This window comes from Azonexus hydrophilus (assembly GCF_001956855.1).
Lineage (GTDB): Bacteria > Pseudomonadota > Gammaproteobacteria > Burkholderiales > Rhodocyclaceae > Azonexus > Azonexus hydrophilus_A.
Window position 1 is genome coordinate 112912 of the sequence record NZ_MTHD01000003.1, and the last position, 57460, is coordinate 170371.

At 62.6% G+C, this 57460-nt stretch carries 51 protein-coding genes (2 of these 51 running past the window's edge); 29 read left to right on the forward strand and 22 right to left on the reverse strand.

All coding sequences use genetic code 11. The annotated features are described in order from the left end of the window. The 3 genes from BJN45_RS09245 to ybaK form a co-directional block, all read right to left on the reverse strand. Positions 1-1473: the 5' portion of an ATP-binding protein gene (locus BJN45_RS09245; RefSeq protein ID WP_076094476.1), read on the reverse strand. The gene continues 864 nt to the left of window position 1, outside the view; the window shows 1473 of its 2337 coding nt (coding positions 1-1473); the start codon lies at positions 1471-1473; its stop codon lies beyond the left edge, outside the window. Then, positions 1470-2381 (reverse strand): phosphate/phosphite/phosphonate ABC transporter substrate-binding protein, encoded by a 912-nt coding sequence (locus BJN45_RS09250; RefSeq protein ID WP_076094479.1) that lies wholly within the window; start codon positions 2379-2381, stop codon positions 1470-1472. Before BJN45_RS09250 ends, BJN45_RS09245 begins: the two co-directional genes overlap by 4 nt. A 67-nt stretch (positions 2382-2448) precedes the next feature. Next, positions 2449-2940, reverse strand: coding sequence for a Cys-tRNA(Pro) deacylase (gene ybaK, locus BJN45_RS09255; RefSeq protein WP_076094481.1), 492 nt, complete (start codon positions 2938-2940; stop codon positions 2449-2451). Positions 2941-3097: 157 nt separating this feature from the next. On the opposite strand from ybaK, the gene BJN45_RS09260 reads away from it, so the two are divergent. Beyond that, positions 3098-3454, forward strand: coding sequence for a FlxA-like family protein (locus BJN45_RS09260; RefSeq protein WP_076094483.1), 357 nt, complete (start codon positions 3098-3100; stop codon positions 3452-3454). Positions 3455-3460: 6 nt separating this feature from the next. On the opposite strand, the gene xerD is transcribed toward BJN45_RS09260, so the two are convergent. Continuing rightward, positions 3461-4381: a site-specific tyrosine recombinase XerD gene (gene xerD / locus BJN45_RS09265; protein WP_083651167.1), complete on the reverse strand. Its 921-nt coding sequence runs from the start codon at positions 4379-4381 to the stop codon at positions 3461-3463. After that, the gene (locus tag BJN45_RS09270; protein ID WP_076094485.1) at positions 4347-4838 is read right to left on the reverse strand and encodes a methylated-DNA--[protein]-cysteine S-methyltransferase; all 492 of its coding nucleotides are present in this window, start codon (positions 4836-4838) and stop codon (positions 4347-4349) included. Before BJN45_RS09270 ends, xerD begins: the two co-directional genes overlap by 35 nt. Before the next feature lie 68 nt (positions 4839-4906). Between BJN45_RS09270 and BJN45_RS09275 the strand changes: the two genes are divergently transcribed. Beyond that, positions 4907-6097, forward strand: a complete 1191-nt coding sequence (locus tag BJN45_RS09275) for an MFS transporter (RefSeq protein WP_076094487.1) — start codon at positions 4907-4909, stop codon at positions 6095-6097. Here the strand turns inward: BJN45_RS09275 and BJN45_RS09280 are convergent. Both BJN45_RS09280 and BJN45_RS09285 read right to left on the reverse strand, forming a co-directional pair. After that, positions 6075-7247: an acyl-CoA dehydrogenase gene (locus BJN45_RS09280; RefSeq protein WP_076094489.1), complete on the reverse strand. Its 1173-nt coding sequence runs from the start codon at positions 7245-7247 to the stop codon at positions 6075-6077. The genes BJN45_RS09275 and BJN45_RS09280 overlap by 23 nt on opposite strands. Continuing rightward, on the reverse strand, positions 7240-8496 hold the full coding sequence (locus BJN45_RS09285) for a glutamate-5-semialdehyde dehydrogenase (protein ID WP_076094491.1): 1257 nt from the start codon (positions 8494-8496) through the stop codon (positions 7240-7242). The genes BJN45_RS09280 and BJN45_RS09285 overlap by 8 nt, the downstream gene beginning before the upstream one ends. A 113-nt stretch (positions 8497-8609) precedes the next feature. On the opposite strand from BJN45_RS09285, the gene BJN45_RS09290 reads away from it, so the two are divergent. Then, complete coding sequence (locus BJN45_RS09290; protein ID WP_076094493.1) at positions 8610-8867, forward strand: hypothetical protein; 258 nt, start codon at positions 8610-8612, stop codon at positions 8865-8867. Positions 8868-8886: 19 nt separating this feature from the next. On the opposite strand, the gene BJN45_RS09295 is transcribed toward BJN45_RS09290, so the two are convergent. The 8 genes from BJN45_RS09295 to BJN45_RS09330 all read right to left on the reverse strand — a co-directional run bounded on the left by BJN45_RS09295 (position 8887) and on the right by BJN45_RS09330 (position 19884). After that, complete coding sequence (locus BJN45_RS09295; RefSeq protein ID WP_076094495.1) at positions 8887-9795, reverse strand: diguanylate cyclase domain-containing protein; 909 nt, start codon at positions 9793-9795, stop codon at positions 8887-8889. Further along, positions 9792-12407, reverse strand: coding sequence for an ATP-binding protein (locus tag BJN45_RS09300; protein ID WP_076094496.1), 2616 nt, complete (start codon positions 12405-12407; stop codon positions 9792-9794). The genes BJN45_RS09295 and BJN45_RS09300 overlap by 4 nt, the downstream gene beginning before the upstream one ends. Then, the gene (locus tag BJN45_RS09305; RefSeq protein ID WP_076094498.1) at positions 12404-12928 is read right to left on the reverse strand and encodes a YfiR family protein; all 525 of its coding nucleotides are present in this window, start codon (positions 12926-12928) and stop codon (positions 12404-12406) included. Before BJN45_RS09305 ends, BJN45_RS09300 begins: the two co-directional genes overlap by 4 nt. A gap of 9 nt (positions 12929-12937) precedes the next feature. Then, on the reverse strand, positions 12938-15127 hold the full coding sequence (locus BJN45_RS09310) for a TonB-dependent receptor plug domain-containing protein (protein WP_076094501.1): 2190 nt from the start codon (positions 15125-15127) through the stop codon (positions 12938-12940). 37 nt (positions 15128-15164) lie between these two features. Then, complete coding sequence (holA, locus tag BJN45_RS09315; RefSeq protein ID WP_076094503.1) at positions 15165-16196, reverse strand: DNA polymerase III subunit delta; 1032 nt, start codon at positions 16194-16196, stop codon at positions 15165-15167. After that, entirely contained in the window at positions 16196-16717 is a 522-nt protein-coding gene (gene lptE, locus BJN45_RS09320) for an LPS assembly lipoprotein LptE (RefSeq protein WP_076094505.1), read from the reverse strand. Before lptE ends, holA begins: the two co-directional genes overlap by 1 nt. Before the next feature lie 10 nt (positions 16718-16727). Beyond that, positions 16728-19337 (reverse strand): leucine--tRNA ligase, encoded by a 2610-nt coding sequence (leuS, locus tag BJN45_RS09325; protein ID WP_076094507.1) that lies wholly within the window; start codon positions 19335-19337, stop codon positions 16728-16730. Positions 19338-19533: 196 nt separating this feature from the next. Continuing rightward, positions 19534-19884, reverse strand: coding sequence for a hypothetical protein (locus tag BJN45_RS09330; RefSeq protein WP_083651169.1), 351 nt, complete (start codon positions 19882-19884; stop codon positions 19534-19536). A gap of 253 nt (positions 19885-20137) precedes the next feature. Between BJN45_RS09330 and BJN45_RS09335 the strand changes: the two genes are divergently transcribed. From BJN45_RS09335 to ampD, 7 genes are all read left to right on the forward strand, one after another. Then, positions 20138-22288 carry a UvrD-helicase domain-containing protein gene (locus BJN45_RS09335; protein WP_076094509.1) on the forward strand — a complete coding sequence of 717 codons (2151 nt, stop codon included), beginning with the start codon at positions 20138-20140 and terminating at the stop codon, positions 22286-22288. A gap of 150 nt (positions 22289-22438) precedes the next feature. Next, complete coding sequence (locus BJN45_RS09340) at positions 22439-23770, forward strand: TAXI family TRAP transporter solute-binding subunit (RefSeq protein ID WP_076094512.1); 1332 nt, start codon at positions 22439-22441, stop codon at positions 23768-23770. After that, entirely contained in the window at positions 23767-24396 is a 630-nt protein-coding gene (locus tag BJN45_RS09345; RefSeq protein ID WP_076094514.1) for a ParA family protein, read from the forward strand. Before BJN45_RS09340 ends, BJN45_RS09345 begins: the two co-directional genes overlap by 4 nt. A 10-nt stretch (positions 24397-24406) precedes the next feature. Next, complete coding sequence (locus BJN45_RS09350) at positions 24407-24634, forward strand: PP0621 family protein (protein ID WP_240494540.1); 228 nt, start codon at positions 24407-24409, stop codon at positions 24632-24634. A 1-nt stretch (position 24635) separates the two neighbouring features. Beyond that, positions 24636-26207, forward strand: a complete 1572-nt coding sequence (locus BJN45_RS09355) for a two-component system sensor histidine kinase NtrB (protein ID WP_076094518.1) — start codon at positions 24636-24638, stop codon at positions 26205-26207. Then, the gene (locus BJN45_RS09360) at positions 26198-27550 is read left to right on the forward strand and encodes a sigma-54-dependent transcriptional regulator (RefSeq protein ID WP_076094519.1); all 1353 of its coding nucleotides are present in this window, start codon (positions 26198-26200) and stop codon (positions 27548-27550) included. Before BJN45_RS09355 ends, BJN45_RS09360 begins: the two co-directional genes overlap by 10 nt. Next, positions 27547-28116 (forward strand): 1,6-anhydro-N-acetylmuramyl-L-alanine amidase AmpD, encoded by a 570-nt coding sequence (gene ampD / locus BJN45_RS09365; RefSeq protein ID WP_076094521.1) that lies wholly within the window; start codon positions 27547-27549, stop codon positions 28114-28116. Before BJN45_RS09360 ends, ampD begins: the two co-directional genes overlap by 4 nt. On the opposite strand, the gene BJN45_RS09370 is transcribed toward ampD, so the two are convergent. Continuing rightward, entirely contained in the window at positions 28093-29253 is a 1161-nt protein-coding gene (locus BJN45_RS09370; RefSeq protein ID WP_076094524.1) for a pyridoxal phosphate-dependent aminotransferase, read from the reverse strand. The genes ampD and BJN45_RS09370 overlap by 24 nt on opposite strands. A 74-nt stretch (positions 29254-29327) precedes the next feature. Then, positions 29328-31172 carry a phosphoenolpyruvate carboxykinase (GTP) gene (locus BJN45_RS09375; protein WP_076094526.1) on the reverse strand — a complete coding sequence of 615 codons (1845 nt, stop codon included), beginning with the start codon at positions 31170-31172 and terminating at the stop codon, positions 29328-29330. A 244-nt stretch (positions 31173-31416) separates the two neighbouring features. On the opposite strand from BJN45_RS09375, the gene BJN45_RS09380 reads away from it, so the two are divergent. Beyond that, a complete protein-coding gene (locus BJN45_RS09380) occupies positions 31417-33696 on the forward strand; it encodes an NADP-dependent malic enzyme (RefSeq protein ID WP_076094528.1) in 2280 nt (759 codons plus the stop codon). Positions 33697-33798: 102 nt separating this feature from the next. Further along, on the forward strand, positions 33799-34803 hold the full coding sequence (gene pbpG / locus BJN45_RS09385; RefSeq protein WP_076094530.1) for a D-alanyl-D-alanine endopeptidase: 1005 nt from the start codon (positions 33799-33801) through the stop codon (positions 34801-34803). Positions 34804-34840: 37 nt separating this feature from the next. Here the strand turns inward: pbpG and BJN45_RS09390 are convergent, their stop codons facing one another. Next, on the reverse strand, positions 34841-35569 hold the full coding sequence (locus tag BJN45_RS09390) for an IclR family transcriptional regulator (protein WP_083651225.1): 729 nt from the start codon (positions 35567-35569) through the stop codon (positions 34841-34843). Between the two features lie 130 nt (positions 35570-35699). Between BJN45_RS09390 and BJN45_RS09395 the strand changes: the two genes are divergently transcribed. The 6 genes from BJN45_RS09395 to BJN45_RS09420 are packed head-to-tail and all read left to right on the forward strand — an operon-like array spanning position 35700 to position 40380. Further along, a complete protein-coding gene (locus BJN45_RS09395; protein WP_076094533.1) occupies positions 35700-36431 on the forward strand; it encodes a (Fe-S)-binding protein in 732 nt (243 codons plus the stop codon). Further along, positions 36428-37867: a lactate utilization protein B gene (locus tag BJN45_RS09400; protein ID WP_076094535.1), complete on the forward strand. Its 1440-nt coding sequence runs from the start codon at positions 36428-36430 to the stop codon at positions 37865-37867. The genes BJN45_RS09395 and BJN45_RS09400 overlap by 4 nt, the downstream gene beginning before the upstream one ends. A 2-nt stretch (positions 37868-37869) precedes the next feature. Continuing rightward, positions 37870-38565, forward strand: coding sequence for an aldehyde dehydrogenase family protein (locus BJN45_RS09405; protein ID WP_076094537.1), 696 nt, complete (start codon positions 37870-37872; stop codon positions 38563-38565). Further along, positions 38565-39521, forward strand: coding sequence for a D-2-hydroxyacid dehydrogenase (locus BJN45_RS09410; RefSeq protein WP_076094539.1), 957 nt, complete (start codon positions 38565-38567; stop codon positions 39519-39521). The genes BJN45_RS09405 and BJN45_RS09410 overlap by 1 nt, the downstream gene beginning before the upstream one ends. Beyond that, positions 39518-40168 carry a LutC/YkgG family protein gene (locus BJN45_RS09415; protein WP_076094541.1) on the forward strand — a complete coding sequence of 217 codons (651 nt, stop codon included), beginning with the start codon at positions 39518-39520 and terminating at the stop codon, positions 40166-40168. The genes BJN45_RS09410 and BJN45_RS09415 overlap by 4 nt, the downstream gene beginning before the upstream one ends. Beyond that, complete coding sequence (locus tag BJN45_RS09420; RefSeq protein WP_076094543.1) at positions 40165-40380, forward strand: RNA-binding S4 domain-containing protein; 216 nt, start codon at positions 40165-40167, stop codon at positions 40378-40380. The genes BJN45_RS09415 and BJN45_RS09420 overlap by 4 nt, the downstream gene beginning before the upstream one ends. A gap of 6 nt (positions 40381-40386) precedes the next feature. Here the strand turns inward: BJN45_RS09420 and BJN45_RS09425 are convergent, their stop codons facing one another. Both BJN45_RS09425 and BJN45_RS09430 read right to left on the reverse strand, forming a co-directional pair. Next, positions 40387-41034 carry a DUF47 domain-containing protein gene (locus BJN45_RS09425; protein WP_076094546.1) on the reverse strand — a complete coding sequence of 216 codons (648 nt, stop codon included), beginning with the start codon at positions 41032-41034 and terminating at the stop codon, positions 40387-40389. Then, positions 41031-42074 carry an inorganic phosphate transporter gene (locus tag BJN45_RS09430; RefSeq protein WP_076094548.1) on the reverse strand — a complete coding sequence of 348 codons (1044 nt, stop codon included), beginning with the start codon at positions 42072-42074 and terminating at the stop codon, positions 41031-41033. The genes BJN45_RS09425 and BJN45_RS09430 overlap by 4 nt, the downstream gene beginning before the upstream one ends. 136 nt (positions 42075-42210) lie before the next feature. On the opposite strand from BJN45_RS09430, the gene BJN45_RS09435 reads away from it, so the two are divergent. Together BJN45_RS09435 and BJN45_RS09440 are read left to right on the forward strand one after the other, a co-directional pair. Next, positions 42211-43251: a C4-dicarboxylate ABC transporter gene (locus BJN45_RS09435; protein WP_076094550.1), complete on the forward strand. Its 1041-nt coding sequence runs from the start codon at positions 42211-42213 to the stop codon at positions 43249-43251. Further along, complete coding sequence (locus BJN45_RS09440) at positions 43251-44102, forward strand: alpha/beta hydrolase (RefSeq protein ID WP_076094552.1); 852 nt, start codon at positions 43251-43253, stop codon at positions 44100-44102. Before BJN45_RS09435 ends, BJN45_RS09440 begins: the two co-directional genes overlap by 1 nt. A 56-nt stretch (positions 44103-44158) precedes the next feature. On the opposite strand, the gene ccoG is transcribed toward BJN45_RS09440, so the two are convergent. Continuing rightward, on the reverse strand, positions 44159-45565 hold the full coding sequence (gene ccoG / locus BJN45_RS09445) for a cytochrome c oxidase accessory protein CcoG (protein ID WP_076094555.1): 1407 nt from the start codon (positions 45563-45565) through the stop codon (positions 44159-44161). A gap of 334 nt (positions 45566-45899) precedes the next feature. On the opposite strand from ccoG, the gene BJN45_RS09450 reads away from it, so the two are divergent. Further along, on the forward strand, positions 45900-47219 hold the full coding sequence (locus BJN45_RS09450) for a sigma-54 interaction domain-containing protein (RefSeq protein ID WP_240494541.1): 1320 nt from the start codon (positions 45900-45902) through the stop codon (positions 47217-47219). A gap of 229 nt (positions 47220-47448) precedes the next feature. Then, complete coding sequence (locus BJN45_RS09455; protein WP_076094559.1) at positions 47449-49317, forward strand: TolC family outer membrane protein; 1869 nt, start codon at positions 47449-47451, stop codon at positions 49315-49317. An 86-nt stretch (positions 49318-49403) separates the two neighbouring features. Here BJN45_RS09455 and BJN45_RS09460 read toward each other — a convergent pair whose 3' ends face one another. Beyond that, positions 49404-50186 carry a response regulator gene (locus BJN45_RS09460; RefSeq protein ID WP_139326329.1) on the reverse strand — a complete coding sequence of 261 codons (783 nt, stop codon included), beginning with the start codon at positions 50184-50186 and terminating at the stop codon, positions 49404-49406. A 117-nt stretch (positions 50187-50303) separates the two neighbouring features. Here BJN45_RS09460 and BJN45_RS09465 point away from each other — a divergent pair, with 117 nt between their 5' ends. From BJN45_RS09465 to BJN45_RS09495, 7 genes are all read left to right on the forward strand, one after another. Next, positions 50304-50693, forward strand: a complete 390-nt coding sequence (locus BJN45_RS09465; RefSeq protein WP_170873064.1) for an Hpt domain-containing protein — start codon at positions 50304-50306, stop codon at positions 50691-50693. After that, positions 50690-53074, forward strand: a complete 2385-nt coding sequence (locus BJN45_RS09470; protein ID WP_076094565.1) for an ATP-binding protein — start codon at positions 50690-50692, stop codon at positions 53072-53074. Before BJN45_RS09465 ends, BJN45_RS09470 begins: the two co-directional genes overlap by 4 nt. Then, entirely contained in the window at positions 53071-53442 is a 372-nt protein-coding gene (locus BJN45_RS09475) for a response regulator (protein ID WP_076094567.1), read from the forward strand. Before BJN45_RS09470 ends, BJN45_RS09475 begins: the two co-directional genes overlap by 4 nt. A gap of 87 nt (positions 53443-53529) precedes the next feature. Next, positions 53530-53832, forward strand: a complete 303-nt coding sequence (locus BJN45_RS09480; RefSeq protein ID WP_076094569.1) for a c-type cytochrome — start codon at positions 53530-53532, stop codon at positions 53830-53832. A gap of 64 nt (positions 53833-53896) precedes the next feature. Further along, positions 53897-55174, forward strand: a complete 1278-nt coding sequence (locus BJN45_RS09485; RefSeq protein WP_076094571.1) for an MFS transporter — start codon at positions 53897-53899, stop codon at positions 55172-55174. 83 nt (positions 55175-55257) lie between these two features. Further along, positions 55258-56244, forward strand: a complete 987-nt coding sequence (locus BJN45_RS09490) for an efflux RND transporter periplasmic adaptor subunit (RefSeq protein ID WP_076094573.1) — start codon at positions 55258-55260, stop codon at positions 56242-56244. A 3-nt stretch (positions 56245-56247) separates the two neighbouring features. After that, positions 56248-57460, forward strand: the beginning of a protein-coding gene (locus tag BJN45_RS09495) for an efflux RND transporter permease subunit (protein WP_076094575.1). It continues 1991 nt past the right edge of the window; only the first 1213 of its 3204 coding nucleotides appear in the window; the start codon lies at positions 56248-56250; its stop codon lies beyond the right edge, outside the window.

The window sequence follows — 57460 nt, forward strand, 5'->3', positions numbered from 1 at the left end:
CCGGTTGCCGATCAGGCTGGTCACGTTCTCGATCACTTCGCCGAGCTGGAAGGGCGACTCGGCTAGCTCCATGCGCCCGGCCTCGATCTTTGACAGGTCGAGGATGTCGTTGATGACCGACAACAGGTGCATCGACGCCTGATCGATCTTGGCCAGCTGCGCGCGCAGCTTGTCGTCCTCGACGTGGCGCAGCAGCATGCCGGTCATGCCCATGATGGCGTTCATCGGGGTGCGCAGTTCGTGGCTCATGTTGGCCAGGAAGGTGCTTTTCGCCCGGTTTGCGGCTTCTGCCAGGTCGCGTGCCTGTTGCAGGTCAAGCGTGCGCAGGCGGACTTCGTGTTCCAGTTCGTCCTTGTGGTGGGCGAGAACCAGTTCGGCCTGCTTGCGTTCGGTGATGTCGGTGGAAATGCCGCACAGTGCGTAGATCTTGCCGCTGTCGTCGCGCAGGGGCAGTTTCACGGTCCAGTAGGTACCCTTGCGGGGGCTGTGCACATCGACGTTGTTTTCTTCGAGGTGGATGGTTTCGCCGTATTTCAGCACGCGCGCATCGTTGGCCTGCAATTGCCTGAACGTGTTGGCATCGAAGAAGCGGCTGTCGTCCTGGCCGACGATTTCAGCCAATGTCGCCCGGAACAATTCGCGCACCGGGCGGTTGGCGTAGAGATAGCGACCGTCCACATCCTTCAGGTAGATGTAGGCGCTGACGTTGTCGAGTATCGTCGCGTGCCGGGCTTCGCTGTTGCGCAGTTCGGTTTCGCGCCGGGCCAGTGCGTCAAGCATGGCATTGACCGCATGCCCGAGATGGCTGGCTTCATCCTCGCCGGCGAGCTGGACGCGCAGGCTGTTGTCGCCGGCCTCGACGGCATCGGCGACCTGCTGGATGGCATCCAGGCGGCGCGTCAGGTAGCGCCCGGCGACGAGGGCAAAGCTGATGCTGAGAACGACCGCAAGCAGCGCGTAGAGCATGCCGTTGCGCTGGATGCGCGCCAGCTCCGACTTGATCAGGCCGTCGCCAAGGCCGATGCGCAGCCAGCCGATCTGCGCGTTTTCCAGGCGGATCGGGCTGGCCGCATCGACGATCCGGCGGGTACGCTGCAGGATGCGCGTGGCCGATTCATTCGGCAGGTCGTCAAGATAGAGCCCGCGCCGGGACTTGTCGCTGTGGGCGAGGATTTTGCCCTGCATGTCGAGGACGATGGCGTGGCGCAGATCCGGGTAGCTGCCCAGGCCATCGACGATTTCCTGCAATCCGGCGTAATCACGGGCAGCCACCCAGATGGCCGCCGATTTGCCGACGCTTTCCGTCAGCGCGATGGCCTGGAGCGACTGCTGTTCCATGAGCAGTTTTTCCTGCTGGCGGGTGGTGTCGTAGACGAACAGCAGCATCGTCACGCCGACCACCAGCCCCATGCCGACGCTGAGCTGGCGACGCAGGGTGCCGGCCAGCCAGTGGCGCAGGCGATCGCGAATCATGGTGCCTCCACAGGCCGGACATCCCGTTCAAAATTTTTAATGTATTCAGTGACCTGTGCGTAGCTGGCATCGTCAGCGGGGTGAAAGCGGGGCGTCCCCATGCCGGCGAGAATGTGTTGTCCGGCATCGTTGGCGGCCAGCTCAAGCAGGATCTGGCGGACCTGTCCGGCGATGTCGGCGGCGACATCGTCGCGCACCATCACCGAGTTGTTCAGCAGCGGCGGCGTTTCCCAGATCACTTCCAGTTGTGCCGCCTCGGTCGGGTGGTCCTGCTGGAACAGGCGCCAAGGCGGCGGCCAGGTGGCGCCGGCAGCGGTCTGGCCGAGATAGACATTCATGATCGACGATTCTTGCGAACCGACGTAGATATTGCTGATCTCCTTGTTCACGTCGATGCCATGGCTGTGCAGGAAGTACTGCGGCATGATGCTGGCCGCCAGTGCGGTCGGTGACGGATAGCTGACGGCCTTGCCGCGCAGGTCGCGTGGCTGGCGGATGCCGCCATCCTTGCGCACGATGAAGATGCCCTTGAAATCCTCGGCATCGCCAGCCATGGCGATGACCCGGTAGCCGACCTTGATGGCCTCGATCGATTGCCAGGGATTGGGCAGCAGGAATTCCGGCTCGCGCTGGCGGAATTTTTCCTCGTAGGCACGGTAATCGCGGGAGGCTTCGAGCTCGAAACGCTGTCCGGGAATGCGAGCATTGAGCAGATCGATCAGCGGCTGATAGGCCTCGGCAAGCTTTTTCGGGTTGTGCAGCGGGTGGACCGCAAAACGCAAGGCAGGCAGAGACCCACTAGCCGGTGTCGTGCGGTAGTCGAGTCCGGCTTGTTCTTCGGGGGGCTGTCCGCATGCGCCCAGCGCCATCGCGAACAGCAATCCTGTCAGCATGCCTGGCAGTTTCATGTTTTTGGTCTTCCTCCCTGGAAAGACCTTAATCTGAAAATGCTGATGGAGCAAGCTGACTGCCAATTCAGCTGGCGAGGGCCGCCTCGACACTTTTTGCGTTCAGCGTGCGCAGGATGTCGTGCGGGTGGATGCCGACCAGAAAACCGCGCTTGCCGCCGTTGATGTAGATCAGCGGCAGGTCGAGGATGCTTTTCTCGATGAATACCGGCATTGTTTTTTTCGTGCCGAAGGGGCTGGTGCCGCCGACCAGGAAGCCGGTGTGCCGGTTGGCGACTTCCGGCTTGCACGGCTCGACCTTCTTGCACGGAATCTGCCGCGCCAGTTCCTTGGTCGACACCTTGCAGTCGCCGTGCATCAGCACGATCAGCGGTTTGCTGTTTTCGTCCTCGAAAACCAGCGTCTTGACCACGGCGTGTTCGTCGACGTTCAACTCGCGCGCTGAAACGCGGGTGCCGCCGTGTTCTTCGTAGGCGTAGAGGTGGGTTGAGAAAGCCACCTTGTTTGCTTTCAGGAACTTGGTGGCCTGGGTTTCCGGGGCGTGTTCGGATTTGCTCATGGGGTGTCGTCGATTGGTGGATCGGGGATTTTACGCTTGCCCTTGTTTCAGTAGTGTCCCCGGCTTTACATGGTTTTACCCCGGCCGGCAGAAAGAAATCGCCCGCTATGGCCGTTAAGGAATCTACGAAAACGGCATTTACCAAGGGGGATTCAACATGTCATCGAACATCAGTGCGCTAGGCAATGCCAGCGCAGTCGGTCAATCCAGCAGCAGCTCGAATAGCGGCATCGACGGCAGGATTGCCGCCCTGCAGAAACAGCTGACATCGCTGCAGAAGGAAATGAGCGAGTTGCTGAAAGAGGGAACAGAAGAGAGCGAAAAGAAAGCCGAACTCATGCAGGCGCAGATCGCGGCTGTGCAGGCCCAGCTGGCTGCCCTCGAAGCGCAGAAAGCACAGGAAGCTGCCGAGGCACAGGCGGGGAAACAAGGTGTTCAGGTTCAGGCAGCGGCGGGCAGTGCGGACAAGGCGAGCGAAGGGCCGCTGGGTACCCGGGTTGACGAGTACGTTTAGCCGCGTCTAACCGCGCGGGTGATGCACCGCGTGCAGTGTTTTCAGGCGTTCGCGGGCGACGTGGGTGTAGATCTGCGTGGTAGAGATGTCAGCGTGGCCGAGCAGCAACTGGACAACGCGCAGGTCGGCGCCGTGGTTGAGCAGATGCGTCGCGAAGGCGTGGCGCAGCACGTGTGGCGATAGTTTCGCCGGGTCGATGCCGGCCACCAGCGCGTAGCGCTTGATCAGATGCCAGAAGGCGTGGCGGGTCATGGCACCACCACGGGCGGTGACGAACAGAGCATCGCTCTGGCGGCCGCGCAGGATATCCGGCCGGGCTGCCTGCAGGTAGCTGCTGATCCAGTCGATGGCCAGTTCGCCCAGCGGTACCAGGCGTTCCTTGCTGCCCTTGCCGAAGGCGCGCAGCACGCCGTCGGCGAGGCTGACTTCATGCAATTTCAGGTTGACCAGTTCGGAGACGCGCAGGCCGGTGGCGTACAGCGTTTCCAGCATGGCCCGGTCGCGCTGGCCGAGCGCCGTGTCGATATCCGGCGCGGCGAGCAGGTCGGCGACCTGCTTTTCCGACATCACCTTGGGCAGGCGCGACGGCAGGCCGGGATTGGCCAGTTTCAGCGTCGGATCAACGACGATACGCCCGCGCCCGATCTGCCAGCGGAAAAAGCGGCGCAGCGTCGACAGGTAGCGCGCCTGCGAACTGGCGCGGGTACTCCGTGACAGATGGGCGACGAAGGCGGTCAGCGTCGTTTCGCGCAGGTCGAGCAGTGGTTCGTGACCGTGTTCGGCGAGCCAGCCGGCGAGCCGGCCGAGGTCGGAGCGGTAGCTGTCGAGTGTCGACTTGGCCAGGCCGTCTTCCAGCCACAGTGCGTCGCAGAACTGGTCTATTTCAGTGAGATCAGCCGGATTTTGTGTCAAGTTCTGCATTTTCATGGGCCAGCAGCCAGCGTTTGACGTCGAGCAGGAAACCGCCGCGTTCCCGGGCAAAGCCGCCGAGCTTGCCATCGCTGGCGATGACGCGGTGGCAGGGCACAACGACCGGATAGGGGTTGGCGCCACAGGCCTGACCAACGGCACGCGGGGCATTTTTCAGGTTTTTTGCCAGTTGACCGTAAGTTTCCGTATGGCCGCCGGGGATTGCCGCAATCTGCTCCCAGACCCGCCGCTGGAAGTGCGTGCCGGCGGGTTGCAGCGGCAGGCTGAAGGCGAAGCCGGGGTCTGCCAGATAGGCCTGCAACTGGCGTACCGCCTCGGCTGCCAGTGCCGTGTCTGGCGCTTGTGCCGGGCGGGGTTCGAGGAAATCGATGCGGGTGATCTCATCGTCGTTGCAACACACGCCCAGCGCAAAACCGGGGGCGGTGACGACGGCTTGGTAAGTGTGGGCGTTCATGACGATCCTTCGCGAAGGGGAGAGCTAGATTATCATGCTGACGACACTATCCTGATGCGGAGACGACGATGGCGGAGTCAGCGGAAGAGAGGACAGGCGCAGGCGGGCCGGCACTGGCCGCCGTCCAGTTTGCATTCACACTCGGTTGGACGGCGTATGTGGTGATGCTGCCCGGCATGCTGGGCAAGGCCGGCATTGCGCTGACCTGGCTCCCCGTCATCCTGTTGCTCGATCAGGCCATCTTCGCCGCGATGGACATTGCCTTCGGTGTCATGGCCGATCGCATGCGCGAGGTCTACCAGCGTCTGGCTCGCCTGCTGCTGGTGTTGACGAGCGTTTCGGCGCTGGCCTTTCTGCTGCTGCCGATGGCCGCCGGCGTGTCGCCCGGCCTCCTGTTGCTGGTGCTGTTGCTGTGGGTCATCTCGGCCTCGGTCGTCCGCGCACCAACGCTGATCCTGCTGGCCAAACGGGTCCGGGCGGCGCAGCGGCCGGCACTGGTGATCTGGTACACCGCCGGGATGGGCCTGGCCATGGCGCTGTCGCCCTTCCTCGGGCTGTGGCTGAGGGGCGCTGACCCGCAACTGCCGTTCGCCATTTCGGCGCTGGTGCTGCTGGGAACTGTACTGCTACTGCTGCGGGTCAGCGCCGCGGATGGCGCGAGTGCAGAGGTCGAGGCACCTGCGCCGGCGCCGTTCGCGACTTGCCTGCCGCTTTTCGTGGCGCTGGTGGTGGCCGGTATCGGTTTCCAGTTGCACGCCTTCGTCAATGCCGCGCCGCTGTACCAGTTGCATGTCCCTCAGGAAACGCTGCCGTGGCTGATGCCGCTGCTATGGACGGGCTTTTTCGCCATGCTGGTCGGGGTTGGCCCCCTGGTGAAGCGTTTCGGCGCGATGCCGGTGGCGGCGGCGGGGCTTTTTGTCGCGGCCTTGAGCAGCTATCTGGCGGCCGACGCCGGCAGCCTGAATGCCCTGATCGCCTGGCAGATGCTCTGCGGCGCAGGTTGGGCAATGGCGTTTGCCGGGCTGATGGAGCAGGTGTCGAGCGCCGGAACGCGCGGTGCGGAAGGGCTGTTCATGGGCAGTTTCTTTGCCATGACCGCCGTTTCGGCGGTGCTCCGGATCACGTTTGCCGCGTACTGGCTGGCCGAGTGGCAGGACAGCCGCTTCGCGCTGCCAGCGATGCTGCTGCTGGCAGCCGCGGTGATTGTTGCGGTCGACGCCCGGAAATGGGCAAAAATCAGAATGCCGAAATCCCCGTGATCGCCCGGCCGAGGATCAGCGCATGGATGTCGTGCGTGCCCTCGTAGGTATTGACCACTTCCAGATTGACGACATGGCGGATCACGCCGTATTCGTCGGAAATGCCGTTGCCGCCGAGCATGTCGCGTGCCGTACGGGCTATGTCGAGTGCCTTGCCGCAGGAATTGCGCTTCATCATCGAGACGATTTCCGGCGTCGCGCTGCCGTCGTCCATCATCCGGCCCAGGCGCAACACGCCCTGGATGCCGAGGGTGATCTCGGTCTGCATGTCGGCCAGTTTCTTCTGTACCAACTGGTTGGCGGCCAGGGGCCGGTCGAACTGCTTGCGGTCCAGCGTGTATTGCCGGGCCGTGTGCCAGCAGGCTTCGGCGGCCCCCAACGCGCCCCAGGCGATGCCGTAGCGGGCGGCATTGAGGCAGGTGAACGGGCCTTTCAGGCCGGCGACTTCCAACCGGTTTTCGCTCGGCACGAACACCTCGTCCATGACGATCTCGCCGGTCACCGACGCGCGCAGGCCGACCTTGCCGTGGATGACCGGCGCACTCAGGCCGGGCATGCCCCTGTCGAGGATGAAGCCGCGGATGACGTTTTCGTCGTCCTTGGCCCAGACGACGAAGACGTCGGCGATCGGTGCGTTGGTGATCCACATCTTGCTGCCGGACAGCTTCCAGCCGCCGGGTACGGCGCGGGCGCGGGTGGCCAGGCTGCCGGGGTCGGAGCCGGAATCCGGCTCGGTCAGTCCGAAGCAGCCGATCAGTTCGCCACGCCCGAGGCCGGGCAGGTATTTCTGTTTCTGTGCCTCGCTGCCGAAGGCGAAAATCGGCAGCATGACCAGCGAGGACTGCACGCTGAGCATCGAGCGGTAGCCCGAATCGACGTACTCCACTTCGCGGGCGATCAGCCCGTAGGACACGTAATTCAGCCCGGCACCGCCGTACTGCGGCGGCAGCGTGGCGCCGAGCAGGCCCATTTCGCCCATCTCACGGAAAATCGCCGGATCGGTGTGCTCGTTGCGGAAGGCGTCACGCACCCGCGGCGCCAGCGCCTTCTGCGCGAACGCCCGCGCCGCATTGCGCACCTGGCGCTCGTCGGCCGCCAGCTGCGAATCCAGCAGCAGCGGGTCTTCCCAGTTGAAACTGGCCTTAGCCACGGACGTGCCCGTCGCCGAGGACGATCCACTTCTGGCTGGTCAGGCCTTCCAGTCCGACCGGCCCGCGCGCGTGGATCTTGTCGGTCGAGATGCCGATCTCGGCGCCCAGGCCGTACTCGAAACCATCGGCGAAACGCGTCGAGGCGTTGATCATCACCGACGCCGAATCGACTTCGCGCAGGAAGCGCATCGCCTTCGGGTGATTGTCGGTGACGATCGATTCGGTATGGTGCGACGAATACTGGTTGATGTGGGCGATGGCCTCGTCGATGTCGGCGACGACCTTGACCGAAATGATCGGCGCGAGGAACTCGGTGTAGTAATCCTCTTCCGTGGCGGCGACGGCATTCGGCACGATGGTGCAGGTGGCAGCACAGCCGCGGATCTCGACGCCCTTTTCGCTCAGCATGTGGGCGATCGGCGGCAACAGCATGGCCGCGACCGAACGGTCGACGAGCAACGATTCGGCGGTGTTGCAAGTGCCATAGCGTTGGGTCTTGGCGTTTTCGACGATCTTCAGCGCCTTGTTCGGGTCGGCTTCCTCTTCCAGGTAGACGTGGCAGTTGCCGTCCAGGTGCTGGATCATCGGCACGCGCGATTCGGCCAGCAGGCGGGCGATCAGGCCCTTGCCGCCGCGCGGCACGATGACGTCGACGAATTCGCGCATGGTGATCAGTTCGCCGACGGCGGCGCGGTCGGTGGTATCGATGACCTGGACGCATTCGGCGGGCAGGCCGGCGGCCTGCAGGCCTTCCTGGAGCAGTGCGGCGATGGCGCGGTTGGAACGGATCGCTTCCGAGCCGCCGCGCAGGATGGCCGCGTTGCCGGACTTCAGGCACAGCGCGGCAGCGTCGGCGGTGACGTTCGGGCGGGCTTCGTAGATGATGCCGATGACGCCAAGCGGTACGCGCATCTTGCCGACCTGAATGCCCGATGGCATGAACTTGAACTCACCCATTTCGCCGATCGGATCGGGCAGCTTGGCCACCTGTTCGACACCTTCGGCCATGCTGTCGACGCCCTTTTCGGTCAGCGTCAGGCGGTCGAGCATGGCGGTTTCGAGACCGGCGGCACGGGCGGCAGCGAGATCTTCGGCATTGGCGGCGACCAGCGCGGCCTTTTCGCGGCGGATGGCGGTGGCGATGTGCAGCAATGCGGCATTCTTTTCAGCGGTGCTGGCCGTCGCCAGGCGGCGCGATGCGGCACGGGCCTGGCGGCCGACGGTCTGCATGTAGTCCTTGATGTTCATGGCGTTCTTCGTTCGGGGCAAAGGAACATTATAGCCAGACAAATTACAGGGAACTTCCGGAAGCGGGTAAACTCTTATCCGCAACGACAACAGGGCTTTCCGTCGAGGACAAGATGGCCGAAAAATTGATTTTGCCGACCGAAGTGAAGGTCTGTGCAACCTGCAGCTACTGGGATGGTGAACGCCAGGTGGATGCGGAAATGAAGCTGGTAGTGGTTTCCGATGAGTGCCAGGGCGAGTGCCTGGTTCAGGAAGCGAGCAAACCCGGGCTGCACGATGTGCGCAAGGAGTGCGATTGCCTCTGGGAGGATCTCGAGCCGGACGAAGCTGAAACAGGCAACAAGGCGGACGCGCAGGCGACCCGCAGTTGAATCGTCGCCTGCCGGCGGTTCAGCCGGCAACCCGCCAGAAGGCGCGGTTCCTGCCTTCGGCTTTGGCGGCATACAGCGCAGCATCCGCTTCGCTGAACAATCGGGGATCGACCAGTCCGCCGCTGGGCATGACCGTCATGCCACCAAGGCTGACAGTGATCACCGAAGCCACCGGCGACGCCGGATGCGGAAGCTGCAGGGCCTCGATTTCTGCCCGGATATCGTCGCCCAGCTGCCGGGCGGATGGCGCATCGGTACCCGGCAACAGCAGCACGAATTCCTCGCCGCCGTAACGGGCCACCAGATCGCCCGGGCGCCGGACCAGCCGGCTCAGGGTCTGGGCAATCCGGCGCAGCACCTGGTCGCCGGCGGCATGGCCGAGGTGATCGTTGTAGGCCTTGAAGTGATCGACGTCAATGATCGCCAGCGACAGCGGTGAGGCATTGCGCGCGCAGCGTCGCCATTCGCTTTCCAGCATTTCATCGTAGCGCCGGCGGTTGGCGATTTCCGTCAGGCTGTCGATCATCGCCAGGTTTTCCAGCAGGTGGCGGTGATGTACCGAGAGCAGGTGGTTGCGCACGCGTTTGCGCACGATCGAGGGGTGAAAGGGCTTGGTGATGTAGTCGACCGCACCAAGGTCGAGTCCGCGCTCCTCGTCTTCCGGGGCATCCAGGGCCGAGATGAAGATGACCGGAATGTGCCGCGTGGCATCGTCGTTCTTCAGTGTCTGGATGACTTCGTGACCGCTCATGTCGGGCATCAGTACATCGAGCAGGATCAGGTCGGGCTGCAGTTCGTGGGCGCGCTCCAGCGCCTGACTGCCGTTCTTGGCCAGGATGACGCGGCAATCTTCCCTGAGCAGTTCGGTGAGCAGGTCGCGGTTCTGTTTTTCGTCATCGACGACGAGGACGGTATGCGTACTGCTCATTCCCGGGATTTTCTCCATGTTTCGTGCAGTGCCTTCAACTGGTCGTGCGCGGCTTCGTATTCGACGTCTTCAATCAGGGCGCCGATGTCGCTGATGATTTTCTCATATTCGCTGCCGCGCGTCGTGCTGCCGGAGAGGGCTGCGCGTAGCGTGGCAAAGTCGGCTTCACAACTGGCATTGGCGGTGCGCAGGTCGCGCAGCAGGCTGTCGAACATCGCGTCCAGTGCGTCCCGGTCAGCCATCGGGGCTTCGGCCGGGAGGGTGGCCGGGGGCAGCGCGGCAAAGCCGGCGAGCAGCGCCTGCAACTCACTGGCGAAGGCTTGCAGCCCGGCGTCGGTTTGTGCCGGGTCGGCATCTGGCAGCGTGAACAGCTGTTCGAGCTGGCGTGCCTGTTCGGCCAGTTGCACGGCGCCGAGCGAGCCGCCGACCGATTTGGCGGAATGTGTCAGACGGCGGGCTTCGGCCAGGTCGTTGCGGGCCATTGCCTGGGTGATCTGGTCATCGATGCCGGCGAAGTCCTTGCGAAAGGCGTGCAGGGATTTCAAATAAAAAAACGGCCGGTTCATGTGCAGGGTGAGGCCGCGCTGCAGGTCGATGCCCGGCAGTTCGGGCCAGTCGACCGGTGAATCGTCGGCTGTCGTCGTTTCCTCGTTCACGCTCGCGGGCGGCAGCCAGCGGGCGATTTCCGCGTACAGCACGGCCGGCATGATCGGCTTGGTCAGGTGTGCATTCATGCCTGCCGCACTCGATTGTTGATGGTCTTCCTGGGTGGCGTGGGCGGTCATCGCGATGATCGGCAGGTCACGGAAGCGCGGGTCATCGCGCAAGTGACGGCAGGCACTCAGGCCATCCATGACCGGCATCTGGATATCCATCAGGACCAGGCTGAACGGTTCGCGCTCGAGCACCTCGATGGCTTCCTGGCCGTTGGTGGCAATGCCGACGCTGAGCCCGACCTTGTGCAGCAGTGCGACGGCGATCGTCCGGTTGACCGGAATGTCCTCGACCAGCAGGATGCGTTCGCCGGCCCAGCGCGGGAAAACCGTCGCTTTCCGGCCGTCGACCGCAACAGGCGTGTTGCTGGCTGGCAGATTGAACGGCACTTCGAAGACGGTGCTGAAACGGAAGGTGCTGCCCTTGCCGGGCTGGCTGTCGACGTCGATTTCTCCATGCATCAGGCCGACCAGCTGGTGGCAGATCGCCAGGCCGAGACCGGTGCCGCCAAAGCGCCGGGTAATGCTGCTGTCGGCCTGGGAGAAGGGGGAGAACAGGCGGTCGAGTTGTTCGCGGGGAATGCCCATGCCGCTGTCGTGGACGGTGAATTCAAGGCGGACTTGCCGCTCCCCGGGGGCGTCGAGCTGACGGACCTCAACCTCGATGCCGCCACGGTCAGTGAACTTCAGCGCGTTGCCGACCAGGTTGATCAGTACCTGGCTCAGCCGCAGCGCATCGCCCTGCAGCAGTGGCGGCACGTTTTCGCAGCCGGCAAACGTCAGGCGCAGACCCTTGCTGCGCGCTTTCAGGGAGAACAGCCCGGCGACCGAGCGGAAAACCGTGGCCAGTTCGAAGGGGGCGCTTTCCAGCGTCAGGCTGCCGGCTTCGACCTTGGAGTAGTCGAGGATGTCGTTGATGATGCCGAGCAGCGATTCCGACGACTGGACGACCTGTTCGAGGTATTCGCGCTGCTGGGTGGCCAGCGGCGAATCGACCAGCATGTGGCTGAGGCCGACGATGGCATTCATCGGCGTACGGATCTCGTGGCTCATCCGTGCCAGGAAGTCCGATTTGGCGCGGCTGGCCTGGCGGGCATCGGCGATCGCCTGCTGCAGTTCGGCGGTACGCTGGGCGACCATGGTTTCCAGTGATTCGCGGTAATTGGCCAGTTCCCGGTCGCGTAGCTGCAGCGAGTCGAGCATGCGGTCAAAGCTCTGTCCCAGGCTGCCGATCTCGTCGCTGCGCTGCGTCGCAATGCGCTCGTCGAGTTGTGCGTCCTGCGAGATCCGGTTGGCCAGGTCGTCCAGTTTTTCCAGGGGCTCGGTCAGCCGGCCGACGACATAGCGGGTCAGCAGCAGGGCGCCGGCCAGCGCCAGCAGCAACAGGAAAGCGGTTTCCCTGACCGTGTTGCGCATGGTCGTGTGGTATTGCACGAGCGATGCGACCAGCTCGATATGCCCAGCCGGGGTTGGTTGTTCATAAAGCTGGATCGGTTGCCGGACGATCAGGTAGCCATCGAGGAAGCGTGGTGTGACCTCGGTGTCGGGAAAATTGTGGCGACTTGCGCCTACGCGTCGATATTCACCCAGGATAGAGCCATCTGGCAGCACTACCCGGCTGCTTTCGATGGCCGGATTGACCGCGAGCGATTCCAGCAGTCGGACTGCTTCGCGCCGGTCGGTAAAGGCGATCGCCGCCTGCATGTTGTTGGCCAGCAGGCGGGCCTGTGCCGTCATCGATTCGGCCCATTGGGTCTGCAGCAGTTGCCGCTGCTGGGTGAACACCAGCGCGAAGACCATGCACACCATCAGCAACAGGAACAGGAAGGACAGCGCAACCAGCTTGTTGCGGATGGTCGGCTCGGGCAGCAGCCGTTCCTTGAGCGTCCGCTGGCTCATGGTTCGATCACCCGCGCCAGTCGCAGCAATTGGGCATTGAATTCGAAGCCCCGGTTTTGTGCTGTGCGCCGGTTGAGCACGATGCCGATGCGGGCGCCGTCGAGCGGCAGTTCGATCATGCCGCCGGCGCGGGCAAAGCCGGCGATGTCGGAAACAGTGACGAGTTGCCTGCTGGCGCTGCGCTCCAGCCAGAAGGCGAGACTGACCGATTCGCTGCGCGGGATGAAGAGCAGGTGGCAGACGCTCAGGTCGGTCGGTGTCAGGCGGACCTCGATGTTCGGGGTGCCGCCGTCGATCTGGTTCAGTGCGCTGCCGAAGGGGTTCTTGCCAACGACGCACAGGACGGTTGGTTTCGGTGGGGGGGCACCGCCGGGCCAGTAGACGAATTGCGACAGGCGATAGAAGAGGACGGCCTTCATGCCGTATTCCGAGACATCCTGGGCGAGCAGGCGCGCCGGCAGCAGCGCGATCAGCGCCAGTGCAGCCAGCAGCAGGCGGTGGGATGAAAGGAGTCTCGGCAACCGCACGGGTCAGAAACGGTATTCGAGCGTGCCCATCAGGGTCCGCGGTTGCTGGGGCATGGCCTGCATGACGGCACTCGACGACGAGGTGTGGGCCGCGTAGTAGCGGCGGTCGAAGAGGTTGTACACGTCAAGGTAGAGCGACAGTCGTTCGTCGGCCAGCTTGTGCAGGCCGATGTGCAGGCTGGCCAGCGTGTAGTCGTCGGTTTTCCTGACCCGGTCGTTTTGCACGCGGTTGATCGCGCCGGTGGTGGTGTCGTCGATCCATTGCACGCGCGGGGTGATGGTCAGCCAGTCCTGGTAGCGCAGGGTGAGTCCGAGCTTGACCTTGTGGGCGGCGATGTTGATCTGTTCCAGCTCCGGCCCGTTGGCGGTTTCCCGGAACGAACCCTTGACGTAGCTGTAGCTGCCCCAGAAATCTGCGGTCCACGGCCCGCCGAGGTGCATTTGCCACTGCGGGATGATGTCGATGCCCTGATACCGGTCGTTGCCGCTGTTCTGTTTGGAGTCGGTGGCGGTGAGCACGGTGCCGGGGATGTACTGGATCGGTGTGGCATTGGCGCGGGTGACGATGACGTTGTCGACTTCGGTCAGGTAGGCGTTGGCGACCAGGTTGAAGTTGCGCAGCGGGCGCCAGTCCCAGGTTGCCGACCAGGTGCGCGATTTCTCCGGTTGCAGGTCGGTGTTCGGGGCACGGAAGGTGCCGGTCGGGTTGCCCAGATTGTTGAAACTGCCGAAGGCGCTGTAGCTTTCTTCCGGCGACGGCGTGCGGAATGCTTCGCCGTAGAGCAACTTGATGAAGTTGCCGGGCAGCACCTGCCAGACCAGGCCGAGGCGGGGATTGGTGCTGCCGCCGTAGGTCGAGTACCAGTCGTGACGCAGGCCGGCGACCGTCGAGAAATCCGGTGTCCATTGCGCCTGCCATTGCAGGTAGCCCGACCAGCTGTGGTAGCGCGCCTCGAAAATCTGCAGCGGCAGGTTGGTGTTCGGATAGTTCATGCCCTGCTCGTTCGGCGACTTGCCTGTGTCATATGGGCGTGGCAGGTCCGGGGCCTCGATTGCGTGGTAGTTGCGATAGCCGATGCCGGCGAGCACGCTGTGGGTATCGCTGGCCCGCCAGTTCAGGTTTTGCTCGATGCCGGCGCGTCGACCGTAGGCGTAGTCGTAACCGTGGTTGGCGAAGTCGGTGAAGATGTTGATGTAGCGGCTTTTCGGGTCGAGTTCGTAGCGCGAGTAGTCGACCAGCGTTTCGCTGCTGAGCGACGCGTTGATGTTGAAGCGATAGCGGGCGTGCCAGGTGTCGATGGTCGTGTCCCAATAGGCGCTTTCGAGATACAGCGCACTGCTCGGGCGGTCGCCGGTGCTCGACAGGCTGCGGAAACGGTTGCGCTGAAAGCCCAGCGTCAGCCTCTCGCCGGCGTCGATGCGCAGGTACTGGCTCTGGCTGCTGATGCTGCCGGTGTAGTCCTCGCGCTGCACTGCAGGTACGACCACGGTGCCGCCGAAGGTGCGGGCATTGACCTTGGGAAAATCGTCCGGGTAGTAGTTGTCGAGTGGCGCCCGGTCGCTCTTCTGGTAGTGGGCGCCGGCGGTGATGCCGATCGCTTCGCCAAACTTGCCGCTGGCCAGGAAATCGCCTTCGAGCGAGCCGAAACTGCCAGCGCCGAGCGCCACCTTGCTGCCGGCTTCGCCACCCTTGTCGGTAATGATGTTGATCACGCCGGCCAGCGCGTCGGCGCCGTAGAGCGCGGCAGCCGGGCCGTAGAGCACCTCGACCTGGCGGGCGAAGTGCAGCGAGAAGTTTTCGGCGATCGGAATCTTGCCACCGGCCGGGTGGTCGATGCGGACGCCGTCGAGCATGATCAGCAGCTTGTTGTTGCTGACGTTGCCCTGGAAAACGAAATTGTTGTACTGGGTGGACCGGGTGCCGCGCTGGAAGTCGACCCCGGGCAGGTCTTCGAGCAGGTCGGCCAGATTCTTGTAGCGCCGGTCGCGCATCTGCTCGCGGGTGATGACCATGATGTGCGCGGGGGTCTGCTCGCGGGCTTCGGCGCGCCGCGAAGCCGTGGTCACCGGGATGGCGATCAGCTCATCGAGGGATAGGGGCAGCAGGGGACGCACGTCATCCGCGGCGCGCAACGGTGCGGCGGTACAGAGTGCCAGTGCCAGGGCAACGATCCCCTGATGTCGGTAGTGCATGAAAATTCCCCCCGGACTTTTTGCATTTTTGGGGAGTTTATACGGGATTCCTTGCGACAAGCTTACCCGCCGGACACAGCCGCAGGCCCAGGTGAAGAAATTCCTCCCACAGGTTGCCCTGGCCAATGCCCTTGGCCAGCCGGTCGATACGGCCGGCGTGGCGGAGTGCGTCTTCGAGGTTTGCGGTCGACAGGCGTTGCAGGGCTTTTTTCACCGGCGCCTGGCGCGGCCCCCAGACCTTGGCGTCCTTCAGCAGCAGGTCCAGCGGCCGGCCGGCATCGAGGCCGCTGCGTATCGTCGTCAGGGCACGGATTTCCTCGCTCATCGCCCACAGCACCAGCGGCGGCGCTTCGCCCTCCTGCATCAGGCCATCGAGGGTGCGCGCCAGGCGGGCGACATCGCCTGCCAGCAACGCTTCGCGCAGGCCGTCGATGTCGTAGCGGGCGACGTTGAGCACGGCGTCGCGGATCTGCTCGGGCGACAGTTTGCCGGTCGGGTAGAGCAGGGCCAGTTTCTGGATTTCCTGGTGGGCGGCGAGCAGGTTGCCTTCGACCCGTTCAGCGATGAACTTCAGGCTGTCGTTGTCGGCACTTTGCTGCTGCTGGCGCAGTCGCCCGGCGATCCAGCCGGGCAGCTCGGCAAGCGGCGGCGCGTTCAGCTTGACGGCGACCCCGGCGTTGACCAGCGCGGTGAACCAGGCGGCCTTTTCCTCGCGCCAGTCGAGTTCGGGCAGGGTGATCAACAGCAGGTTGTCGGCGGACAGGTTCTGGCACCATTGCTGCAGCGCGGCGCTGCCGTCCTTGCCCGGCTTGCCGGTCGGGATGCGCAGGTCGATCAGTTTGCGGTCGCCGAACAGCGACATGTTGCCGCCGGCGGCGAGCAGGCTGCCCCAGTCGAACTGTGGCAGCACGGTCAGCACTTCGCGCTCGCTGTAGCCGGCGCTGCGCGATCTGGCCCGGATGGCGTCGGCCGCCTCGATGACCAGCAGCGGCTCGTCGCCGTACAGCACGTAAAGCGGGCGCAACTCGCGTTCGAGGTGCGCGGCCAGCTGTTCGGCCTTGAGCAGCATCAGTCCGCTTCCAGATCCGGATCTTTGGGTTTGATGATGGACAGACGACGCATGATCTGGTTGACCAGGTCGTTGTTCATGTCGCGCCAAAGCAGCCCTTCTTCGATGTCCTTGGCCAGCACGTTCGAATCGTCGAAGCTGATGTCGCGACTGAGCGCGATTTCGTTGGGGGCAATGATTTCCTGTCCTTTGCCGTTGACCACGCGGAAACGGTAGGTGAGCTGCAGGCGATATTCACGCACGCGGCCCTGAGCATTGACGCTGAGAATGGTCTTTTGCCGGTTGTCTTCCAGTTGCTGGAAGACGGCTTCCGCCGACTTGGCGTCAGCGACGATCTCGGTGTTGCCGCTGCTCTTGACGTAACGCTCCAGCCAGATGCGGACTTCGGCCGTTTCGGGCAGGGCAATGTGCATCGTCTTGTACGGCAGGTCGCCGCTGCCCGCGCCGCGCAGATGGAAGCCGCAGCCGGCCACCAGGACGGCGAGGAACAAGGCGAACAGTGAGCGGAACGGGAAGCGCATGCGATTTTCCTCAGACGACGATGTTGACCAGGCGGCCGGGCACGACGACGATTTTCTTTGCCGGTTTGCCTTCCATGAACTTCTGTGCGTCCGGGTTGGCCAGCGCGGCGGCTTCGATGCTTGCCTTGTCGGCGGCGGCCGGTACGCGGATGCTGCCGCGCAGCTTGCCGTTGACCTGAATGACCAGCTCGATCTCGTCCTGCTTCAGCGCTGCCGGATCGGCCTTCGGGAAAGCCGCGCTGCCGGCATCGGCCCCCGGCTTCAGCTCGGCGTACAGCGCCTGGCCGATGTGCGGGACGATCGGGAACAGCAGCAGCACGGCGCTTTCCAGGACTTCCTGGGCGAGCGCGCGGCCGGCGGCATCCTTGAGATCGCACTTGTCGTAGGCATTGAGCAGTTCCATCACGGCGGCGATGGCGGTGTTGAACTGCTTGCGCCGGCCGTAGTCGTCGGCGACCTTGCCCATCGTCTGGTGCAGCTTGCGGCGCAGGTCGGCTTGTGCGGTCGACAGTGCTTCCTGTTCGATTTTCGCGGCAACCGTCCCCGTCTGTACGTGGTCGTAAACGCTCTTCCAGACGCGGCGCAGGAAACGGTAGGCGCCTTCGACACCGGCGTCCGACCATTCCAGCGACTGATCGGGCGGCGAGGCGAACATGATGAACAGACGCGCCGTGTCGGCACCGTACTGGTCGATCAGGGCTTGCGGATCGACGCCGTTGTTCTTCGACTTCGACATCTTCTCGGTGCCACCGATGACCACCGGCTGGCCGTCGGCGCGCAAGGTGGCGCCGGTCGGGCGGCCCTTTTCGTCGGTGACGACATCGACGTCGGCCGGGTTGATCCATTGCTTCTTGCCGCCGTCGAGTTCACGGTAGAAAGTCGGCGCGACGACCATGCCCTGGGTCAGCAGGTTGGCGAAGGGTTCACCCAAGTCGCCGATCAGGCCGACATCGCGCATCAGCTTGGTGAAGAAGCGCGAGTACAGGAGGTGGAGGATGGCGTGTTCGATACCGCCGATGTACTGGTCGATGCCGCCCTTGCACCAGTAGGCGACGCGTTCGTCGACCATGGCCGTGGTGTTGTCGGGGCAGGCGTAGCGCAGGAAGTACCAGGACGACTCGAAGAAGGTGTCCATGGTGTCGGTTTCACGGCGGGCATCGCCGCCGCACTTCGGGCACTTGCACTCGTAGAACTCGGGCATCTTCGCCAGCGGCGAACCGGCGCCGGTGATTTCGACGTTCTCGGGCAGGACGACCGGCAATTGCTCGTCCGGCACCGGCACATCGCCGCAGGTCTTGCAGTGGATGATCGGGATCGGGCAGCCCCAGTAGCGCTGGCGGGAAATGCCCCAGTCGCGCAGGCGGAACTGGACTTTCTTGTCGCCGAGATCCTTGGCGGCGAGGTCGGCAGCGATGGCGTCGACGGCGGCTTCGTAGCCGAGACCGTCGTATTTGCCGGAGTTGACCAGCTTGCCCTTGACCTTGTCGGCGTACCACTCGGCCCATTGCTGGTCGCTGAAGGATTCACCTTCGACGGCGACGACCTGCTTGATCGGCAAGTTGTACTTCAGCGCAAACGCGAAATCGCGCTCGTCGTGCGCCGGCACGGCCATCACGGCGCCATCGCCATAGCTCATCAGCACGTAGTTGCCGACCCAGACTTCGACTTTTTCGCCGGTCAGCGGGTGCGTGACGTAGATGCCGGTCGGCATCCCCTTCTTTTCCATCGTCGCAATGTCAGCCTCGGCAACGCCGCCCTTCTTGCATTCCTCGATGAAATTGGCCAGTTCCGGGTTGTTCACCGCTGCGCGCTGGGCGAGCGGATGCTCGGCGGCGACGGCGACGAAGGTGACGCCCATGATGGTGTCGGCGCGGGTGGTGAATACCCACAGCTTCTCATCCGGGTTGTCGGCGAGCGGGAAGGCGAAACGTACGCCGGTGCTCTTGCCGATCCAGTTCTTCTGCATCAGGCGCACCTGCTCCGGCCAGCCCGGCAGGTTGTCGAGTTCGGAGAGCAGTTCCTCGGCGTAGGCGGTGATCTTCATGTAGTACATGGGGATCTCGCGCTTCTCGATCAGCGCGCCGGAACGCCAGCCGCGGCCGTCGATGACCTGTTCGTTGGCGAGCACGGTGTGGTCGACCGGGTCCCAGTTCACGGTGCCGAGCTTCTTGTACACCAGGCCTTTTTCGTAGAGGCGGGTGAATAGCCACTGTTCCCAGCGGTAGTACTCCGGCGTGCAGGTCGCGAATTCGCGTTCCCAGTCAATGGCAAAGCCGAGCGACTTGAGCTGCGTCCGCATGTAATCGATGTTCGAGTAGGTCCAGCCGGCCGGCGCGACATTGTTGGCCAGCGCGGCGTTTTCGGCCGGCATGCCGAAGGCGTCCCAGCCCATCGGCTGCAGCACGTTGTAGCCCTGCATCTTGTGGAAACGCGACAGCACGTCGCCGATCGTGTAGTTGCGCACGTGGCCCATGTGCAGTTTCCCGGACGGATACGGGAACATCGACAGGCAGTAGTACTTCGGCTTGCTGTTGTCTTCAACGGCGCGGGCGGCGCCGGATTCGTCCCAGTGTTGCTGGGCGGCGCGCTCGATGTCGGCCGGGGTGTATTTTTCCTGCATGGGCATGGGGTGTTCTTGCTGAAGGATCGTCGATCGAACCGCGAATTATAGCGGTTGCACGGTCTGGTAACCGGCCCGGTTTTTCAGCAAATACTGCGGTTGACCGCAACACCCGGCCAGATCCGGGATTTTTTCAGGGGTTCCCCGCTGCGCAGCCTGCACGCTGCACAGCGGGCCGAACGTCAGCGACGTCCGGTCACGCGGCTTTTTTTTGGCCGGTCATGTCGCCCCAGGTGTTCTGCCAGTAACGGTAGGCGTTTTGCGCGGCCATCAGCGACAGCAGCGACATGCGGGTCTGGTGACGCCACATCCAGGTCAGTTGCGGGGCCGGGCTGAGCTTGTTGGTGGACAGCGTACCGGCTTCGTCCTCGACGACGGACAGGAAGCGCTCGACGGCCAGGCCCCAGAACTCGGAACCTTCGGATTTGCCGGTCAGGTACTCGGCTTCGCCGACGGCGCGACGCCACAGTTTGAGGGCCAGTTCTTCACTGATGCCGGCCTTCTTGGCGATCCAGGGGAGGATCTTCGGCGATTTCATGCTGTTCATGCTGTTGCTCCTTCTATGTCGTATGTCGTGGCGGTAACCACTTGCTTGATAGACTGCCTTGTGGGCAAAAAGTTTTGTGCACTGCAATATATTCGTGGTCAGTATACTTTTTATCGGCTCGAAAGCTTGTAACGAATTGTCGCCATGACAATGGTGCGTTGCACAACCGCAACAGATTGGTCCGACCATTTGTCCTGCAATTGGCGGCCGGCATTGTACACTGTCGCTTTGTTTCTGTGACCCCCACCCAGCCATGTCCGACCTGCTCGCCAATCTGAATTCCCCCCAACTGCAGGCGGTGACGCTGCCGCCGGTGCATGCGCTGATCCTCGCGGGGGCCGGCAGCGGCAAGACGCGCGTGCTGACAACTCGTATCGCCTGGCTGATCTCGACCAACCAGGTCGGTCCGCACGGCGTGCTGGCGGTGACTTTCACCAACAAGGCGGCGCGCGAAATGACCGCGCGCCTGTCGTCGCTGGTGCCGATCAACGTCCGTGGCATGTGGATCGGCACCTTCCACGGTCTGTGCAACCGGCTGCTGCGCGCGCACTACCGCGAGGCGGGTCTGCCGCAGACTTTCCAGATCCTCGATTCGGCCGACCAGCTGGCGATGGTCAAGCGGCTGTTGAAGAACCTCAACATCGACGACGAGAAATACCCGCCGCGCGAACTGTGCCATTTCATCAACGCGCACAAGGAACAGGGGGTGCGCGCCGCGCAGGCCGAGGTGTACGACCACTACACGCAGAAGCGCGTCGACATCTACGCCGAGTACGAAGCCCAGTGCAACCGCGAAGGCGTCTGTGATTTTGCCGAACTGCTGCTGCGCTGTTTCGAGCTGTTGCAGCGCAATGAGCCACTGCGCACGCATTACCAGCAGCGTTTCCGGCACATCCTGGTCGACGAGTTCCAGGATACCAACAAACTGCAGTATGCCTGGCTGCAACTGCTGGCCGGCGGTGGCGCCAAGGTTTTTGCGGTCGGCGACGACGATCAGTCGATCTACCGCTTCCGTGGCGCCGAGGTCGGCAACATGCGCGATTTCGAACGCGATTACTGCGCCGACAACATCATCCGGCTGGAGCAGAACTACCGCTCGCACGGCAACATCCTCGCCGCCGCCAACGCGATCATCAAAAACAACCGCGAGCGCCTGGGCAAGAACCTGTGGACCGACGCCGGCGACGGCGAGCCGATCCGCGCCTTCGAAGCCTATTCGGACATCGACGAAGCCCGCTTCATCGTCGACGAGATCCGCGAACTGGTGCGTGACGGCGTGCCGGCAACGCAATGCGCCATCCTCTACCGTTCGAACGCGCAGTCGCGTGTGCTCGAACACGAACTGTTCACCAAGGGCGTGCCGTACAAGGTCTATGGCGGCCTGCGCTTCTTCGAGCGCCAGGAAGTCAAGCACGCGCTCGCCTATCTGCGCCTGTTGGGCAACCCGGACGACGACACCGCCTTCCTCCGCGTCGTGAATTTCCCGACGCGCGGCATCGGCGCCCGTTCGCTGGAAAACCTGCAGGCGACCGCGCACCAGATGAATTCGAGCCTGTACAACGCCGCCGCTTCGCTGACCGGCAAGGCCGGCCAGACCGTCGGTGCCTTCATCCGCCTGGTCGAGACCTTGCGCCAGGAAACGGAAAAGCTGCCGCTGCCGGAGATCATCGAGCATGTCGTCGAAAAATCCGGCCTGGCCCAGCATTACCGGCTGGAAAAGGAAGGTCAGGAACGGCTGGAGAACCTTGATGAACTGATCAACGCCGCCGCCACCTTTGTCGACGACGACGGCGTGGTGATGGCAAATGCGGGCGAGGGCGGCGCCCTGGCGTCCTTCCTTGCCCATGCTTCGCTGGAATCCGGCGAGCATCAGGCTGGCGAGGGCCAGGAAGCGGTCCAGTTGATGTCGGTGCACGCAGCCAAGGGTCTGGAATTCGACATCGTCTTCATCAGCGGCCTGGAGCAGGGGCTGTTTCCGCACGAGAACGCAGTCAGCGAAGGTCGTGAAGGTCTGGAGGAAGAGCGCCGGCTGATGTACGTCGCGGTCACCCGTGCCCGCCAACGGCTCTACCTGTCCTGCGCGCAGACGCGGATGCTGCACGGGCAGACCCGCTATTGCACGGCTTCTTCCTTCCTCGACGAAATTCCGACCGAGTTGCTGCTGAAGTTGAACAAGAAGGCGGCAGCGGCGCCGACCTGGGGCGGCTACACCGCTACCGCCAGCAGCGAGCCGGTCGCCGGCGGCCTGCGCGTTGGGCAGACTGTCGAGCATGCCAAGTTCGGCGTTGGCGTCATCGTGTCTACCGAAGGCCGCGGTGCCGATGCGCGGGTGCAGGTCAATTTCGGCGGCGGCGCCGGGATGAAATGGCTGGCGCTGGAATATGCCAAGCTGACACCGGTATGAGCGCATTTTTGCCGGATTTCTGCGGTCGACCGCAGAAACGGGCGCTTTTCCGTGCTGGCAGCGGCGCTTCGCGGTAGATCGCAGGCGGGCTCGGTGATACCCTCGTGGACTCGATGATGATGACAGGGGCCTGTCTCTGGTAGGCGACGCATGATGGCAAAAATCAAGGCTGGACTTCTTTCGTTGCGCGATCTGTTTGCGACCGCCTGGTGGATTTTTTTGATTGCCGGCGTGGGTTTCGTCATTGCCTTCCAGTTCGTCGAGCCGGCACCACCGCGCCACGTCATCATGACCAGCGGCGGCGACAGCGGCGCCTACTATCATTTTGCCAAGCGCTACGAGGCGATCCTGGCCCGCGCCGGGATCACGCTGGAGGTGCGGACATCGGAAGGATCGGTGCAGAATCTCGAGCGCCTGCGCAGCGGCGAAGCACAGATCGGTTTCATCCAGGGCGGCGTCGTCGAGCAGCCCGATGACGCCGATATCGACCAGGAACCCGAAAACTACGGCCTGCTCTCGCTGGGCAGCGTGTTCTACGAACCGGTCTGGGTTTTCTATCGCGGAAAAACCATCGACCGCTTGAGCGACCTGCAGGGCAAACGTATCGCCATCGGCCAGGAAGGCTCCGGCATTCGCCAGCTGGCGCAGCGCCTGCTGGAAGACAATGAGGTCGATTTCAAGGCCAACACGCTGCCGATTTCCGGCCTCGACGCAGCCGAAGAGCTGCAGCAAGGGCGTATCGACGCCGCCTTCATCATTGCCGCCGAGCATGCGCCGGTGGTCCAGGTGCTGCTGCGCTCGCCCGGCGTCAAGCTGATGAACTTCTCGCAATCCTTCGCCTACGAGCGCCGCTATCCCTTTCTGACCCGGCTGACGATGCCCAAGGGCGTTGCCGACCTGGTGCGCGACCTGCCGCCGGAAGATACCCGTGTGCTGGCGCCGACGGCCAGTCTGGTGGTCAGCGAGGATCTGCACCCGGCGCTGCAGAACCTGCTGCTGCAGGCGGCGCGCCAGGTCCATGGCAAGCCGGGGTTCTTCCAGACTGCCAACGAATTCCCGGCCTACATGGATGCGATGCTGCCGCTGTCGTCCGAGGCCGACCGTTTCTTCAAGTCCGGCCCGCCGTTCCTGCAGCGTTACCTGCCGTTCTGGCTGGCGGTGCTGGTCGATCGCCTGATCGTGCTGCTGGTGCCGGTGATCGCCCTGCTCATTCCGCTGATGCGTGTGGCGCCGGCGCTGTACAGCTGGCGGGTGCGCTCGAAGGTGTTCCGCTGCTACGGCGAACTGAAATTCCTCGAGGACGACCTGAAGAACCATTACGACCCGGCGCGCCTGGAAGAATACCGCAGCCGTCTCGACACGCTCGACGAGGAGGCGGCCGTACTGCATGTGCCGCTGGGCTACACCGATCTGGTCTATACCCTGCGCGAGCACGTCAACCTGGTGCGGCGCATTCTCGACAAGAAGGAGCGTGGTGCATGAAAGGTTTCCTCGTCGCCAATCCCAAGGGCGGTTCGGGCAAGAGCACGCTGGCAACCAACCTCGCCGGCTATTTCGCCAATCGCGGCCATGATGTGATGCTCGGTGACATCGACCGCCAGTTGTCGTCGCGCGAATGGCTGTCGACCCGCCCGTTCGAACTGCCGACCATCGACACCTGGGATATCGGTCCGGACAAAATTGCCCGGCCGCCGAAAGGCACCACGCACGTTGTCCTCGATACCCCGGCCGGCTTGTACGGCAAGCTGCTCGACAAGGTGCTGAAGCTATCGACGCGGGTCATCGTGCCGGTGCAGCCGTCGATGTTCGACATGCGGGCGACGCGCCATTTCCTCGAAGCGCTGCTGGACGAAAAAGCGGTGCGCAAGGGTCGCGCCGATGTTGCCGTGATCGGCATGCGCGTCGATGCGCGGACGCGGGCGGCGGCCGAACTGGAGCGTTTCTTTGCCACCTTCGACCTGCCGGTGCTGGCTTACCTGCGCGATACCCAGGTTTATGTCCAGGCTGCTGCTGCCGGCATGACGCTGTTCGACCTGCCGCGCTCGCGCGCCGAGCGCGACATTGAGCAGTGGCAGGCGATCATCGAGTGGGTCGAGCGGCCGCAGTGAAGGAATGCCCATGCTGAAATATCTTCTGCTGCTGATCCTCGCCCTGGTCGTCTGGTGGGCCTGGAAGAAGCGGGCGGAACTGCCGCCTGCCGCGGAGACGCCGCCGCCATTGCCGGAGCGCATGGTGCGCTGCGCCCATTGCGGCGTGCATCTGCCGGAGAGCGACGCGCTGGCCGATGGCGACCGCCATTTCTGCAACGAGGCGCATCGCCGGGCCGCCCAGACTGCCGGGAAGTGACGTGCAGGGCTGGCTGACGACAACCTGGGAGGCCAACTGGCGCTCCTTCCTGTATTTCAACCTGTACCGGCTGTTGCTCGGCGGCTTGTGTTTTGTGGCGCTGTTGTTTCCCAACGAATGGACGGTGCGGCTCAACCTGCTGCCTTCAGGCTTCAATTTCTCGCTGCTGGCCATCTATATCCTGGTGACCGCTGGCGGCATGGTGCTCGCACGCCTCTGGCAAAGGCACTTCAATTTCCAGCTATCGACACAGGTTATTGTCGATGTGCTGGTGATCAACACGCTGATGTACATCGCCGGTGGCGTCAGCAGCGGATTCGGCCTGGTTCTGCTGATTTCACTGGCCGCCGCCAGCCTTGTCGGGCAAGGACGACTGGTGCTGTTCTACGCGGCGCTGGCAACGCTGGCGGCCTTGTTTTCGCAAACAGTCGGCATCCTCTATCGGGGGATCGATCAGGGCAGCATCGTTCAGGCCGGCTTCATTTCGGCGGGCTATTTCGCCACCGCCATTCTCGCCCGCCTGCTCGGTCAGCGCATCATGATCAACGAGGACCTGGCGCGGCGCCGCGGCATTGCGCTGGATAACCAGATTCGCATCAACCAGCGGGTGGTCGAGCGCATGCAGGATGGTGTGCTGATCGTTTCGCGTGACGGTCAGGTCGTCCGTCACAACCCGATGGCAGCCTGGCTGCTCGGCCTGCCGGAGCGTGGCAACCTGGCCGAGCATGCGCCGACGCTGGATGCGGCGCTGGCGCTCTGGCGTGCCGGTGGCGGCAACGACAGCGTGATGTTTCTCGGTGGCGGCAATGCCGAACTCGGCGCGCGTTTCGAATCGACAGCCAGTTCGGATGGCGAGGTGCTGGTCTTCGTCGAGGACATCGGGCGCATCAAGGAGCAGGCCAAGCAACTCAAGCTCGCTGCGCTGGGACGCCTGACGGCAAGCATCGCACACGAAATCCGTAATCCGCTGTCGGCCATCAGCCATGCCGGGGAATTGCTCAAGGAAGAGCGGCGTGGCGATATCTATGAGCGCCTGCTGCGCATCATCGGTGACAATACGGCACGCCTCGATCGCATCGTCAGCGATGTGCTCGAACTGGGGCGCCAGAAACAGCCGCAGGGCGAGTCGATTCCCCTGGGCGGGTTTCTCGAGGATTTTGCGGTCGACCTGCTGGCCAACGAGAATCTGCCGGCGACAACGATCACGCTGGATGTCCCGGACGGTGTGTTCATGTGCTTCGACCGCGCGCATCTGCACCAGGTGATGTGGAATCTGGTGGGCAACGGCCTGCGTCATTCATCGCGCAGCCCCGGTGCCTTGCACATCAAGGTCGTGCCCGGTGCGCGCCAGGGCTGGGTAGAATTGCATGTCAGCGACGATGGCCCCGGCGTGCCGGCCGAACTGCGCGACCAGGTGTTCGAGCCGTTCTTCACGACGCATACGCAGGGTACCGGGCTGGGCCTGTTCATCGCCCGCGAGTTGTGTGTGGCTAACGGTGGCTCGCTGGTACTGGCGCCTGAGTCTGTTGGTGCCCATTTCATTGTTACCGGGAGAATCGATACGTGTCCCTGATCCGTGGCGAACGACGCCCTCGTGGCGAGCTGAATCGTGTCCTCGTTGTCGATGACGAGGCGGATATCCGCGAGTTGATCGACCTGACGCTGGCGCGTATGGGCTTGGCGGCCGAGTGTGCCGGTTCGGTGGCCGAGGCGAAGGCGGTGCTGGCAGCCGGCAGTTTCCAGTTGTGCCTGACCGACATGCGTCTGCCCGATGGTGATGGGCTGGAGATCGTGCGTCACATCGGTGAGCAGTATCCGCAATTGCCGGTGGCCGTGATCACCGCCTACGGCAGTGCCGAGAATGCCGTCGCTGCACTCAAGGCCGGCGCCTTCGATTACCTGGCCAAGCCGGTCGGGCTGGAACAGTTGCGGGCGCTGGTCAAATCGGCCTTGCGTCTGCCGGACAGCGCTGCGGAAAATGACGAATTGCGGGCGTTGACCGGAGAATCGGCGAGCATGCAGCAGGTGCGCGCGATGATCGAGAAAATGGCGCGCAGCCAGGCACCGATCTACATCTCCGGCGAATCGGGCAGCGGCAAGGAACTGGCGGCACGGCTGATCCATGCGCGCAGTGCGCGCAGCGCCGCGCCCTTTGTGCCGGTCAACTGCGGTGCGATCCCGGAAAACCTGATGGAGAGCGAATTCTTCGGCTATCGCAAGGGCGCCTTCACCGGCGCCGACAGCGACCGTGACGGATTCTTCCAGGCGGCCAGCGGCGGCACGCTGTTCCTCGACGAAGTCGCCGACCTGCCGCTGGCGATGCAGGTCAAGCTGTTGCGTGCGATCCAGGAAAAGCGCGTGCGCAAGGTCGGTGCCGTTGCCGAGGAACCGGTCGATCTGCGCGTCATCTGTGCGACGCATCGCAACTTGCGCGAATGTGTGGATCAGGGCAAGTTCCGCCAGGATCTTTACTACCGGCTGAATGTCATCGAACTGCGCATGCCGCCGCTGCGCGAGCGCATGGAGGACATCGCGCCGCTGGTCGACAGCCTGCTCGGCAAGCTCTGCGGCGAGTCGCATCCGCGGCTGTCGGCGGCGGCGATCAAGGCGCTGCAACTGTATTCCTTTCCTGGCAACGTGCGCGAACTGGAGAACATCCTCGAGCGCTCGACCGCGCTGTGCGCCGGTGACCTGATCGAACCCGAGGACCTGCACCTGGAGCCCGAGGAGGCCTGTGGCAACGACCTGCAGGGGCGCGGCAGCGAGACGCTCGACGACTACCTGAACCGCCTTGAACGCCAGGCCATCCTCGAAGCATTGCAGAAGACCGAGGGCAACCGCACGGCAGCGGCGCGTCTGCTCGGCGTCACCTTCCGTTCGCTGCGCTACCGACTGGAACGGCTGGGCATCGAATGAGCGCCTGGCTGGAAAATGGCTGGCTCGCTGCGGTTGACCGCAGGAAATCGCCGAATTTCGGCGAGCGGCCGGCCGGCACGGAAGTGTCGCTGGTCGTCGTGCACAACATCAGCCTGCCGCCCGGCGAATTCGGCGGTGACTGGGTCGAGGATTTCTTCCTCAACCGGCTCGATGCTGCGGTCCACCCCTATTTCGCCGAGATTTCCGGGCTGCAGGTATCGGCGCATTTCTACGTCAGGCGCGACGGTCGCGTCGTCCAGTTCGTCGCTTGCGACCAGCGTGCCTGGCACGCCGGGCGTTCGGACTGGTGCGGGCGCCACAACTGCAATGATTTCTCGGTCGGCATCGAACTCGAAGGCTGCGACGAGCAGCCGTTCACCGAAGCCCAATACGCTGCGCTGTGGCGCCTGCTCGATGCCTTGCGCCAGCGCTACCCGATCACCGCGATCGCCGGCCACAGCGACATTGCCCCCGGGCGAAAAACCGATCCCGGCACGCATTTCGACTGGGCGGCGGTCGCCGCCCGTTATCCCGGGCTCGCCTTACCGCCCGAAGTAGCGGCGTAGGCGTTCGACCGCCTCGGCCAGCCGATCGACGCTGGTGGTGTAGGCGAAGCGGATGTGTTTTTCCGGCGCGTTGCTGCCGAAATCCAGTCCCGGCGTCGCCGCCACGCCGGTTTTTTCGAGCAGGTCGCGGGCCAGCGTGAAGCTGTCGGCGGCCAGCGCCGAACAGTCGCAATACAGATAGAAGGCACCTTCCGGCCGGGCGGTGATGTGAAAACCGATGGCTTCCAGCGCCGGTGCGAGGAAATCGCGACGGCGGCGGAATTCGGCACGGCGTTCCTCGAGGATGGCGATGGTTTCCGGCAGGAAGGCGGCGAGCGCGGCGTATTGCGCCGGTGTCGACGGACAGAGCACGAGGTTCTGCGCCAGTTTCTCGACATCGCGGACGAAAGCCTCGGGAATTACCATCCAGCCCAGTCGCCAGCCGGTCATCTGGAAATATTTCGAGAAGCTGTTGATCACCCAGATGTCGTCGCCGGCTGCGCAGGCAGTTGTAGCGTTAGTTTCGTACGTCAGACCGTGATAGATCTCGTCGACCAGAAAATGGCCGTTATTCTTGCGGCAGACCTCGGCCAGCGCCGCGATCTCGGGCAGGGTCAGCAAGGTGCCGGTCGGGTTCGCCGGCGAGGCAACGAGCAGACCGGCGGTGAGTTCGTTCCAGGCTGCGCTGACCTGCGTCGGGGTCGGCTGGAAATTGCTGTTGGGGCCGACGGCAATCGACTGCGGTCGACCTTCGTAGGTGCGCAAAATGTGCCGGTTGCATGGGTATCCAGGGTCGGCCAGCAGCCATTCGCTGCCGGGATCGGCGAGGCAGGCGAAGGCCAGATTGAGCGCACCGGAGGCGCCGTTGGTGACGGCGATGCGCGCTGCCGGCACGGTGACGCCGTAGCGCTGGCGGTAGAAATCGCTGATTGCGGCGCGCAGTTCGGGCAGACCGAAGGCCTGGGTGTACAGCGTTTTTCCCGATTTTATGGCGTCGACCGCAGCATTTGCGATCGGTGCCGGCGTCGGAAAGTCGGGTTCGCCGATTTCCATGTGGATGATGTCGTGGCCTTCAGCTTCAAGCTGGCGGGCGCGGGTCAGCAATTCGACGACGTGGAATGGCTCGATGTCGGCCAGACGGGCAGCGGAACGCAGCATGCAATTCTCCAAAGCAAAACGGCCACCGGGTTTTGCTAACCCCGGTGGCCGTATGATCCTGGCTCAGGCTAGGATCAGGCGGCGTCCTTGAAGATGCCCATTTCGAACAGTTCGCGCTTGAGCACGAGTTCGCGCGGCATCTTTTCGCCCATCTTGTCGAACCATTCCTTGTGGCCGGCCAGTTCGGACTTCCAGGCGTCGGCGTCGATGGTGGTCAGGGCTTCGAAATCGGCCTTGTCGATTTCCAGACCGTTCCAGTCGATGTCCTCGAATTTCGGCATCCAGCCGAGCACGGTTTCCTTGGCGGCAACGGTGCCCTTGCAGCGTTGGACGATCCACTTCAGTACGCGCATGTTGTCGCCAAAGCCCGGCCACATGAAGTTGCCGTCCTTGTCCATGCGGAACCAGTTGACGCAGAAGATCTTTGGCGTGGCATCGACGGTCTTGCCCATCTTCAGCCAATGGTTGAAGTAGTCGCCCATGTGGTAGCCACAGAACGGCAGCATGGCGAACGGGTCGCGACGGACGACACCCTGCTGGCCGAAGGCAGCGGCAGTGGTTTCGGAACCGAGGGTAGCGGCCATGTAGACGCCGTAGTTCCAGTTGAAGGCTTGATACACCAGCGGCACGGTGGTGGCGCGGCGGCCGCCGAAGATGAAGGCCGAGATCGGCACGCCGGCCGGATCTTCCCAAGCCGAGTCAACCGACGGGCACTGGCTGGCCGGGGCGGTGAAACGCGAGTTGGCGTGGGCAGCCTTGCGACCGTTCTTGCCGTCTTCCGGCGTCCAGTCCTTGCCTTGCCAGTCGATCAGGTGATCCGGTGCCTGCTTGGTCAGGCCTTCCCACCACACGTCGCCATCGTCGGTCAGCGCGACGTTGGTGAAGATGATGTTTTCCTTCAACGTGGCCAGCGCGTTGAAATTGGTCTTTTCCGAGGTACCCGGGGCAACGCCGAAGAAGCCGGCTTCCGGGTTGATGGCGTAGAAACGGGTAACGCCGTCCTTGTCGACACGCGGTTTGATCCAGGCGATGTCGTCGCCGATGGTGGTGATCTTCCAGCCGTCGAGGGTCTTCGGCGGGATCAGCATGGCGAAGTTGGTCTTGCCGCAGGCCGACGGGAAGGCGGCAGCGACGTAGGACTTTTCACCTTCCGGCGATTCGACGCCGAGGATGAGCATGTGTTCGGCCAGCCAGCCCTGGTCGCGCGCCATGTTGGAGGCGATGCGCAGCGCGAAGCACTTCTTGCCGAGCAGGGCGTTGCCGCCGTAGCCGGAACCGTAGGACCAGATTTCGCGGGTTTCCGGGTAGTGCACGATGTATTTGACGGTCGGGTTGCACGGCCACTTGCTATCCTGCTGGCCCGGTTCGAGCGGCGCGCCGACAGTGTGGATGCAGGGCACGAATTCGCCATCGGTGCCGAGCACGTCGAAGACCTTCTTGCCCATGCGGGTCATCGTGCGCATGTTGGTGACGACGTAGGCGGAGTCGGTAATCTCGAAGCCGATGTGGGCGATCGGCGAACCGAGCGGACCCATCGAGAACGGGATGACGTACATCGTACGGCCCTTCATGCAGCCCTTGAACAGGCCGTTCAGGGTTTCGCGCATGACGGCAGGCTCTTCCCAGTTGTTGGTCGGGCCGGCGTCTTCCTTCTTGGCTGAGCAGATGTAGGTGCGGTCTTCGACACGGGCGACGTCGGACGGGTCGGAGAAGGCAAGGTAGGAATTCGGACGCTTGGCCGGATTCAGCTTGATCAGCGTGCCGGCTTCTACCATTTCCGCACACAGACGGTCATACTCTTCCTGCGACCCGTCGCACCAGTGAATCTGGTCGGGCTGGGTCAGCGCGGCGATCTCTGCGACCCAAGTCTTCAGGCCTTCATGTTTGACGTAGTCGGGTGCATTCAGCGGTGCGGTCATGGCGATGTCTCTCTCTAAGTTACTGAAATAGCTAGGTTTCACGCCAGTCGCCGGGAGCTGCCACCAAGACTTAGAGCGGCGAGGGGCCGTCGGCTGGGAAGCCCGTAATTATGCATGAAGTGAGGGTAAATAGCTACTTGACTTTCTGTTGCTAAGTGATGTCCGAAATAGGGCCTTGAGCGGCCGCGTGATATAATTTACCGCATCCCAAAAACGTATTTCACGATATAAAACGGAGGAAGACATGGATCCGAGACAACTGCGCGAAGCAGCGCTCTACTATCACCGTAACCCGAAGCCGGGCAAGATCGCGGTCACGCCGATCAAGCAACTGACCAACCAGTACGACCTGGCAATGGCCTATTCGCCCGGCGTCGCCTTCGCCTGCGAAGAGATTGTCGCCGATCCGGCCGAAGCCTCGACGCTGACGGCGCGCGCCAATCTGGTCGGTGTCATCACCAACGGGACTGCCGTACTTGGCCTTGGCGCGATCGGGCCGCTGGCCGCCAAGCCGGTCATGGAAGGCAAGGGCGTGCTGTTCAAGAAATTCGCCAACATCGATGTCTTCGACCTCGAGATCGACGAGCGCGATCCGGACAAGCTGATTGATACCATCGCCTCGCTTGAACCGACTTTCGGAGGCATCAACCTTGAGGACATCAAGGCGCCGGAGTGCTTCTATATCGAGAAGAAGCTGCGCGAACGAATGAAGATCCCGGTCTTCCACGACGACCAGCACGGCACGGCGATCGTCGTCGGCGCGGCCATCCTCAACGGCCTGCACCTGATCGGCAAGGATCTGTCGAAGGTCAAGATCGTCACTTCCGGCGCCGGCGCGGCTGCGCTCGCCTGTCTCGATCTGCTGGTCATGCTCGGTGCGCCGGTCGAGAACATCTGGGTCACTGACATCAAGGGTGTGGTTTACGAAGGTCGCGTCGAGGAAATGGACGAGATCAAGGCGCGCTACGCCAAGCAGACCGATGCCCGGACGCTTGGTGAAGTGATCGCCGATGCCGACGTCTTCCTTGGCCTGTCCGCCGGTGGCGTGCTGAAGCCGGAAATGGTTGCGAAGATGGCGGCCAATCCGCTGATCATGGCGCTGGCCAACCCGACCCCGGAAATTTCGCCGGAGCTGGTCAAGAGCGTGCGCGACGACGCCATCATGTGCACCGGCCGTTCGGATTACCCGAACCAGGTCAATAACGTGCTCTGCTTCCCGTTCATCTTCCGCGGTGCGCTCGATGTCGGTGCGACGACGATCACCGAAGAAATGAAGATGGCGGCAGTCAAGGCGATTGCCGAACTGGCCCGTGCCGAGCAATCGGATGTCGTCGCCTCGGCCTACGGCGAAAAGATTTCCGGCTTCGGTCCCGAATACCTGATTCCGAAGCCTTTCGATCCGCGCCTGATCGTCAAGATCGCCCCGGCTGTCGCCAAAGCCGGCATGGATTCCGGCGTTGCCACTCGTCCGATCAAGGACTGGGACGCTTATTTGCAGGGGCTGAACGAATTCGTCTACCACTCCGGTCTGATCATGAAGCCGGTGTTCTCGCAGGCCCGCATGGCGCCCAAGCGCATCGTCTTCGCCGAAGGCGAGGACGAGCGTGTGTTGCGTGCCGTTCAGGTCATTCGCGATGAGGGCATCGCCATGCCGGTGTTGATCGGCCGTCACGCCGAAATCAATCGTCGCGTCGAGGCAGCCGGCCTGCGCATCCGCGAAGGCGAGGATTTCGAGATCGTGCACTCCGAAGGCTGCGCTTTCTTCGATGAGCATTACGAGGAGTTCTGCCAGACCTATCATGGCATCATGGAGCGCAAGGGCGTTTCGCCGGACTATGCGCGGCGTGAAGTGCGTCGCCGTAACACCTTGTACGGCGCGCTGATGGTTCGTCTGGGCTATGCGGATGGCTTGATCTGCGGCACTTTCGGTCGCCACGAGACGCACCGCGAGTATGTCCAGAGCGTCATCGGCACCCGTGCCCAGCATGATCGTTACTACACGATGAACCTGCTGATGTTGCCGGAGCGGACGGTGTTCATCGCCGATACCTACGTCAATTACGATCCGAATGCCGAGCAACTGGCTGAAATGACCCTGCTTGCTGCCGAGGAGATCCGCAACTTCGGTATCCATCCGCGGGTGGCGCTGTTGTCGCACTCGACCTTCGGCACCGAAAACACGCCGACCGCGATCAAGATGCGCGAAGTGCTGGCCAGGCTGGAGAAGCTGGCACCGGAACTCGAAGTCGAAGGCGAAATGCATGGTGATGCAGCCCTTGATGACCAGATCCGCCAGGCAGCTTTCCCGAATTCGCGCCTCAAGGGGCAGGCCAATCTGCTGGTCATGCCGACACTGGATGCGGCGAACATTTCGTTCAACCTGCTCAAGGTGGCGGCCGGCGATAACCTGACGGTCGGTCCCATCCTGCTGGGAGCGGCGAAGCCGGTGAATATCCTGACGCCGACGGCAACGGTGCGCCGTATCGTCAACATGACGGCCTTGACGGTCGTCGATGCTTCCTGAGTCACTGCTTCAATTTTCGCCGCTATCTTTCTGGTTTGATTGAAATTTTGAAACGCTTTGCTAAACTCGGATAAAATTCGGGGTTAATTCTGGAGTGTTTTCATGCGGCGAAAATTACTGGCCTTGCTTGCGTCCCTGACCCTGGTGGCAGCCCCGTTGCAGGTGCTGGCTGCCAAGGTCGAGGCGCAGGGCGCGAAAAAGACGGCGACCAAGTCGGTTGCCGCCAAGAAGCAGGTCGCAAAAAAACAGGTCGCCAAGAAAACGCAAAAAAAGAAAGTGGTCGCCAAGTCCTCAGTTCCGGCGCGCAAGCCGGTTCGCCACGTGGCCTTGAATGATGATCCGGCCCATCTGGCAATCCAGTCTTCGGCGGCAGTCGTCATCGATCAGAATAGCGGCAAGGTGCTGGTCGAAAAGCAGCCGGATGCCGTCGTGCCGATTGCCTCGATCACCAAGCTGATGACCGCGATGGTGGTCATCGACGCCGGACTCGATCTCGGCGAAGTCATCGCCATCAGTGCTGATGATATCGATGACCTCAAGGGCACGCGTTCGCGTCTGCCGGTGGGAACGACAATGACCCGCGAGACGGCAATGCTGCTGGCCTTGATGTCGTCGGAAAACCGCGCCGCCAACGCGCTCGGCCGGCATTATCCGGGTGGCATCAACGCCTTTGTCCAGGCGATGAACCGCAAGGCGCGCTCGCTCGGCATGTTCGATTCGCGTTTCGAGGAGCCGACCGGCCTGTCGAGCAACAACGTGTCCACTGCCCATGATCTGGCGCGAATGGTCACGGCCGCTGCCCGCTATCCGCAGATCCGCATGTATTCGACGACCGCCGAGGCCAAGCTGGAACTGAACGGACGTATCCAGACCTTCGGCAATACCAATGCCCTGGTGCGCAGCGACAACTGGCATATCGGACTGTCGAAGACCGGCTATATTTCCGAAGCCGGGCGTTGCCTGGTGATGCAGGCCTGGGTCGCCGACAAGCCGGTGATCATCGTGCTGCTGGATTCGCAGGGCAAGATGACCCGGGTCGGCGATGCCAACCGGATCAAGCGCTGGATGGAAAGCGCCGCCCTGGCGGTTGGCATCAAGCCGGTCTGATATTTTTCAGACGGGAGGCTTTTCGGCCGGGAAGATTTCAGGCGCGAGGCTGGACGTAGCCCAGGGCGTGTGACACCGCGTTGGCGGTTTCAAGCACCTGTCTGGCCCAGTCGAGGTTGTGGCGATCGGCCGGTGCCGAAACCGACAGCGCGGCGATTACCTGACCTTCGTCATCGTGAATCGGCGCAGCAACGCACTTAAGGCCGATTTCCGCTTCCTCGTCATCGTAGGCGATGCCGTGCCGGCGAACCTTGTCCAGTTCCTTCTCCAGCGCTTCCAGTGTCGTCAGCGAATGCGGGGTCTTGCCCGGCAGTCCGGTGCGACGGGCGTAGTCGCGGACCTTCTGGGTGCCGTCGGCAGCCAGGAATAGTTTGCCAAGCGAGGTCAGGTGCAGCGGCGCCCGGCCGCCGACGAGATAGACGACGCGGACCAGCGCGCGCCCGGACGAGGTCCGTTCGAGATAGACGATTTCGTCGTCGTGACGGGTGCCGAGGTTGATCGCTTCGCCGATCTGCTCATGCAATGCCTGCATGAAGGGCAGGGCGACTTCGCGGACGTTGATGCGTGACTTGACGATGTTGCCCAGTTCGAGGAGGCGGATGCCGAGGCGGTAATTGCCGGCATCCTGACGTTCGACGAAACGGGCGTTGCACATCGCCGCAAGAATGCGGTGGGCCGTCGATGGATGCAATTCGGTGGCGCCAGCCAGGTGCTTCAGGCTCGCTGCATCGGGGGCGGCAGCCAGGGCGTCGAGCAGCGACATCATGCGTTCGATGACCTGGATCGAACCGGGAGTTCTGGTAGCGCCGTCGGCTGCTTCTGACAACTGGATTCCTTTATTCGCGGGGTTTGAGTAGCATTGGCTACTTTGCCTTCTTGTGCGGCGCAATATTAACATGCGGATTGCCTTATACGTTACCTGCCTGGTGGACCTGATGCGTCCTTCCGTGGCCTTTGCTGCACTGCGGTTGCTTGAGGCCACCGGCAACGATGTGGTCGTGCCGCCGGCGCAGACCTGCTGCGGTCAACCGGCCTGGAGCAGCGGCAATCGGCCGCTGGCGGCCACGCTGGCGCAAAAGGCCATTGCCGAACTCGAGGGCTACGATGCCGTGGTCGTTCCATCGGGCTCCTGTGCCGAACAGATCGTCAAGGTCTATCCGCAATTGTTCACCGACGACCCGGTCTGGGGGCCGCGTGCCCGTGCGCTGGCCGGCCGTACGCACGAGCTGACGGCTTTCCTGGCGGAGGTGGCCGGGCTCGAAGCCGTGCCCGGCGAATTCGCCGGCAGCGTCACCTATCACGATTCGTGCAAGGGCTTGCGCGGGCTCGGCATCAAGGCGCAGCCACGGGCCCTGCTGGCGCGCGTCAAGGGACTGAGCCTGCAGGAAATGGGCGAGTGCGAGGAGTGCTGCGGATTCGGTGGTGCCTTCGCGGAAAACTATGCCGATATCTCGGCCCGCATCGTCGACCGCAAGTGCGATTCGATCGCCGCCGCAGGTGCCGATGCGGTGGTCGGCGGCGATCTCGGTTGCCTGCTCAACATCGAGGGGCGCCTGCGTCGCCGCGGCGACGAGAAAACGCGCGTGCTGCATGTCGCCGAAGTGCTGGCCGGTGAGGTCAAGGCATGAAGGCCGGTCATTCGCAGGCGATGTTCTTTCAGTCCCGGGCGGCGGAAAAGGTGCGCAACCCGGTGTTGCAAAAGGCCCTGCAGAAAGCCAAGCCGCTGTTTTCCGGCAAGCGGGCGAAAAGCATGGCGGCGCTGCCCGACGACGGGCTGGAATTCGAGCAATTGCGCGATGCCTGCGCCGGTATCCGCGACCGGGCATTGACCGATCTTGATGTCTGGCTGGAGATCTTCGAGGACAATGCCCGTGCCCGGGGCGCCGAGGTGTTGTGGGCGCGTGACGGCGACGAGATCTGCAAGCTGGTGATCGATGTGGCGCAGCGCCATGGCGTGCGCAAGGTGACCAAGTCGAAATCGATGCTGTCGGAAGAGGCGCAGCTGAACGAGGCGCTCGCAGCAGCGGGCATCGAGCCGGTGGAGACCGATCTCGGTGAATACATCATCCAGCTCGCCGGTGAGGCGCCGTCGCACATCATTGCGCCGGCCGTGCACAAGTCGCTGGAGGAGGTCGAGGCATTATTCGCCAAAACTCACGGTCGACCGCAGGAAGAGCGGACCTCCGCCGACATTCCGGCGCTCACCCGCGAGGCCCGTGGCGTGTTGCGCCAGCATTTCCTGTCGGCCGACATGGGCATTTCCGGGGCCAATTTCCTGATCGCCGAGAGCGGCACGGCGGCGCTGGTGACCAACGAAGGCAATGGCCGCATGGTGACGACGCTGCCGAAGCTGCATGTGGTCATCACCGGTATCGAGAAAGTGGTGCCGACGCTCGAGGATTTTGCCACGCTGATGCGCCTGCTGCCGCGCTCGGCGACCGGCCAGACCATCTCCAACTACGTCTCGCTGCTGACCGGCACGCGTAGCGAGGAAGAGGTCGAAGGGCCGACCAAAACGGTGTTCATCCTGGTCGACAACGGTCGGGCCAGCCTGGTCGGCTCGGCCTACCAGGAGATGCTGCGCTGCATTCGTTGCGGTGCCTGCATGAATCACTGCCCGGTCTATTTCTCGCTCGGCGGCCATGCCTATGGCTGGGTCTATCCCGGGCCGATGGGTTCGGTGCTGACCCCGCTCTACACCGGCATCGAGAACGCGCTCGATCTGCCCCACGCGTCGACCGGCTGCCGCCAGTGTTCGAGTGTCTGCCCGGTACGCATTCCCTTGCCCGACCTGATGCACGGTCTGCGCGAGATCCAGCACGAGCGGGGCTTGCGTCCCTGGGGCGAACGCCTTGGTCTGCGCGCCTGGGCGTGGCTGGCGACCCGGCCGGCGCTGTACCGCGCGCTGACGCGGCTGGCAGCGCGTTATCTGAACTGGCTGGCTGACGGCAGCGGCCGTATCCGCATTTTCGGCTTCGCACCCGGGTGGACCGCAGCACGCGATCTGCCGGTGGCTGGCAACCGGACATTTTTCGAACAATACGCAGCAAGAAAGCGAGACTGACGATGGAATTCGCACCTGAAGGCCCGATGGCCATTCCCCTCTGGATCAACGGCCGGGCCTACCTGACCGTCGGCGAGCGCTTTTTCGACGTGGTCAATCCGACGACCGGGGAAGCCCGCCACCGCGTGCCGATGTGCGGTGCTGAAGAAGCCGCCAGCGCGGTCGACGCGGCGCGCGCGGCGCAGGGCGAATGGGCGGCGATGGGCCTGGCCGCCCGCCAGCTTTGCCTGGTGCGCCTGGCCGACGGGCTGGCGCGTTATGCCGGCCATTTTGCCAAGTTGCTGATGCAGGACAGTGGTTGCGCCGAGGCCCAGGCAGATGCCGAGATTGCCGAGGCGGTGGCCGGCCTGCGGGCGATGAGCGTCGGCGAGACCGGCGTGCTGGCGCTGGTGGTCGATGCCGGACGGCCGCTGGCCGGCCTGGTGGCGGCGGCCGTGCCGGCACTGCTGGCTGGCGCAGCGCTGATCGTCAAGCCGAGCCCGAAGGCGCCGTCGGTGGCGTTTGCGTTGTGCGAACTGGCGACCCGTTGCGAATGGCCGGCCGGTGTGCTCAACCTGGTGCATGGCGATGGTCCGGCTATCGAAGGCTTGTGCGTGGCTGGCGTCGATCGCCTGGTGTTTACCGGCGATCCGGCGCTCGGCGGGCAGGTCGGTGCGCTGGTGGCGAAGCACGGTACGCCGTTCGTGATGGCGGCCTGATGCAGCGCATTGTCTATCTGGAACGCGAATCGGTGATCGCTGATGTCCGGCGACCGGCTTTTGCCCACGACTGGACCGAATATCCGAAAACGGCGCCAGACGAGCTGGTCGAACGCCTGCGCGGGGCGACCATCGCCATCGTCAACAAGGTGCCGCTGCCGGCTGCTGCGGTCGACGCGCTGCCCGACCTGAAAATGATTGCGGTGGCTGCGACCGGCACCAATATCGTCGATCTCGAGGCCTGCCGCCGGCGCGGCATCGTCGTCTCGAACATCCGCGGTTATGCCGAGCATACGGTACCGGAGCATGTTTTTTCGCTGCTGCTGGCGCTGTCGCGCAACCTGTTCGCCTGGCGTGAAACGGTACAAGCCGGACGCTGGCAGCAGTCGGACCAGTTCTGCCTGTTCGATCATCCTATCCGTGACCTGCACGGCGCAACGCTCGGCGTCATCGGTTCGGGCAGCCTGGGTAACGGTGTGATCCGGCTGGCCGAGGCCTTCGGCATGCGTGTGCTGCGCGCCGAACATCGCGCTGCCGCAGTCGTCCGTCCCGGCTACACGGCGTTTGCCGAGGTGCTGGCGGCGGCTGACGCGATCAGCCTGCATTGCCCGCTGAACGACGAAACGCGTGGCCTGATCGGCGAAGCCGAATTGCAGGCAATGAAGCCGACGGCAATGCTGATCAATACCGCCCGCGGTGGCATCGTCGATGAAGCGGCGCTGATTCGGGCCTTGCGCGAAGGCTGGATCGCCGGCGCGGGTTTCGACGTGATCACCGCCGAACCGCCGCCCGCCGGTCATCCGATGGTCGATCCGGCGCTGCTGGCGCTGCCCAATTTCCTGCTGACGCCACATGTCGCCTGGGCCAGCCGGCCGGCGATGCAGGCGCTGGCCGACCAGTTGATCGATAACATTGAAGCCTTTGTTGCCGGTAACCCGAGGAATGTCGTGACATGAGCGCTCGTGAAGAAATCCTTGCCCGGGTCCGGGCTGGCGTTGGCAAGCCGGATGCCGCCGGTCGCCGGGCCCTTGCCGAAACCTGGATGCGCGCCCGCTCGCCGGGTCCGCAGCCGGTGCTGGCGGGCGATCTGCTGGCCCGATTCTGCGAAAAGGCCGTAAGCCTGGCGAGCAGTGTCGAGCGGCTGGCGGATTACGAGCAGGTGCCAGCCCACGTCGCTGCCTGGCTGGCGGCGCAGGAACTGCCGCTGAGCGCCGTGACGACGCTCGACGTCGCCGGCCTGGACTGGGCCGCGGCCGGTCTGGCCTGTCGCAGCGGTCCTGCGGTCGACGCCGATGCAACGGGGATTTCCGGTTGCTTCTGCGCCGTTGCCGAAACCGGCACGCTGATGCTCCTGTCCGGGACGGCTACGCCGGCTTCGGTCAGTCTGCTGCCGGAAACGCATATCGCGCTGGTGCCGGCATCGCGTATCGTCGGTACCATGGAAGAGGCTTTCGCGTTGCTGCGCAGCGAGCGCGGTCAACTGCCGCGGGCCGTCAATTTCATCTCCGGGCCATCGCGCACCGGCGATATCGAGCAAACCATCGTCCTCGGCGCCCACGGGCCGTGCCGGGTGCATCTGATCGTGATCGGGGAAACAGCATGACCATCGAATTTGCCGTGCGCGGCGAGTATATCCAGCTCGACCAGCTGCTCAAGGCAACCGGTTTGTGCGACTCCGGCGGTTCGGCACACGCGGCGATCAACGAAGGCCTGGTCAAGGTCGATGCTGCGGTCGACACGCGCAAACGGGCAAAATTGCGCCCCGGGCAGCGGGTCGAATTTGCCGGCGAAACGGTCGAACTGATCGCCGAATAAGGCCGTTCAGCACATCTTCACGACGATGTCGTGCAGCGTGTTGGCGCAGTGCGCCATGCGGTCGGCCGCGTTGGCCAGGTGGCGATAGATTTCGCGCTGCTTGAACATGTGGATGTAATTGTCGCCCTGGAACAGGTCGGCAATCGCCCGGCGGTAGGCCTTCTCGACGCGTCGCTCCGCCTTGCGCGCCGAGTCGGCGTCGTTGGCAGCGTCCTGCGGGGTCTTCGCCAGCTTGGTGAATCCCTGGACCAGGGCGTCGGCACCGAGCTTCAGGTGCATGGCCATTTCCAGGCAATGCTTGTCCGGTGCCAGACCGAGCACTTCCATTTCACTGACGGTCGTCTTGCAGTAATTGACGATTTCGTCGAGATCCATGATCGCCCGGTACAGGTCTTCGCGGTCGATCGGTGTCGAGAAGGCCTCGTTCAGCGTGTGCAGGTTGCTGATCTTCACCCGGTCGGCCTCGTGCTCGTCTTTGCGGATCTGCCGGCCGACTTCATGATCGGCCGTTTCCATGAACTCGACGAGCAGGCCGGCGGTTTTTGCCACCTGCTGGCATTGCTCGGTCAGCATGGTGAAGAAATCCGGCATTTTCGGGAAGATCCGGCCGAGCAGGCGGGCAAGGATGGATGGCGTGGCGTTTGGCTCGCTCATGGATGGCCTCCGAGGAAAAGATGGACCAGGGCGTAGGCCTGGATGGCGACCAGGGCGGCGCCGGGAATGGTGATGATCCAGGTCGTCGCGATGTCCTTCGCCTTCGCCCAGCGCACGGCGCGCGGGCGTTCCGAGGCGCCGATGCCCATGATCGAGGTGGCGACGATATGAGTGGTCGAAACTGGTGCACCGCCCAGCGACGCCGCCATGATGACCAGTGCCGATGTCAGTTGCGAACCCAGCGCATGTACCGGACGCACCCGGTAAATGGCGAAACCCAGCGTGCGCACGATGCGCCAGCCGCCGGACATGATGCCCAGCGTGATCGCCGTGGCGCAGGCGAGCATCACCCAGAACGGCACTTCAAAACTGGGAATGAAGCCGCCGAGCAGCAGCACCAGCGTCAGGATGCCCATGCTTTTCTGGGCGTCGTTGGCGCCGTGCGAAAAAGCCAGTCCGGCGGCCGTGAAAAACTGGGCGAAACGCAGCCGTGAATTGGCGGCCGGTGTCGCTGCGCGGAGCAGCGCGCTCATCAGCCGGTGAATCAGGAAACCAGCCCAGAAGCCGATCAGCGGTGACAGCACCAGTGCAGCAAGCACCTTGACGATACCGGTCAGATGGCCCTGGGCGAGTTCGCCAAAGCCCCAGACGACATGCTCGATGCCGACACCGACGACCACTGCCCCGATCAGCCCGCCGACCAGCGCATGCGATGACGACGATGGAATGCCGAAATACCAGGTCACGAGATTCCAGACGATGGCGCCGATCAGTCCGCACAGCAGTATCGACAGCGAGAGCACCGGCGCGACACCGTCGAGCATGACGAATTTGCCGATGGTGTTGGCCACCGCCGTGCCGCCGAGCAGCGGGCCGAGAAACTCGAAAACGCCGACGATGATGACTGCTTGCACCGGCGTCATTGCCCGTGAGGCAATGACCGTGGCGACGATGTTGGCGGCGTCGTGGAAGCCGTTGGTGTAGTCGAAAATGAGCACGACCACGACGGTCATCAAGGCCAGCAGGAACAGGGTATCCATGCGCTTTGCCCGCGGGCGGGCCCCCTCCGGATCGTTATATTGCGTTTTTTTCCAGTATAGCGCGCACCCTGTCGGTGCTGTTGCTGGCGTAAAATCAGCAAACACTAATAATCAATCGATCCTCCCGAGAACAGTCATGTCCTATCCCCGTTTTTCCGATATTTCCCGCAGCTTTGCCCCGGGCTGGTTCGCTGCCGTCATGGGCACCGGCGTCCTGGCGATGACGACGCAGAGCCTGGCCACCTACTGGTCGCCGCTGGCCGGGCCGGCGCTGGTGCTGCACTGGTTCAACGTGCTGTTGTTCCTGCTGCTGGCTGTGCCCTGGCTGACCCGCTGGCTCCGTTTCCGGCCGGCAGTGATGCAGACGCTGATGCATCCGGTGCAGGCCAGCTTCTATCCGACCTTTTCCATTGCGCTGCTGGTGCTGGCCGCGCAATGGCTGTTATTCACTCCGTATGTCGGCATCGCCAAGATTTTCTGGTGGCTGGGTGTTGTCCTGCATTTCGCCTTCAGCTTTGTCGTGCTGTTCTTCATGTTCCGCGGCGAGCATGTTGCGGTCGACCATGTCACGCCGGCAAAATTCATCCCGGCCGTCGGTCTGGTGGTCATGCCGCTGGCGGGCGGGCCGCTGCTGCAGCACATGGATGGCGCCGTTCGCGAATGGGCGCTGACGCTCAATGTCATCGGCCTGGGTGCCGGGTCGATGATGTATCTGGGCCTGCTCGGCATGACCTTGCAGCGTAAATACCTGCACAAGCCGGCGCAGGGCATCCTGACGCCGACGGTATGGATTCACCTGGCGCCGATCGGCGTCATTCCGCTGAGCCTGATGAACGTGCTCGAGCAATTGCCGTTTCCGCTGATGCGCGAGGTGGCGACGGTGCTGATGCTCCTGGTCTGGGGCTTCGGTGTCTGGTGGCTGGTCATGGCCAGCCTGCTTACCCTGTCGGCGCGGGCGGCCGGCCAATTGCCATTCGCGCTGTCCTGGTGGGGCTTCACCTTTCCGCTGGGGGCCTTTGCTGCGGAAAGCCTGCGGCTGCACAAACTGCTCGGCTGGAGCAGCATCCTCAGCATCGGCATCGTCGCCTGGTTGCTGCTCTGTCTCTTCTGGTCGGTCACGCTCTGGCGCACGGCGCGCGGCGTGACCAGCGGTGCGATTTTCCAGCCGCATCCCTGATGGCGGCTGAATACCTGTTGTTGCCGGCGCTGGCGTGGTGGCTGCTGAATCGCGCCATCCGTTTCGGTCTGCGGGCCGAGCGCCTGCCCAGCGCGCAGGAGCCTGATGGGTTGCCATGGCAGATGGCGCGCGTGCCGACCCGCAACGGCAAGCACTTGTCCGGTTGGTTCATTCCGGCGGCCCGGCCGGGACCGGCGCTGGTGCTGATGCACGGTTGGGGCGGCAACGCCCAGACCATGCTGCCCCTTGCCGGCCCGCTGCACGGCGCGGGGTATGCCTTGTTGCTGCTCGACGCGCGTTGCCATGGCGGCAGCGACGACGACAGTTTTGCGTCGTTGCCGCGCTTTGCCGAGGATATCGAAGCCGGCCTGGCATGGCTGGAGCAACGTCCGGAAATCGATCCGGCGCGGCTGGGGCTTGTCGGTCATTCGGTCGGTGCCGGTGCCGCCCTGCTCGTGGCCAGCCGGCGCCCCGGTCTGGGGGCGGTCGTCAGTCTTGCTGCCTTTGCCCATCCGGCGACAATGATGCGCCGCTGGCTGGCGTCGATGTACATTCCCTACTGGCCGCTGGGCGCTTACGTGCTGGCCTACGTGCAACGTGTCATCGGCCACCGCTTTGACGATATCGCGCCGTGCAACACCATCCGCCAGCTGTCATGTCCGGTATTGCTGGTGCATGGCCTGTCCGATACCACCGTTCCCGCGGCCGAAGCCCGGCAGATTCTCGCCGCTGCTTGCCATGACGGTGTCGAGTTGCTGGAAGTGGCGGGTACCCACGACGACTTCGGCGACATCGAAAGCCACCTGCCGCAACTCCGCGATTTTCTCGACCGGGCATTTGGCCGGCGGTAGACGAAAAAAAGGCGGGAGACCAGCTCCCGCCCAAGCGGAGTCTGCCCTGTTTGGCGTCAGGGCAGGAGGAAAGAGGCTTTCTCCCGCAGGGTGATGTCCGGATTGCCCTCGGCGGTGATGGTGAAGTGGATCGGGTTGGAACCGCGCTTGCCGGAATCCGGCGGTGCGGCGACCACGACATTGAACGAGGTCAGGCCGGCAGCGGCTGCATCGACCGCGCTGTCGCCGGTGATTTTTGCGCCTTCCAGGCCGTCGACCGTGATCATGTAGCGTTGTGGCTGTTCGGTCGTGTTCATGATCTGCAGCATGAATACGTTCTCGATGCTGCCGTCGTCGGCTTCGCGGGCCAGCGTCGAGCGGTCACGGATGATGTCCACCTTCAGCGGGATGCGGTGAGCCAGGAACCAGCCGGCAATGATCGTGATCACGATGAGGATCGCGGTGTAGACCAGCACGCGGGGGCGGATCATGTGGTTGAGGATTTCGGCCTTGCTCTGTTGCTTGGCCATCGCGTTCTCGGTCGAGTAACGCACCAAGCCGCGCGGCAGGCCGACCTTGTCCATGACCTGATCGCAGATGTCGACACAGGCGGCACAGCCGATGCATTCGTACTGCAGACCGTTGCGGATGTCGATGCCGGTCGGGCAGACGACCACGCACTGATTGCAATCGACGCAGTCGCCAAGCTGGCTGGTGTCGGTGTCTTTCTTGCGCGGACTGCGCGGTTCGCCGCGTTGCGGATCGTAGGTGATGATCAGCGTGTCCGGGTCGAACATCACGCTCTGGAAACGGGCGTACGGGCACATGTACTTGCACACCTGTTCGCGCATGAAGCCGGCGAAGAGCATGGCGAAGCCAGCGTAAACAAAGATCCAGAAGGTTTCCCAGGGGCCCAGGGAATTGGTCAGGACGTTGTTGATCAGCTCGTCGACCGGCGTGAAATAGCCGACCAGCGTAAACCCGGTCCACAACGACAGGATGCCCCAGAGCAGGAATTTGGTCGATTTGATACGCAGCTTGCGCGCATTCAGCGGTGCCTTGTCCAGTTTCATCCGGGCATTGCGGTCACCTTCCACCCAGTTTTCGATCCACATGAAAACCTGCGTGTAGACCGTCTGCGGACAGGCGTAGCCGCAGAACAACCGGCCGGCAACTGCGGTGACGAGGAACAGCGCGTAGGCCGAAATGATCAGCAGGATGGCCAGGTAAATGACATCCTGCGGCCAGAAAACCAGACCGAAAATGTAGAACTTGCGTTCGACCAGATGGAACAGCAAGGCCTGGCGACCGTTCCATTCCAGCCACAGGCCGCCGTAAAAGGCGAGCTGCGTGATGATGACCAGGATGATCCGCCAGTTGTCAAAGTAGCCGCGCACGCCTTTGGCGTAGATTTTCTTGCGCTTTTCGTAAAGGGATACTTCGGCAGGTTCGTTCTGCTTGTTCTTGCTATCCGCTTGGTTCATTGTTTTTCTGCATCCTCAATTGTTCAGGTCGGAAACCGGGGCGGCTGGCACCTTGGCCGGCTGGCTGCATGAAGCAAGCCTGCGGGGCGAACTAAGGGGGAAATGCGACCAGTCAGCCTGACGTGCCAGCAGCTCAAGTTTCAAGGAAAGCGCGCTGAGCTGCAGAAGTGTATCCCCGGTTTCCAGACTATCTATTAACAAGTTGCGTGCCAGCCTATGGCTTTAGGCATGGTCCAATAAAATCATTGGCTTACAGGTGGTATGTCGTTCCGTCTTCCCTGCTGTCGGATTTGCGTGTCAGAATCGGCAGCATTGAATGACTGGAGTGTCAATTTTGACATCGCATTTCCTGAGTGAGCTTATCTCCTTTCTCGATGGTTTACCCGAGCCGCGTATCGTGATGAGTGCCGATTACCGGATCATTGCGGCCAACGCAGCCTATACCCGCGAGTTCGGGGGCGGGCGGGAAATCGCCGGGCGGAATTGCTACGAAGTTTCTCACCATTTCAATGTGCCCTGTGATCAGGCTGGCGAATCCTGTCCGTTGAAACTGAGCCTTGAAGGTGGCGAGCCGCAGCGCGTGCTGCATCTGCATCACACGCCGCGCGGCGAAGAGCACGTAGTGGTAGAAACCACGCCGATTCGTGATGAAAGCGGGGAGATTGCGTATTTCGTCGAAACCATGCGCATTGTTCGCCAGGCCAGCAGTCGCGCTGCCGCGAAGGGGCTGGTTGGTCGCTCGCCGGCATTTGTCGGCATGCTGGAGAAAATGATGCGGGTCGCCCCTTCCGGCGCAGCCGTGCTGTTATTGGGCGAGACTGGTACGGGCAAGGAACTGGTGGCGCACGCGATTCACGAAGCCAGCGCACGGGAAGACGGGCCTTTTGTTGCGGTCGACTGTGCCGGGATGACGGAAACCCTGTTCGAGGCCGAACTGTTCGGTTACGAAAAAGGTGCCTTTACTGGTGCGACGCATCGCAAGCAGGGGCTGGTTGAAGCGGCATCCGGCGGCACATTGTTTCTGGACGAAATCGGTGAATTGCCTTTGTCGCAGCAAGTGAAGCTGCTGCGCCTGCTTGAAACCGGCACCTATCGGCGTGTTGGCGGACTGGACTGGCTGCCGGCTGATTTTCGCCTGATTACAGCCACCCATCGGGACCTGGCGGCGATGGTGCAGGCCGAAACCTTCCGTAGAGACCTGTATTTCCGCATCAATACCTTTCCCATCAGAACGCCTGCCCTGCACGAGCGCAGTGCCGATATTCCGTTGCTCGCGGCCTCGCTGCTGGAGCGTGTCGATCGCAAGCCGGGGCGCCGCTTCACCGCGGCAGCGCAACTCTGGCTGTCGAATCAACGCTTCAGCGGCAATATTCGTGAACTGCGTAACCTGATCGAGCGGGCATCGTTGCTTGCTGATGGTGACAGCATTGACGTTTCGCATTTCACGGAAATGGGCGATCAGCCATTGCCATCGTCTGGCTTTGCAGGAACGAAAGGCGGATTCTTCATCGATCAGGTAGTCGGGCTCGATGTACTGGAGCGTGATTATCTGAACTGGGCGCGAAAACTGCATCAAGGTGATATCAGCGATCTTGCCAGGCAGCTTGGCATCAGTCCGCGCACCTTGTACCGTAAACTGGAAAAAGTAACGTAAAGACCAGTTATTGTATTTTTAATGTTGTCTGGCATATGAATTTCGTCTGATCAGCAAGGAAGGAGTTGAGGGTTTGAAATCTGCTGTTTTTTTACCAAACCTTACAATTTGGAATGATTGTTAATCTAGAATCAGGCAAACAGGTAGTTTCCAATAGAGTCTCCATGTGTCAAAGCAGGCCGCAGAGCTTGTGCAGCATGGTCAACGTCGGTTCTTTGCGAGTGAACTCATGAAAATCAGAACAATTCCCCTTCTGCTGGCGGTGTCAGTCTTTCCCCTGTCCGGTCTGGCTCAGGAAAAGGCAACACCGGAAGTCCAGCAGGCGTTGCGTCAGATCGCGCAACAGGCCGTGCTGAACAGCCCGGAAGTGACCACCAAGTGGCGCAATTACAAGGCTGCCGATGAGGAAATCGGCGTGGCTCGCGGTGGCTTCCTGCCGCGCGTCGACCTGACTGCAGGTGCCGGGCGTGAAAGCCTGCAAACGCCGCCGACCAATGTCAAGGATGATTACACCAGACGTGGTTATGCATTGACCTTGAACCAGATGGTGTTCGATGGCTTCGCCACGCGTAACGAGGTGCGCAAGCTCGACAAGGCTCGTCTGGTCCGCTACTACGAACTGCTGGATGCTTCGGAGAACGTCGCACTGGAAGCCAGCAGGGCTTATCTCGATGTGCTGCGCTATCGTTTCCTGGTCGATCTGGCCGAAGACAACTACATCCGTCACAAGGCCACACACGAACAACTGCAGGCCCGGACAGCATCCGGTGTCGGTCGGCGCGTCGATCTTGAGCAGGCAGGTAGCCGTCTGGCGCTGGCCGAAGTCAATCTGACCACTGAAACGGCCAATTTGCATGATGTCTCGGCGCGCTACCAGCGTTTGGTCGGCACCATGCCGCCGGGCGTGATCATTCCGCCGCAACTGGTGGGCAGTGCTCTTCCGGCAAGCCCGAAGGAGGCGCTGGATACCCTGCATCGCCGGAACCCGACCCTGCACGCAGCGATCGAGAACATCGAGGCTGCACAATACGACATCAACAGTCGCCGGGCTGCTTACTCACCACGAGTCGATCTACGGGCGAGGACGGAAAGTACCGACAATTACCAGGGCGCTCGCGGTGACCGTGACTACAATGTCGCGGAAGTCGTCATGACCTGGAATCTGTTCAACGGCGGCTCGGACCGGGCACGCGAACGCCAGTATGTGGAACGCAAGCACCTGGCAGTCGAAATGCGCGAAAAAGCCTGTCGTGACACGCGTCAGACGTTGCTGATCGCCTATAACGATGTTCAGCGTCTGCGTGAGCAGTCCACCTTCCTGGCGACCCAGGTTGCGCTGCTGGAAAAGACCCGGGATGCGTATCGCGACCAGTTCAATGTTGGCCAGCGTACGCTGCTTGACTTGCTGGATACCGAGAACGAACTGTTGTCAGCGCGTCGTGCCGCAGTCAATGCCGATACCGACTTGACGCTGGCTTATCTGCGGACTTACGCAGGCATGGGCACACTGCTCGAGTTCATGGGGCTGCAGAAGCTTGATACGCATACCCCAGCAAGCAATGAACTTGCCGAACTGGATGTGTCGTCGCTGTGTCCGGCTGATCCGGTTGCTTCCGGTGCGTCGTCACGCGATGCACTCAATGCCAAGGCCAAGGAAATGATGACGGCTACGCGTTCGCCGATGATGCCGCAAGCGCCGGTTCCGTCGCTTGGCGCTGCCGGCGATATCGAAGCACAGGTGAAGTCCTGGGCTGCATCTTGGTCGGCAAAGGATTACTCGTCCTACACCGGCTTCTACGCACCGAGCTTCACACCGGATGGCGGTCTTTCCCGCGAGGATTGGAATCAGTTGCGCCGTGCCCGCATCACGCCGCGTGAAACGATTTCGGTTACCGTGGAGCAACTGAACGTTCGCATGGATGGCGAAGAGCGCGCATTTGCAGAGTTCCAGCAGGTCTATCGCTCGAATGTCTTCAACGACCGTGTAATGAAGACGCTGGAAATGATCAAGGTCAATGGCAAGTGGTTGATCAATCGCGAAAGCTCTACGCCTTGTGTCGGCAATACTGTTGGTGGCTGCAAGGGGCTGAGTCGCTGAAACAGGGGGGGCTGTGCCCCCCTTTTTGTGACAGACATGAAAAAACCGGAGCACATGTGCTCCGGTTTTTTCATGTCTACAATATTTCAGGCCGTGTCTACGGACGCAACGAAAACGTAACCCTGGGAACGCAGTGTCTTGATGAAACTGCTGCCATCCGGTTGGTTGCCGAGAATACGCCGGATCTGGCTGACATGGACGTCGATGATGCGGTCGTAGGGGACGTATTCGCGTTTTAGAACGCGTGATAATTTTTCGCGAGACAGGGGTTCGAAGGGGTGGTCAAGGAAGGCCATCAGCAAGGCAAAACCTGATACCCCTATGGAAACCGGCGCGCCGTCACCATTCAGCAATTCACGCGACGCAGTATCGAGCGTCCAGTGCCCGAAACGCAATCGCCGCAAATCGCTTCTGCTGATTGCCGGAGTGGTGCGCAACTGACTGCGCCGCAACAGGCTGCGGGTGCGTGCCAGCAGTTCGCGCATGTTGCAGGGCTTGGGCAGAAAATCGTCGGCGCCGATTTCGATGCCGATGATGCGTTCTATTTCATCTGAGCGGGTCGAGTGGATCAGCACGGGAATTTCTGATTGCTGGCGCAACTGGCGCAGCAATTCGAGGCCGTCCGCATCGGGCAGGCTCAGGTCAAGGATGATTACATCCGGCTTGCGCGCAAGCAGCCGCCACATGGCTGCACCATTTTCAGCGAAAATACTGTCTATGCCGGCAGTGGCAAGTGTTGTACCCAGCACATGGCGTGTTCCGGGGTCATCTTCGACGATCAATGCGGTCTGTGTCATGGGTTGAACAAAGATGCTTAATGGAAGTGATTGTAATGCATTGTAAAAGGAAGTGCGTGCGCCTGCGTACAACAGTGGCTGGTCGCATGTTTCCGGAAAAACAGGGATTTACCAATCTTCAACCATGGTTTTCTGCTGTAGCGGGACAATGTCGAAATACCCAACGGTAACCACAGTGTGAATGCCATGATGCTTATACCTCAAAAGCTTGACGGTTTCGATGTCGAGGATGCCGTAGCACGCATGCTGGATCGTCCCGAACTATGGTGGCAGGCAGTCGGTTTCTTCGTTCATCATTTTTCCGACTGGAAAGATAACTGGCGAAACGCAATCGGAGATGATCACGCCGAGCGCCGGCAGGTGCACTCAATCCGCAGTGCGGCGGCCAATGTTGGGGCAAAAATGCTGGCGGGACAGGCTGAACGCATGGAGCAGGTCTTGCTGCGGCGGCTCGACGGTAGCGATGACGAGATCCCGGCGGTCTGGCGCGAGGAACTGGCTGCAGCTTTTGATGTCGCCTGGGGATGTGCGGCACGGGCCTGGCAGGACGCAGGCAGTGATCTGCCGGAGCTTTCGTGACCCGTGCTGCTGGTCCCGCATCGCTGAGCCAGCATCTGGCCCGGGTTAACCTGCGGGTTCTCGTGGCGTCTTTTCTGGTTTTGTCCCTGGTCATCCTGTTGACAGCTGGCTGGCTCGATTTGCGTGATCGTGTGGACGAGAGCCGCGCGCGACTGGCGCTGCTCGAGAGTACTCTGGCCAATAGCCTGCTTCATGCTGACCAGACCAGAGTGGATGCGCTTGCAGAAATCCTGCATGTGCAACCGGATTTGCGCTCGCTGGCGCTATACAAGAATGATCGCAGCCTGTTTCTCGAATATCGTCGCCCGGGGGTTGAGGCAAGCAGTCTTGATTGGCCGCTTTCGACTGCTGACGGATACCGTATCTTCTGGAACCATATCGATTTTTCCGGAAAGATCGAACTGGATGGTGTTTCCGCAGGATGGATCAGGATCAGCATCGATCTTGATAGATTGCACAAGCAGTTGCTTGGCTACGCTGTGCTGATCCTGCTCGAATTCGCCTTGGCGCTATGGGTGATCCTGCGTCTGCAGGCTGTCCAGGTCGAGCGTACCGTGCGGCCGCTGAACATGCTGAACGAAAGCATGGCTGAAATATCCCTGGGGCGACTTGATACGCGCGCAGCGCATGCGGACATTGCCGAGTTTGATCGTCTGAGCGAGGGCTTCAACCAGATGGTTGCCCAGATACGCGAACGTGATCACTGGCTGGCATCACATCTCGGCAACCTGGAGCAGATAGTCGAGCAACGAACCCGCGAGTTGCGTCAGGCAAAAGAGGTTGCGGAAGCAGGGAGCCAGGCGAAGAGCGAGTTTCTGGCCACCATGAGCCATGAAATCCGGACGCCGATGAATGGCGTGCTGGGGATGACCGAGTTGTTGCTGAACACCGAACTTGCACCGACCCAGCGGCAGTTCGTCGAAGCCGTGGATCGTTCGGGGCGCCATCTGCTGGCGATCATCAACGATGTGCTCGATTTTTCGAAAATCGAAGCGGGGCATTTCGAACTGGAGGAGGAGGATTTCGACCTCGGCAGGCTTCTCGAGGAGGCGGTCGAACTGTTTTCCCAACCGGCGAACAAGAAGGGTCTGGCGCTGATGATCGAGCTGCCGATCGGGAACTGCCTGCGCATCCGGGGTGATGCCTTGCGCCTGCGTCAGGTCGTTGCCAATTTGCTGAATAATGCGGTCAAGTTCACGGATCAGGGCGAAATCGTGCTGCGCCTGCGGCTGATGCCGGCTGAACCGGGACTGTTGGTGTTTGAGCTGGAGGTCCGGGACAGTGGTATCGGCATTCCCCGTGAGGCCCAGGAGCGTATTTTCGAACATTTTGCCCAGGCCGATGGTTCGACGACCCGGCGTTTCGGTGGAACCGGGCTGGGCCTTGCCATATGTCGTCGCCTTGTCGACATGATGGGGGGGCAGATTGCTGTCGATAGCCAGCCCGGGCTTGGCTCATCTTTCACCGTTTGTTTGTCGTTGCCGCTTGCCGAGCAGAGCATGGTTGCAGCGTCCTCTGCTGAAGCATCGAACACGACGCTGCGTCGGGTCGATCTGGCGGTTGGCGAACCTGCATCGACGGTGCCGCGTTTGCGCGGACGGGTCCTGCTTGCCGAAGACAACGAGAGCAACCAGATCGTGGCCAGAACGCATCTTGAACGTTTCGGGCTGCAGGTACTGGTTGTAAACAATGGTCAACAGGCACTCGACCTGTTGGCTCAGGAGTCATTTGACCTGGTCCTGATGGATTGCCAGATGCCGGTCCTCGATGGTTTTACTGCCTGTGCTGCGCTGCGCCAGAGAGAGGCGGAAAGTGGCGTGCCGCATCTTCCGGTGGTGGCCTTGACGGCCAATGCCATGCGCGATGATCGCGAGCGTTGCCTGGCGGCGGGGATGGACGACTACCTGGCCAAGCCATATCGCGGCGAGGAAATCCTGGCTGTTCTCGAGCGCTGGCTACCGCGCGAGCGACGCAAGCCGCCAGCACTTGCCTCTGGCAGTGCGGCGCAGGGTTTGCCACCCAATCATCCGGTTGACCCCAGTGCCTTCGAACAATTGCGCACATTGGCGCCAAGTGGGGCAAATGCCCTGATCCGGCAGTTGATCGAGGCTTATCTGCGAGGTGGTGAAAAGCTCTGGCATGATTTCGAGGAGGCGCTGACGGCAGGAGATGCGCCCGCCATGGCTGCTGCCTGTCATACCCTCAAGTCGAGCAGCTACAACGTCGGAGCGGTGCGTCTTGCGGGTCTGTGCAGGGAAATCGAGGGCCTGTGCCGCGACTGCAGGCCAGAAGAGGTGCTGGCGCTGCATCCGGGCTTGCAGTCGGAATGGCGTGCCGTACAGGATGTCCTGTCGACGATGCTGGAAAAGGAACTGACATGACTCAGCGCAGCTTGCGGGTTCTGGCCGCGGATGACGATCCAACGATGGCGCTGTTGCTGAAGACGGTGCTTTCTGCGCCGCAGTTCCAGCTGGTAATGGTTGATGATGGTCAGGCCGCTCTGGATGCCTGTGCCACGCCAGGGGCTTTCGATATCGTTCTGCTCGATGTCGAAATGCCTTTGCTCGATGGATTGCAGGTCGCAACCCAGCTTCGTCAGCGCGAGGGAGGCGGCTTGCCGATCGTTTTGCTGACCGGGCGCGAGGACAGGCTATTTCTCGACGCACGGGCCGCCCTGGCAGCGCATCATTTGCCCAAACCGGTTGATTGGACAGGGCTGCCGGCTTTCCTGCGGGGATTGGTGGACTGAAGCGGCTGTTGCTGCGCGCGACGGCAGACTCGGGTTAGACTCCGGCCTGAAGTACTTTGATTAATGTCTGAATGGAGGAGGGGAAAAATGAAAAAGACAATTTCTGCAATGCTTGCCGGCCTGTTGGTCGCGGTGCCGGCAATGGCGTCGGAAGATCTGGCCAAAGCAAAGAACTGCCTGACCTGCCACGCGCCCGAGAAAAAGATTGTCGGGCCGAGTTACAAGGATATTACGGCCAAGCGTGCCGGCGAAAGGGGTGCGGAGGCTGCGCTCGCTGCCAAGATCAAGAACGGCAGCAAAGATGAATGGGGCAAGGTGCCGATGCCGCCGAATGCCGTCAGTGATGCCGAGGCCGCAACCCTGGCCAAGTGGGTTCTGTCGTTCAAGTAACACCTTCATTGCATCAGGAAGGCGCCCGTAGAGGCGCCTGAAAGAACAACAACCGGAGACTGACATGGGGCCGTTGACTCCCGAACAGCGTCGACGGCGCTGGATGGCGCTGGCCATCGTTGCGCTGGCGTACATCCTTTCGTTTTTCCAGCGCTTCGCGCCGGCCGGCATCGCCCAGGACCTGGCGGCGGCTTTCCAGACATCGGCGGCTTCGCTTGGCGTGCTGGCGGCGACCTATTTCTACATCTATACGCTGATGCAGATCCCGACCGGGATTCTTGCCGATACCCTCGGGCCGCGGCGGATACTGGCCCTGGGTGGGATCATCGGCGGCCTCGGCAGCCTGCTGTTCGGTTTTGCTCCTACCCTCGATCTGGCGCTGGTTGGCCGGACGCTGGTCGGGTTGGGGGTTTCGGTCACTTTCATTGCGATGCTCAAGCTGGTGGCGGTGTGGTTCGAGGAGAACCGTTTTGCGACCATCGTCGGCATCTGCATGCTGGTTGGTAACCTCGGTTCGGTGCTGGCCGGTGCGCCACTGTCGGCGATGGCCCAGGCAACTGGCTGGCGTGGTGTGTTCATCGGCGTCGGCGTAATCTCGCTGGCGCTTGGCGTGCTGTGCTGGCTGATCGTCCGCGATGCGCCGACCGCGACCGGCGAGGCAGTCCGCCCGCGTTTTGACCGGACGGTGGTGCTCTCAAGCTTGCTGGCGGTGATCCGCAACCGTGCTACCTGGCCGGCGGCATTGGTTAATACCGGGATGTCCGGCTCCTTCTTCACCTTTGCCGGATTGTGGGCGACGCCCTACCTGATGCAGGTGCATGGCATGGAGCGCTCAACTGCCGCCAATCATCTTTCGCTGTGGTTCGGCGGTTTTGCCGTCGGTTGCCTGTTCATCGGCGGCCTGTCCGACCGGCTCGGCCGGCGCAAGCCGGTGATGATCGCCGTCTCGCATCTCTATGTCGCGATCTGGCTGCTCCTGCTGTCCTGTGTGACGATGCCGCTCAGCCTGTCCTACCTGCTTTTTGCCCTGCTTGGCCTGTCGACCGCAGGATTCAGCCTGACCTGGGCTTGTGCCAAGGAGGTCAATCCGCCGTTGCTGTCCGGCATGTCGACCAGCGTTGCCAACATGGGTGGATTCCTCTGCGCCGCGATCATGCAGCCGGTCGTCGGCTGGCTCATGGATCTTGGCTGGCATGGCGAGATGGTTGGCGGAGCCAGAGTTTACGACGTGGGCACCTGGCAGAACGGGGTGCTTGCCGTGACGCTGTGTGCAGCGCTCGGTGCGGCAGCCAGCTGGCGTATCCGCGAGACACGCTGTCGCAATATCTGGCAGGCGGCCTGATATTTATTTTGCGCATGGCATGAAGTCGTAGAATCAGGCTTCTGCCTTGCTACGGGTGTGTGAATTAGCGTATGCTTATATTCATGAAATCCATTGCGCGCTCCCTGATTTTTGCCCTTGCTCTGGCGTCGACCGCAATCATGGCGGCTGACCCCTTGCCGGTCATCACCGTCAAACTGCATCCGGTCGACCTGACTTTCCCGGCGGAGTCCGTCGTCGAGGCCGTGCAACAGACGACGATCGGTGCCCAGGTCGCCGGCCGGGTGCTGGAAGTGCGCGCCGACGCCGGCCAGCGGGTGAGCAAGGGCGACCTCCTGATGCGCATCGATGCGCGCGAGGCGAGCGAAGCCGCCCGGGCTGCCGACGCCCAGTACAACGTGGCGAAACTCAATTACGAACGGCACCAGCAGTTGAAGGCGCAGAAGTTCGTCAGCCAGGCCGCGCTCGACAAGGCCAAGGCCGATTTCGATGCGGCTGCCGCCAATCGCGGTGCCGCCGGTGCCAGCCAGAGCCACGCCACCATCGTCGCACCGATGGCCGGCATCGTTGCCCGGCGTCATGCCGAAGCCGGCGACATGGCGATGCCGGGAACGCCGCTGTTCACCATCTACCAGCCGGGCAGCCTGCGCGTTACTGCCAGCGTGCCGCAGTATCGTCTGGCGGCGATGCGCGGTGTGACGACGGCCCGCGTCGAGTTTCCCGAACTCGGCAAGTGGGTCGAGGCGACCGCCGTCCAGGTGCTGCCGACGGCTGACGCGGCGACCCACGTTTCCCAGGTCCGCGTGACCCTGCCGGCGTTGCCGGACGCCACGCCCGGCATGTTTGCCCGCGTCCATTTCGTCACCGGCCGCGCCGACAAGCTGACCGTGCCGGCCAGCGCCGTGCTGCGCCGCGGCGAGGTCGCCGCCGTTTATGTGCAATTGCCGGACAATCGTCTCAGCCTGCGCCAGTTGCGCCTGGGCGAGGCTGTCGGCCAGGGCGAGATCGAGGTGCTGGCCGGGCTGGCTGCGGGCGACAAGGTCGTCACCGACCCGGTCAAGGCGGCCATCCAGATCCAGTCGGGCAAGTAGGCCATGGCTGCTGAAAAAACCTCGCTCGGCATTTCCGGGCGCATAGCCGCCGCCTTCCAGGATTCGCGGATCACGCCGTTGCTGGCGCTGGTCGCCTTCCTGCTCGGCGTTTTCGCGACGCTGGTCACGCCGCGCGAGGAAGAGCCGCAGATCGACGTGACCATGGCCGACGTGCTGGTCGCCTGGCCGGGCGCTTCGGCCAAGGATGTCGAGAATCTGGTGGCGACGCCGGGCGAGCAGGTGCTGTCGCGCATGCATGGCGTCGAGCACGTCTATTCCATGTCGCGGCCGGGCATGGCGGTGATCACCGTGCAGTTCGACGTTGGCGTCAAATACAACGACGCGGTGCTGCGCCTGCACGATACCGTGATGGCGCATCGCGACTGGCTGCCGGCCAATCTCGGCGTGTCCGAGCCGGTGATCAAGCCGCGCGGTATCGACGACGTGCCCATCGTTGCGCTGACCTTCCACACCGCCGATCCGGCGCGTTCGGCCTACGAACTGCAACAGGTGGCGCGTGCGGTCGAGATTGAACTGAAACGGATCAAGGGCACGCGCGACATTTCGACGCTTGGCGGGCCGGACCACGCCGTGCGCGTGCTGCTCGACGCTGAACGGATGAACGCTTTCGGTGTCACGCCGCAGGACATCGCTGGCGCGCTGACCGTTTCGAACGCGCTGCAGACTTCCGGCAGCTTGGTCTCCGGCAATCGCGAAATTCTCGTGCAGACCGGGACTTACCTCGAGTCGGCGGCGGATGTGAAGCGTCTGGTGGTCACCGTCCGCGAGCGGAAACCGATCTACCTGAGCGACGTTGCCAGCGTCGAGGACGGCCCCGACCAGCCGCAGCGCTACGCCTGGTTCGGGACCAAGGATGGTGAATTCCCGGCGGTCACCATCCAGATTTCCAAGCAGCCCGGCGTAAATGCCGCCGATGTCGCGAATGCTGCGGTCGACCGTATCGACAGCCTGAAAAACGTCGTCATTCCAGACGGCGTAGAAGTTACGGTCACCCGCAACTACGGCGAGACTGCCACCGAGAAGGCGCAGAAGCTGATCGGCAAGCTGGTCTTCGCCACCGCCTTCGTCGTGTTGCTGGTCTTCTTCGCGCTGGGCAAGCGCGAAGCGGTGATCGTCGGCATCGCCGTGACGCTGACGCTGGCGGCGACGCTGTTCGCCTCATGGACCTGGGGCTTCACGCTCAACCGGGTGTCGC

Bases quoted from the DNA above. Each gene is read 5' to 3' on its own strand.
- BJN45_RS09250 (WP_076094479.1), bottom strand. From the start codon at position 2,381: ATGAAACTGCCAGGCATGCTGACAGGATTGCTGTTCGCGATGGCGCTG.
- ybaK (WP_076094481.1), bottom strand. From the start codon at position 2,940: ATGAGCAAATCCGAACACGCCCCGGAAACCCAGGCCACCAAGTTCCTG.
- BJN45_RS09260 (WP_076094483.1), top strand. From the start codon at position 3,098: ATGTCATCGAACATCAGTGCGCTAGGCAATGCCAGCGCAGTCGGTCAA.
- xerD (WP_083651167.1), bottom strand. From the start codon at position 4,381: ATGAAAATGCAGAACTTGACACAAAATCCGGCTGATCTCACTGAAATA.
- BJN45_RS09270 (WP_076094485.1), bottom strand. From the start codon at position 4,838: ATGAACGCCCACACTTACCAAGCCGTCGTCACCGCCCCCGGTTTTGCG.
- BJN45_RS09275 (WP_076094487.1), top strand. From the start codon at position 4,907: ATGGCGGAGTCAGCGGAAGAGAGGACAGGCGCAGGCGGGCCGGCACTG.
- BJN45_RS09285 (WP_076094491.1), bottom strand. From the start codon at position 8,496: ATGAACATCAAGGACTACATGCAGACCGTCGGCCGCCAGGCCCGTGCC.
- BJN45_RS09290 (WP_076094493.1), top strand. From the start codon at position 8,610: ATGGCCGAAAAATTGATTTTGCCGACCGAAGTGAAGGTCTGTGCAACC.
- BJN45_RS09295 (WP_076094495.1), bottom strand. From the start codon at position 9,795: ATGAGCAGTACGCATACCGTCCTCGTCGTCGATGACGAAAAACAGAAC.
- BJN45_RS09300 (WP_076094496.1), bottom strand. From the start codon at position 12,407: ATGAGCCAGCGGACGCTCAAGGAACGGCTGCTGCCCGAGCCGACCATC.
- BJN45_RS09310 (WP_076094501.1), bottom strand. From the start codon at position 15,127: ATGCACTACCGACATCAGGGGATCGTTGCCCTGGCACTGGCACTCTGT.
- holA (WP_076094503.1), bottom strand. From the start codon at position 16,196: ATGCTGCTCAAGGCCGAACAGCTGGCCGCGCACCTCGAACGCGAGTTG.
- lptE (WP_076094505.1), bottom strand. From the start codon at position 16,717: ATGCGCTTCCCGTTCCGCTCACTGTTCGCCTTGTTCCTCGCCGTCCTG.
- leuS (WP_076094507.1), bottom strand. From the start codon at position 19,337: ATGCAGGAAAAATACACCCCGGCCGACATCGAGCGCGCCGCCCAGCAA.
- BJN45_RS09330 (WP_083651169.1), bottom strand. From the start codon at position 19,884: ATGAACAGCATGAAATCGCCGAAGATCCTCCCCTGGATCGCCAAGAAG.
- BJN45_RS09335 (WP_076094509.1), top strand. From the start codon at position 20,138: ATGTCCGACCTGCTCGCCAATCTGAATTCCCCCCAACTGCAGGCGGTG.
- BJN45_RS09340 (WP_076094512.1), top strand. From the start codon at position 22,439: ATGATGGCAAAAATCAAGGCTGGACTTCTTTCGTTGCGCGATCTGTTT.
- BJN45_RS09345 (WP_076094514.1), top strand. From the start codon at position 23,767: ATGAAAGGTTTCCTCGTCGCCAATCCCAAGGGCGGTTCGGGCAAGAGC.
- BJN45_RS09350 (WP_240494540.1), top strand. From the start codon at position 24,407: ATGCTGAAATATCTTCTGCTGCTGATCCTCGCCCTGGTCGTCTGGTGG.
- ampD (WP_076094521.1), top strand. From the start codon at position 27,547: ATGAGCGCCTGGCTGGAAAATGGCTGGCTCGCTGCGGTTGACCGCAGG.
- BJN45_RS09370 (WP_076094524.1), bottom strand. From the start codon at position 29,253: ATGCTGCGTTCCGCTGCCCGTCTGGCCGACATCGAGCCATTCCACGTC.
- BJN45_RS09375 (WP_076094526.1), bottom strand. From the start codon at position 31,172: ATGACCGCACCGCTGAATGCACCCGACTACGTCAAACATGAAGGCCTG.
- BJN45_RS09380 (WP_076094528.1), top strand. From the start codon at position 31,417: ATGGATCCGAGACAACTGCGCGAAGCAGCGCTCTACTATCACCGTAAC.
- pbpG (WP_076094530.1), top strand. From the start codon at position 33,799: ATGCGGCGAAAATTACTGGCCTTGCTTGCGTCCCTGACCCTGGTGGCA.
- BJN45_RS09390 (WP_083651225.1), bottom strand. From the start codon at position 35,569: ATGATGTCGCTGCTCGACGCCCTGGCTGCCGCCCCCGATGCAGCGAGC.
- BJN45_RS09395 (WP_076094533.1), top strand. From the start codon at position 35,700: ATGCGGATTGCCTTATACGTTACCTGCCTGGTGGACCTGATGCGTCCT.
- BJN45_RS09400 (WP_076094535.1), top strand. From the start codon at position 36,428: ATGAAGGCCGGTCATTCGCAGGCGATGTTCTTTCAGTCCCGGGCGGCG.
- BJN45_RS09405 (WP_076094537.1), top strand. From the start codon at position 37,870: ATGGAATTCGCACCTGAAGGCCCGATGGCCATTCCCCTCTGGATCAAC.
- BJN45_RS09410 (WP_076094539.1), top strand. From the start codon at position 38,565: ATGCAGCGCATTGTCTATCTGGAACGCGAATCGGTGATCGCTGATGTC.
- BJN45_RS09415 (WP_076094541.1), top strand. From the start codon at position 39,518: ATGAGCGCTCGTGAAGAAATCCTTGCCCGGGTCCGGGCTGGCGTTGGC.
- BJN45_RS09420 (WP_076094543.1), top strand. From the start codon at position 40,165: ATGACCATCGAATTTGCCGTGCGCGGCGAGTATATCCAGCTCGACCAG.
- BJN45_RS09425 (WP_076094546.1), bottom strand. From the start codon at position 41,034: ATGAGCGAGCCAAACGCCACGCCATCCATCCTTGCCCGCCTGCTCGGC.
- BJN45_RS09430 (WP_076094548.1), bottom strand. From the start codon at position 42,074: ATGGATACCCTGTTCCTGCTGGCCTTGATGACCGTCGTGGTCGTGCTC.
- BJN45_RS09435 (WP_076094550.1), top strand. From the start codon at position 42,211: ATGTCCTATCCCCGTTTTTCCGATATTTCCCGCAGCTTTGCCCCGGGC.
- BJN45_RS09440 (WP_076094552.1), top strand. From the start codon at position 43,251: ATGGCGGCTGAATACCTGTTGTTGCCGGCGCTGGCGTGGTGGCTGCTG.
- ccoG (WP_076094555.1), bottom strand. From the start codon at position 45,565: ATGAACCAAGCGGATAGCAAGAACAAGCAGAACGAACCTGCCGAAGTA.
- BJN45_RS09455 (WP_076094559.1), top strand. From the start codon at position 47,449: ATGAAAATCAGAACAATTCCCCTTCTGCTGGCGGTGTCAGTCTTTCCC.
- BJN45_RS09465 (WP_170873064.1), top strand. From the start codon at position 50,304: ATGCTTATACCTCAAAAGCTTGACGGTTTCGATGTCGAGGATGCCGTA.
- BJN45_RS09475 (WP_076094567.1), top strand. From the start codon at position 53,071: ATGACTCAGCGCAGCTTGCGGGTTCTGGCCGCGGATGACGATCCAACG.
- BJN45_RS09480 (WP_076094569.1), top strand. From the start codon at position 53,530: ATGAAAAAGACAATTTCTGCAATGCTTGCCGGCCTGTTGGTCGCGGTG.
- BJN45_RS09485 (WP_076094571.1), top strand. From the start codon at position 53,897: ATGGGGCCGTTGACTCCCGAACAGCGTCGACGGCGCTGGATGGCGCTG.
- BJN45_RS09490 (WP_076094573.1), top strand. From the start codon at position 55,258: ATGAAATCCATTGCGCGCTCCCTGATTTTTGCCCTTGCTCTGGCGTCG.